This is a genomic window from Catenulispora rubra, assembly GCF_015356825.1.
GTDB classification, from domain to species: domain Bacteria; phylum Actinomycetota; class Actinomycetes; order Streptomycetales; family Catenulisporaceae; genus Catenulispora; species Catenulispora rubra.
Genome location: NZ_JAACYW010000051.1, coordinates 1 through 52,982, shown reverse-complemented (window position 1 = coordinate 52,982; position 52,982 = coordinate 1). Strand labels below are relative to the sequence as shown.

Annotated in this window: 34 protein-coding genes and 2 pseudogenes; 10 read left to right on the top strand and 26 right to left on the bottom strand. The window is 70.5% G+C overall.

Annotated features, from left to right (window positions below):
- The 3 genes from GWK61_RS17020 to GWK61_RS17010 form a co-directional block, all read left to right on the top strand.
- A partial coding sequence (locus GWK61_RS17020; protein WP_228562448.1) for a right-handed parallel beta-helix repeat-containing protein occupies window positions 1–2,309 on the top strand: 2,309 nt, incomplete at its 5' end.
- 62 nt (window positions 2,310–2,371) lie between these two features.
- Complete coding sequence (locus tag GWK61_RS17015; RefSeq protein WP_194909354.1) at window positions 2,372–2,752, top strand: DoxX family protein; 381 nt, start codon at window positions 2,372–2,374, stop codon at window positions 2,750–2,752.
- Window positions 2,753–2,807: 55 nt separating this feature from the next.
- Window positions 2,808–4,337 (top strand): SDR family oxidoreductase, encoded by a 1,530-nt coding sequence (locus tag GWK61_RS17010; protein WP_194909353.1) that lies wholly within the window; start codon window positions 2,808–2,810, stop codon window positions 4,335–4,337.
- Between the two features lie 168 nt (window positions 4,338–4,505).
- Here the strand turns inward: GWK61_RS17010 and GWK61_RS17005 are convergent, their stop codons facing one another.
- Window positions 4,506–5,213: a hypothetical protein gene (locus GWK61_RS17005; RefSeq protein WP_194909352.1), complete on the bottom strand. Its 708-nt coding sequence runs from the start codon at window positions 5,211–5,213 to the stop codon at window positions 4,506–4,508.
- A 228-nt stretch (window positions 5,214–5,441) separates the two neighbouring features.
- Here GWK61_RS17005 and GWK61_RS17000 point away from each other — a divergent pair, with 228 nt between their 5' ends.
- The gene (locus tag GWK61_RS17000; RefSeq protein ID WP_194909351.1) at window positions 5,442–7,916 is read left to right on the top strand and encodes a discoidin domain-containing protein; all 2,475 of its coding nucleotides are present in this window, start codon (window positions 5,442–5,444) and stop codon (window positions 7,914–7,916) included.
- Window positions 7,917–8,000: 84 nt separating this feature from the next.
- Window positions 8,001–8,168: an adenylyltransferase/cytidyltransferase family protein gene (locus GWK61_RS16995; protein ID WP_228562447.1), complete on the top strand. Its 168-nt coding sequence runs from the start codon at window positions 8,001–8,003 to the stop codon at window positions 8,166–8,168.
- Window positions 8,169–8,234: 66 nt separating this feature from the next.
- On the opposite strand, the gene GWK61_RS16990 is transcribed toward GWK61_RS16995, so the two are convergent.
- The 4 genes from GWK61_RS16990 to GWK61_RS16975 all read right to left on the bottom strand — a co-directional run bounded on the left by GWK61_RS16990 (window position 8,235) and on the right by GWK61_RS16975 (window position 12,361).
- The gene (locus GWK61_RS16990; RefSeq protein WP_323747604.1) at window positions 8,235–10,202 is read right to left on the bottom strand and encodes a potassium transporter Kup; all 1,968 of its coding nucleotides are present in this window, start codon (window positions 10,200–10,202) and stop codon (window positions 8,235–8,237) included.
- An 80-nt stretch (window positions 10,203–10,282) separates the two neighbouring features.
- Window positions 10,283–10,588, bottom strand: a complete 306-nt coding sequence (locus tag GWK61_RS16985) for a ribosomal protein L7/L12 (RefSeq protein ID WP_194909350.1) — start codon at window positions 10,586–10,588, stop codon at window positions 10,283–10,285.
- A gap of 16 nt (window positions 10,589–10,604) precedes the next feature.
- Window positions 10,605–11,231: an MBL fold metallo-hydrolase gene (locus tag GWK61_RS16980; RefSeq protein WP_194909360.1), complete on the bottom strand. Its 627-nt coding sequence runs from the start codon at window positions 11,229–11,231 to the stop codon at window positions 10,605–10,607.
- A 44-nt stretch (window positions 11,232–11,275) separates the two neighbouring features.
- The gene (locus GWK61_RS16975; protein ID WP_194909349.1) at window positions 11,276–12,361 is read right to left on the bottom strand and encodes an S-(hydroxymethyl)mycothiol dehydrogenase; all 1,086 of its coding nucleotides are present in this window, start codon (window positions 12,359–12,361) and stop codon (window positions 11,276–11,278) included.
- A gap of 108 nt (window positions 12,362–12,469) precedes the next feature.
- Between GWK61_RS16975 and GWK61_RS16970 the strand changes: the two genes are divergently transcribed.
- The gene (locus GWK61_RS16970) at window positions 12,470–13,351 is read left to right on the top strand and encodes a hypothetical protein (protein WP_194909348.1); all 882 of its coding nucleotides are present in this window, start codon (window positions 12,470–12,472) and stop codon (window positions 13,349–13,351) included.
- Here GWK61_RS16970 and GWK61_RS16965 read toward each other — a convergent pair.
- The 4 genes and pseudogenes from GWK61_RS16965 to GWK61_RS16950 form a co-directional block, all read right to left on the bottom strand.
- Entirely contained in the window at window positions 13,336–14,019 is a 684-nt protein-coding gene (locus GWK61_RS16965) for a glycosyltransferase family 2 protein (protein WP_194909347.1), read from the bottom strand. The genes GWK61_RS16970 and GWK61_RS16965 overlap by 16 nt on opposite strands.
- A gap of 122 nt (window positions 14,020–14,141) precedes the next feature.
- Window positions 14,142–16,085 carry a glycosyl hydrolase family 79 C-terminal domain-containing protein gene (locus GWK61_RS16960; protein ID WP_194909346.1) on the bottom strand — a complete coding sequence of 648 codons (1,944 nt, stop codon included), beginning with the start codon at window positions 16,083–16,085 and terminating at the stop codon, window positions 14,142–14,144.
- Between the two features lie 262 nt (window positions 16,086–16,347).
- Window positions 16,348–16,587, bottom strand: a pseudogene (locus GWK61_RS16955) (P-loop nucleotide/nucleoside kinase family protein); the annotation flags it as partial.
- A 46-nt stretch (window positions 16,588–16,633) separates the two neighbouring features.
- Window positions 16,634–18,409: a SpoIIE family protein phosphatase gene (locus tag GWK61_RS16950; protein WP_194909345.1), complete on the bottom strand. Its 1,776-nt coding sequence runs from the start codon at window positions 18,407–18,409 to the stop codon at window positions 16,634–16,636.
- A 194-nt stretch (window positions 18,410–18,603) separates the two neighbouring features.
- On the opposite strand from GWK61_RS16950, the gene GWK61_RS16945 reads away from it, so the two are divergent.
- Entirely contained in the window at window positions 18,604–19,008 is a 405-nt protein-coding gene (locus GWK61_RS16945; RefSeq protein ID WP_194909344.1) for a nuclear transport factor 2 family protein, read from the top strand.
- Window positions 19,009–19,294: 286 nt separating this feature from the next.
- On the opposite strand, the gene GWK61_RS16940 is transcribed toward GWK61_RS16945, so the two are convergent.
- Window positions 19,295–19,894 carry a muconolactone Delta-isomerase family protein gene (locus GWK61_RS16940; protein ID WP_194909343.1) on the bottom strand — a complete coding sequence of 200 codons (600 nt, stop codon included), beginning with the start codon at window positions 19,892–19,894 and terminating at the stop codon, window positions 19,295–19,297.
- Between the two features lie 21 nt (window positions 19,895–19,915).
- Window positions 19,916–21,487 (bottom strand): GGDEF domain-containing protein, encoded by a 1,572-nt coding sequence (locus GWK61_RS59555; RefSeq protein ID WP_194909342.1) that lies wholly within the window; start codon window positions 21,485–21,487, stop codon window positions 19,916–19,918.
- A 155-nt stretch (window positions 21,488–21,642) separates the two neighbouring features.
- Between GWK61_RS59555 and GWK61_RS16925 the strand changes: the two genes are divergently transcribed.
- On the top strand, window positions 21,643–24,903 hold the full coding sequence (locus GWK61_RS16925; protein WP_228562445.1) for a SpoIIE family protein phosphatase: 3,261 nt from the start codon (window positions 21,643–21,645) through the stop codon (window positions 24,901–24,903).
- Window positions 24,904–24,989: 86 nt separating this feature from the next.
- On the opposite strand, the gene GWK61_RS16920 is transcribed toward GWK61_RS16925, so the two are convergent.
- Window positions 24,990–25,709 (bottom strand): GOLPH3/VPS74 family protein, encoded by a 720-nt coding sequence (locus tag GWK61_RS16920; protein ID WP_194909341.1) that lies wholly within the window; start codon window positions 25,707–25,709, stop codon window positions 24,990–24,992.
- Window positions 25,710–25,942: 233 nt separating this feature from the next.
- Here GWK61_RS16920 and GWK61_RS16915 point away from each other — a divergent pair, with 233 nt between their 5' ends.
- The gene (locus GWK61_RS16915; RefSeq protein WP_194909340.1) at window positions 25,943–27,418 is read left to right on the top strand and encodes a condensation domain-containing protein; all 1,476 of its coding nucleotides are present in this window, start codon (window positions 25,943–25,945) and stop codon (window positions 27,416–27,418) included.
- Between the two features lie 30 nt (window positions 27,419–27,448).
- Here the strand turns inward: GWK61_RS16915 and GWK61_RS16910 are convergent, their stop codons facing one another.
- From GWK61_RS16910 to GWK61_RS16895, 4 genes are all read right to left on the bottom strand, one after another.
- Window positions 27,449–30,967, bottom strand: coding sequence for a phosphodiester glycosidase family protein (locus GWK61_RS16910; protein ID WP_228562444.1), 3,519 nt, complete (start codon window positions 30,965–30,967; stop codon window positions 27,449–27,451).
- Between the two features lie 133 nt (window positions 30,968–31,100).
- Window positions 31,101–34,124, bottom strand: a complete 3,024-nt coding sequence (locus GWK61_RS16905; protein WP_194909338.1) for a helix-turn-helix transcriptional regulator — start codon at window positions 34,122–34,124, stop codon at window positions 31,101–31,103.
- A 108-nt stretch (window positions 34,125–34,232) separates the two neighbouring features.
- Window positions 34,233–35,312: an LLM class flavin-dependent oxidoreductase gene (locus GWK61_RS16900; RefSeq protein ID WP_228562443.1), complete on the bottom strand. Its 1,080-nt coding sequence runs from the start codon at window positions 35,310–35,312 to the stop codon at window positions 34,233–34,235.
- Window positions 35,309–36,541, bottom strand: coding sequence for an amidohydrolase (locus tag GWK61_RS16895; protein WP_228562442.1), 1,233 nt, complete (start codon window positions 36,539–36,541; stop codon window positions 35,309–35,311). Before GWK61_RS16895 ends, GWK61_RS16900 begins: the two co-directional genes overlap by 4 nt.
- A gap of 147 nt (window positions 36,542–36,688) precedes the next feature.
- On the opposite strand from GWK61_RS16895, the gene GWK61_RS16890 reads away from it, so the two are divergent.
- Entirely contained in the window at window positions 36,689–36,907 is a 219-nt protein-coding gene (locus GWK61_RS16890) for a thiazolylpeptide-type bacteriocin (protein WP_194909337.1), read from the top strand.
- A gap of 59 nt (window positions 36,908–36,966) precedes the next feature.
- On the opposite strand, the gene GWK61_RS16885 is transcribed toward GWK61_RS16890, so the two are convergent.
- From GWK61_RS16885 to GWK61_RS16845, 10 genes and pseudogenes are all read right to left on the bottom strand, one after another.
- Window positions 36,967–38,844, bottom strand: coding sequence for a TOMM precursor leader peptide-binding protein (locus GWK61_RS16885; protein WP_194909336.1), 1,878 nt, complete (start codon window positions 38,842–38,844; stop codon window positions 36,967–36,969).
- Window positions 38,841–39,617: an ABC transporter permease gene (locus GWK61_RS16880; protein ID WP_194909335.1), complete on the bottom strand. Its 777-nt coding sequence runs from the start codon at window positions 39,615–39,617 to the stop codon at window positions 38,841–38,843. The genes GWK61_RS16885 and GWK61_RS16880 overlap by 4 nt, the downstream gene beginning before the upstream one ends.
- Window positions 39,614–40,537: an ABC transporter ATP-binding protein gene (locus GWK61_RS60785; protein WP_438939771.1), complete on the bottom strand. Its 924-nt coding sequence runs from the start codon at window positions 40,535–40,537 to the stop codon at window positions 39,614–39,616. The genes GWK61_RS16880 and GWK61_RS60785 overlap by 4 nt, the downstream gene beginning before the upstream one ends.
- A gap of 516 nt (window positions 40,538–41,053) precedes the next feature.
- Window positions 41,054–41,476: pseudogene (locus GWK61_RS60780) on the bottom strand (site-2 protease family protein); the annotation flags it as partial.
- A 362-nt stretch (window positions 41,477–41,838) separates the two neighbouring features.
- Entirely contained in the window at window positions 41,839–43,203 is a 1,365-nt protein-coding gene (locus GWK61_RS16870) for a lantibiotic dehydratase C-terminal domain-containing protein (RefSeq protein ID WP_228562441.1), read from the bottom strand.
- Entirely contained in the window at window positions 43,200–46,046 is a 2,847-nt protein-coding gene (locus tag GWK61_RS16865) for a lantibiotic dehydratase (protein ID WP_194909334.1), read from the bottom strand. The genes GWK61_RS16870 and GWK61_RS16865 overlap by 4 nt, the downstream gene beginning before the upstream one ends.
- An 11-nt stretch (window positions 46,047–46,057) precedes the next feature.
- On the bottom strand, window positions 46,058–47,677 hold the full coding sequence (locus GWK61_RS16860; RefSeq protein WP_194909333.1) for a nitroreductase family protein: 1,620 nt from the start codon (window positions 47,675–47,677) through the stop codon (window positions 46,058–46,060).
- Window positions 47,678–47,708: 31 nt separating this feature from the next.
- A complete protein-coding gene (locus GWK61_RS16855; protein ID WP_194909332.1) occupies window positions 47,709–49,604 on the bottom strand; it encodes a TOMM precursor leader peptide-binding protein in 1,896 nt (631 codons plus the stop codon).
- 1 nt (window position 49,605) lies between these two features.
- Window positions 49,606–51,816 carry a TOMM precursor leader peptide-binding protein gene (locus GWK61_RS16850; protein WP_194909331.1) on the bottom strand — a complete coding sequence of 737 codons (2,211 nt, stop codon included), beginning with the start codon at window positions 51,814–51,816 and terminating at the stop codon, window positions 49,606–49,608.
- The gene (locus GWK61_RS16845; protein WP_194909330.1) at window positions 51,813–52,628 is read right to left on the bottom strand and encodes an AfsR/SARP family transcriptional regulator; all 816 of its coding nucleotides are present in this window, start codon (window positions 52,626–52,628) and stop codon (window positions 51,813–51,815) included. The genes GWK61_RS16850 and GWK61_RS16845 overlap by 4 nt, the downstream gene beginning before the upstream one ends.
- Between the last annotated feature and the right edge of the window lie 354 nt (window positions 52,629–52,982).

Sequence of the window (52,982 nt, the reverse complement as noted above, 5' to 3'; positions counted from 1 at the left end):
ACGCCGGGGCTGGGGAGGGCGTCGGGGACGGTAGCGGCGTGGCGGTGAGCGTCACCGCCGGGGCCGCCGAGTTCGGGCGCTGCGAGGTCGTCAGGGGGCGGATCGAGGCGTCGGGCGAGGCCGCGCCGATGTTCCGCGACTGCACCGTCTCCGAGAGCCCGGCCGTGGGTGTGCTGGCCGCCGACCGCAGTCAGGTCACGCTCGAACGCTGCCAGATCCGGGACGGCGAGGCGATCGGCGTGGCAGGGCTCGATGATGCTGTGCTGCGGATCACGGAGTCCGGCGTCAGCGGGTGCGGCGGGATCGGGATGCGGTTGCTGGGGAACGCGTCCGCGCAGGTGCGGAAGTCGAGCTTCGAACGGATCGGGGAGGCTGCGGTCCAGGTCGAGGAGGCGGCGCGGTTGGCGATGTCCGGGACCCGGGTCGAGGGGACCGGTCGTACCGGCGTCTTCGCCGGTGGCACCGCGACCCTGGAGCTGACGGACTGCGAGATCACCGAGACGCGCGGCAGCGGTATCGCCTATCGGCTCCAGTCGCACGGCTCGGTGTCGGGGACCACTGTGCGGGACGCGACCGGGAACGGGATCATCGCCGGCGGCGACGCAGAGGTGCGGCTCGTCGGCTGCACGGTGGAGCGGTCGGCGTTCAGCGCGGTCCACGCCGACGGCCGGGCCACGCTCGGCGTCGCGGACTGCCATGTCTCCGACACGCCGGAGCACGGGATCAGGGCGACCGGCCGGGCGATGCTGCGGGTCGAGGGCGGCACGGTGTCCGGGGCCGCGATGAGCGGGATCCACCTGGAGGGGGACAGCGACGCCGAGGTGTCGGGGTGCGAGATCTCCGGGTCCCGGGTCGGGGCGGCGATTCAGACCAGTCGCAGGCCTCTGTTTCGCGAGGTCGGCGTCCGGGCCACCGAGAGTTCTGGCTTCGAAATCGGTAAGAGCAGCAACCCGATCCTGTCCTCGTGCCGTGTGACCGAGGCGGGGTCGGCGGGGATCTTCGTGGACGCTGGGAGCGCCGCTCGGATCGAGGACTGCGAGATCAGCGATCCGGCCGGCAGCGGGGTCGTGGTGTGGGCCGACGCCTCGCCGACCGTGACCGGCTTGACGGTCTCGGGTGCGGGCAAGAACGGCGTCTACGTCAAGGACGGCGGGCACGGGGTCTTCGACCGGTGCACCGTGTCGGCGTCGGAGTTTCCGGCGCTGCACGTGGGGGCCGACGCCGATCCGGTGTTCCGGCTGTGCCGGATCCGGGACGTGGCGGAGGACCTGGCGCTCGGGGAGAACGCGCGGCCGGTGTTCGAGGACTGCGTCGTCGAGAACGTGAAGATCTCCACGATGCCCGGTGCCGGGGAGCCTTCGGCTTCGCGGGCCGGGCGGGCCGGGTCTGGTGGCGCCGTGGCGGTAGCTGGCTCGGGCGGTTCTGGCGGTCCTGGCGCTTCGTTCGGAGTCGCCGGTGCCGAGGGCGCGGACGATGGCGACGCCGAGGTATCGGGCCCGGAGACCATCGACGACCTGCTCGGCGAACTGAACTCCCTGATCGGCCTGGCCCGGGTGAAGCAGGACGTGGCGGCGCTGATCAACCTGATGCGCATGGTGAAGCGGCGCACCGAGGCCGGCCTGGCCCCGCCACCGCTGAGCCGGCACCTGGTCTTCGCCGGAAACCCCGGCACCGGCAAGACGACCGTGGCGCGGTTGTACGGCAGGATCCTGACGGTCCTGGGGATGCTGGAGTCCGGGCATCTGGTCGAGGCCGACCGCGGAGCCCTCGTCGGCGAGTACGTCGGCCACACCGCCCCGAAGACCACGGCGGTCTTCCGTCGCGCCCTCGGCGGCGTGCTGTTCATCGACGAGGCGTACGCCCTGGTACCCGCGGGCATGTCCAACGACTTCGGCCAGGAGGCGATAGCGACCCTGGTGAAGCTGATGGAGGACCACCGCGACGACGTGGTGGTGATCGTCGCGGGCTACCCGGCGGACATGAACAGGTTCGTCTCGGTGAACCCGGGCCTGGCCTCCCGCTTCTCCCGCACGCTGACGTTCGACGACTACACCCCTGACGAACTCGTGGAGATCGTCGGCCACCAGACCGAGGCGCACCAGTACGAGCTCACGCTGGCCGCGAAGGCGGCGCTCGCGACCTACTTCTCAACGGTGCAGAAGGGCGCGGGCTTTGGCAACGGCCGCGCGGCGCGCCAGGTGTTCCAGAAGATGACCGAGCTGCACGCCATGAGGGTCGCCGCGATGGACGTGGACGACGTGGGGGCGGAGGATTTGTTCCATCTGCGGGCGGAGGACGTGCCGGGGTAGGCGGCCGCTGCGGGTGCCGCTCTCTATCGACACCGCGTCTAATAACACCTAGGATCGCCGACGTGCCCCGACTGACCTCTCCTCACGCCGCGCTCGCCGGCCTCCTCGCGTCCGCGGCCGTCACGCACTTCGTCGCGCCGAAGCAGTACGACGCGATCGTGCCGCGCTCGCTGCCCGGGAGTCCGCGCATGTGGACCTACGTCAGCGGGGCTGCCGAGCTCGCCGTCGCCGTCACGATTGCGAACCCGAAGTCGCGTCGGCAGGGTGGGTTGGCGGCTGCGGCGTTTTTCGTCGCGGTGTTTCCGGCCAACGTCAAGATGGCGCGCGACTGGAGTGATCGGCCGGCGCCGGCCAAGGCGGCGGCGTTGGGGCGGCTGCCGCTTCAGGCGCCGTTGGTGTGGTGGGCGTTGAAGGTGGCTGGCAACGCCGCGAAGAAGGGCTGACGCGGGGCGTCTGGGGCCGTCTGGGGGGGTCTGAAGCCAGGTCGCCCAGAATGCGATGGACCGTCCTCGCCACGACGATGGGACAGTGAAGCCCAACCCCACCGCACTCGTGACCGGCGCCAGTGGCTACATCGGCGGGCGCCTGGTGCCCGAGCTGCTGGCAGCGGGGTTCGACGTCCGGTGTCTGGCGCGCGATCCGGATCGCCTGCGCGACCATGCGTGGGCCGAGCGCGTGCAGCAGGTGCGGGGTGACGTGCTGGCGCCGCAGACGCTGCGGCCGGCGCTGGAGGGCGCTGATGTCGCCTTCTACCTGATCCACTCGCTGACCACCGGCGAGGGGTTCGAGCGCACTGAGGAGCGCGCGGCCCGCAACTTCGCCACCGCTGCCAGGGACGCCGGTGTGTCCCGCATCGTCTATCTCGGTGGCATGGCGCCTGCGGACACGCCGCTCGCGGAGCTGTCCCCGCACCTGCGCTCGCGCGTGCGGGTCGGTCGCGTGCTTCGGGCGTCTGGGCTCCCGACGGTCGAGCTGCGGGCCGCGGTCGTCATCGGGTCCGGGTCGGCCTCGTTCGAGATGCTGCGCTACCTCACCGAGCGGCTGCCGGCCATGGTGACCCCGCGCTGGGTCGGGACCCGGATCCAGCCGATCGCGGTGCGCGACGTCCTGCGCTACCTCGTCGGCGCCGCCGTCGCGCCGGACGGTGTGGTCGGGGTCGGGGGAGTGTTCGACATCGGCGGTCCGGAGGTGTTGACGTACCGGGAGATGATGATGCGTTACGCGAGCCTCGCCGGACTCCCGCGCCGACTGATCGTTCCGGTCCCGGTGCTGACGCCGGGCCTGTCCAGCCACTGGGTCGGCGCGGTCACGCCGGTGCCGGCGTCCATCGCGCGGCCGCTCGTGGAGTCGCTGCGGCACGAGGTCGTCTGCGCCGACCACCGCATCACGGAGCTGGTTCCGGACCCGCCGGAGGGGCTGCTCGGCTTCGACGAGGCGGTGCGGCTGGCGCGGGCCCGCGTGCAGGAGGCGAACGTCACGACCCGCTGGTCCTCGGCCTCCGTACCCGGCGCCCCGAGCGACCCGCTGCCCACCGACCCGGCGTGGGCCGGCGGCAGCCTGTACCGCGACATCCGCGAGGCAGAGGTCGACGTCGCGCCGGAGCGTGTCTGGCGCGCGGTGGAGGCCATCGGCGGGCAGACCGGCTGGTACTCGTTCCCGCTGGCGTGGGCGGTGCGGGGCTGGCTGCACCGGATGGTCGGCGGCATCGGCCTGCGCCGCGGGCGTCGGGACCCTGAGACCCTGCGCCTCGGCGACACCCTGGACTTCTGGCGCGTGGAGGCGCTGGAACGCGGGCACCTGCTGCGCCTGCGCGCGGAGATGAAGCTACCGGGCCTGGCGTGGCTGGAGATGCGGGTCGAGCCGACCGCCGACGGCCGCACCAGCTACCGTCAGCGGGCCCTGTTCTTCCCCCACGGCCTGTTCGGCCACCTCTACTGGCGGGCCGTCGCGCCGTTTCACGCCGCCGTCTTCGGCGGGATGGTCCGCAACTTGCTGCGCGCCGCCAAGGAGGATTCGGGCAGCGTCTAGGCGACGACGATGGGGCCGAAGACCAGCAGGCCAGCGCGGACAGGATCGAGCCCCAGCGGTAGACCTGGCCGAGGCGGTGGTCGGCGAGGGTGTGGCCTCACCCGGATGGCCCAGAGCCGGCGTTGAGCGGCGCCGGCTCGGCTGGTAGTCCGCAGAGCCCTCAGACCCTCAGTGCGAAACTGAAGCCAGCAGCGCCTTCGCCAACCCGATCACCGGATCCTCGGCCCCCGAAGCCTCGCCGACCGAGACCGTCAGGTGCGCGACCATCCCGGACTTGACCTGGACCAGCCACAGCGAGGCGCACGTGCCGGTGTTGCAGGCCGTGGTGCCGAACTTCGCCGCGTCGCCGACGCCGGAGACGTCCTTGGACAGGTTGAAGTTGTACTTGGTGGAGGCGATGTCGTCGGAGAGGTACTGCTGGGCGCTCTCGCCGGACTGGGCCGGGGCGACGTCGACCGTGGTGGCGCCGATCATCGTCGAGCCCGAGGTGTACTTGCAGCCCAGCAGGACCTCGCCCGCGCCGCCGGCCGAGGTCGGGATCTCCTGGCCGGCCAGGTCGGTGTAGCCGCTGACGGTGTCGAAGCTGCTCGCGGGGACCAGGGGGCAGGCTGCGGTCGGCGTGCTGTAAGGACTCGCGCTGCTCGACGACGCGGCAGCGGACGTGGTCTCAGTGCTCGACGACGCGGCCGAGTTGCTCGCGGAGGAGGTATCAGAGCTCGAATCCGTCGCCGCGGACGTACTACTCGGCGTGCTCGGTGTCGGCGTAGTCGCGCCCGAAGACGCGCTGGCAGTCTTCCCCGAAGAACACGCACCGGCTGCCAGCATCACGATCACGGCGGCCACGGCCCCGAGTCGTGCCCTCTTGAGCTCTTTCACCGCCACATCATCCCGGCGCCGCGCTCCGCGATATGAGGGTATTCATACCCTCATCACCCCCCTCGCCGAGGCCCGCGGAACGAGTACCGGTTGCGCAACCGGTTCCGAAACCAGTTCCGGAACCGGTCGCGTCTTGACCGGTCGGTAACGCCGCCGCAACATGCAAGCCGAGAGAGCGCTCTCACAGAGTTCGCCCCCCACGCACTCATCACTCTGGAGGGATACCGCATGCTCGTCCCCGCTCGCGCCGTCCGACAAGACCGGCGCCGATCCGGCACGTCCGGGCAGCACCCACCCCGGCCGCCGCGCGCGGCCCGCCCGCCCCGGCGCCGCTCGCTGCTCGCGGCGGTCGCGCTCGTCGCCGGCAGCCTGACCGGCGGCCTCGCGGTCTCCGTCGCCTCGGCCCCGGCGGCCGCGGCCGACACCGCGCCGCCCCCGCCCAGCGGGTGGAACACCGTGTTCAGCGACAACTTCGCCGGAACCGCCGGGTCCGCGCCGTCCGCGGCGAACTGGTTCTACGACATCGGTACCGGCTACGGCACCGGCGAGAAGGAGCAGACCACCAGCTCGACCAACAACGTCTACCTCGACGGCAACGGCCACCTGGTGCTCAAGGCCGTCAACAACGGCGGGACCTGGACGTCCGGCCGGATCGAGAGCACCCGCGACGACTTCCAGGCGCCGCCCGGCGGCGAGCTGGAGATGAGCGCGTCGATCCAGCAGCCGAACCCGGCCGGCGGCCTGGGCTACTGGCCGGCGTTCTGGGCGCTGGGCTCGCCGATGCGCGCCGGCGGGGGCTGGCCGGCCTCCGGCGAGATCGACATGATGGAGGACGTCAACGGTCTGAACGAGGCGTCGCAGACCCTGCACGACTCGGCGAACAGCCCCGGCCACCCGCTCATCGCCTGCCCCGCCGCCGGATCCGGCTGCCAGACCGGCTACCACACCTACTCGGTGATCGTCGACCGCACGAACACCAGCGCCGAACAGCTCCAGTTCCTGATGGACGGCGTGGTCGAGAGCACCATCACCGAGGCCTCGGTCGGCACCGCGGCCTGGCAGTCGGCCATCGACCACGGGTTCTTCATCATCTGGGACCTGGCGATGGGCGGCAACTACCCCGACGGCGTCTCCGGCACCACCACCCCGACCGCCGCCACGACCTCCGGCAGCTCGCTGAGCGCGGCCTGGGTCGCGGTGTACGAGAAGGGCGGGAACTCCACGCCGACCGGCACCCCGACCGCGACCGGCGCCGTCAAGGACGCCGCGGGCCTGTGCCTGGCGAACCAGAACTCGCTGAACACCGAGGGCAACCCGATGTTCGCAGCGAACTGCGACGGCAGCGCCGGCCAGTCGTGGTCGCCGTACACGGACAACACGGTCCGGGTGCAGGGCGGCTGCCTCGACGTGGTCTCGGCGGGGACGACCAGCGGCACGAACGTCGACTGGTATCCGTGCAACGGCACCAACGCGCAGAATTGGACACGTCAGGCTAACGGCGAGCTGCTGAACCCGAACTCCGGTCTGTGCCTGACCGACCCCGGCGGCAACAGCGCGACGCGGCTGGCCATCGAGACGTGCACCGGATCGGCGCAGCAGACGTGGACGTTCCCGACCGGCAGCGGCGGGAACACCGTGACGGTGACCAACCCCGGCAACCAGACCGGGACCGTCGGCACGGCGGCCAACCTGCAGATCGCCGCCGGCGACTCGGCCTCCGGCCAGACGCTGAGCTACAGCGCCTCCGGTCTGCCGGCCGGCCTGTCGATCAACGCCGCCAGCGGCCTGATCTCCGGCACCCCGACCGCCGCGGGCACCTCGAACGTGACGGTCACCGCCACCGACGGCACCGGCGCCTCCGGATCCACCTCGTTCACCTGGACGATCGGCTCCGGCGGCGGCACCTGCGGCACGACGAACCTGGCGCTGAACCAACCCGCGACGGCCTCCTCGATCGAGAACGCGGGCACGCCGGCGTCGGCGGCAGTGGACGGGAACACCGGGACGCGCTGGTCGTCGCAGTTCTCTGATCCGCAGTGGCTCCAGATCGATCTCGGCTCGAGCGCGACGATCTGCAAGGTGTCGCTCCAGTGGGAGACCGCATCCGGCAAGGCGTACCAGATCCAGACCTCGCCGGACGGCACCAACTGGACGACGATCTACTCCACCACCTCAGGTCCCGGCGGCACCGAGACCCTCAACGTGTCTGGCACCGGACGCTTCATCCGGTTGTACGGCACGGCCCGCAACACGCAGTACGGCTACAGCCTGTTTGAGTTCCAGGTCTACGGCTCGACCTCCGGCACCAGCTGCGGAACGGCCAACCTGGCGCTGAACCAGCCGGCCACCGCCTCCTCGGCCGAGAACGCGGGCACGCCCGCATCGGCGGCAGTGGACGGCAACACCGGGACACGCTGGTCCTCGCAGTTCTCGGACCCCCAGTGGCTCCAGGTGGACCTCGGCACCACGCACACGCTCTGCAAGGTGTCGCTGAACTGGGAGACGGCCTACGCGACCGCCTTCCAGATCCAGACCTCGAACGACGGCACCACCTGGACACCGGTGTACTCGACCACGACCGGCACCGGCGGGACGCAGGACCTCACCGTCTCCGGCAGCGGACGCTTCGTGCGGATGTACGGGACGGCGCGGGCTACGCAGTACGGGTACAGCCTGTGGGAGTTCCAGGTCTTCGGGAGCTGACGGCTGTGGCGCGCTGAGCGAACGACAGGGTCGGCCGGGCGGAACGATCGTGCCCGGCCGACCCGCATCGCTATCCTGCCGATCATGCGAGCTCTCTACCCCGGATCCTTCGACCCGGTCACCGAAGGGCACCAGCACGTCCTCCGCCGCGCCGCGAGCCTGTTCGACGAGGTCGTCGTATGCGTGATGGCCAACGCGAGCAAGCGCGGCCGCTTCCCGATCGCCGAACGCCTGGAACGCCTCCGACCCTGACCGGGCCCACATCTCCTCGACGCTCGTCACCGCGATCGAACGGCGACTCACGCCAGCCGCCCCCGATCACACCGGCACATGCGCCCCCATGATCACGCACCGATCAGCCGGCAACCCGAAGTAGTCCACCGGACTGGCCGCATTGTGCGCGATGGTGAGGAACAGCCGCTTCCGCCAAGCCTGCATCCCCTTCGCGTTGGTCCGCACGATCGCGATCCGCGACAAGAAGTACGACACCGTCTCCAGATCGATCCCCGCGATCTCCCCGGCGTCCGGCCGCAGCGCGGCCTGCCGCAGGATGCGCGGCACGTCCGGCTCGTCCTGGAAGCCCAGCCGCGCGGTGAGGTGGATGATCCCGTCGTCGGTGTGCCCGAGGTCGTCGAAGACCAGACGCTCGGCGTCGGGGATGTGCGGGACCTTCTCCACCATCATCGACAGGATCACCACGGTCTTGTGCAGCGTGTGGTTGTGCTCCACGTTCGCACGCAGCGCCAGCGGCGTGGTCTCGATGTTGGCGTTGAGGAACACCGCCACGCCGTCCACGCGGTGGATCGGCGGCTCCAGCGCGTCCACCTCGTCCACGAACGGCCGCAGCGGCCCCTCCAGCGCCGTGCGGTTCGGCGTGACGATCGCGCGGCCCCGGCGCCACGTGCTCAGCACGGTGAACACCAGCGTGGCGACCAGCAGCGGCAGCCAGCCGCCGTGCACGACCTTGGTGAGGTTGGCCGCGAAGAACGCTGTCTCGCTGGTCAGGAACACCACCGCGCCCACCGCGATCTTCCAGGGCGCGACGCCCTTCAGGACGCGGGCGACCGCCAGGAACAGGATGGTGTTGAGCATGAACGTCGCGGTGACGGCCACGCCGTAGGCGGAGGCCAGCGACGCCGAGGAGCCGAACCCGACCACCAGAACCGTGACCGTGCAGCACAGGAACCAGTTCACGACCGGCACGTAGACCTGCCCGATCTCGTGCTCGGAGGTGTGCCGGATGGTCATGTGCGGCAGGAACCCCAGCTGCATCGCCTGCCGCGTCACGCTGAACGCCCCGGAGATCACGGCCTGCGAGGCGATGACGGTCGCCACCGTCGCCAGGATCACCATCGGGAACTGCGACCAGTGCGGCATCAGCAGGAAGAACGGGTTCGACACGGTCTCCGGCCGCCGCAGGATCAGCGAGCCCTGCCCCAGGTAGTTCAGCGTCAGCGCCGGGAACACCAGGTAGAACCACGCGCGGTGGATCGGTTTGCGCCCGAAGTGGCCCATGTCCGCGTACAGCGCCTCGGCGCCGGTCACCGCGAGCACCACCGAGGCCAGCGCGATGAACGCCACGACCCCGTGGTGCACCAGGAACTGCGCACCGTAGGTGGGGGACAGGGCCTTGACGATCGCCGGATGCGCCGCCACCTCCGTCGCCCCGGCCACCCCGATGATCAGGAACCAGACCGTCATCACCGGCCCGAACAGCCCGCCGACCAGCGCCGTGCCGTACTTCTGGATCGCGAACAGGCCGATGACGATGACCACGGTCAACGGCACCACGTAGTCCTTGAGCCCGGGCGCGGAGACCTTCAGGCCCTCCACCGCCGACAGCACGGAGATCGCCGGCGTGATCATCCCGTCGCCGTAGAACAGCGACGCCCCGAGTATGCCGAGCGCGACCAGCAGCACCTTGCTCCGGGTCGAGCGGAAGTCCAGCTTCTGGATCAGCGCGGTCAGAGCCATGATGCCGCCCTCGCCGTCGTTGTCGGTGCGCAGGATGAAGCCCACGTACTTGACCGACACGATCAGCGTGATGGCCCAGAACACCAGCGACACCACGCCGTAGACCTGGTCCGCCGAGGTGCCGACCGCCTTGTTGTCGGCGGTGAACACGGTCTGCATCGCATAGAGCGGGCTGGTTCCGATGTCCCCGAACACGACGCCCAGAGCGCCGAGCAGCAAGGCGGCCGCGCCGGCCTTGCGTGTGCGGTGTCCGGAGCCGTCTGTGGAGCTTGCGGCGTTCTGGGAGGTGGTCCCCGTGGCGTCAACGATCACAAGTCAGCGATCCTGACAGGTGTGCGGGGTGTGAGCAAGGGGCCGTCAAGTATGTGGAACGTATAGGCGCCGGAGTCTGCCTACCGCCAGCCGCCGCGGGCTCGGAGGTCGCGCTCGTAGGTGTCGACCGCGTCCTTCGCGTCCTTCAACCCCGCGCCGGTCGCCTCCCGATAGAGCTTGATCGCCTGGATCTTCTTGCCGGCCTGGACCAGCGTGGTGAGCTGCGCCTCATAGGCCGCGACGGGAACAGGCTGGCTCAGGCCACGGCCGACGCTACCTGCGTTACCTTCGTCACCATCGAGGCCGAGATGGGCCAGCACCCGGTCCAACTTCTCCTCGATGGCAGCGAGCCGCATCTCTACTGTTATGTGGTCCCCGGAATCCATGCCTCGACGGTACCGCTCAGAACCCCCGATCGCGTTCCGCCTCGATCGTCGTGTCCTCGCCGTGCCCGGTGTGCACAACCGTCGCACCGGGCAACATGAACAGCTTTGCGCGGATCGACGACTCTAAGGTGGGCCGATCGCTATAGGAGCGCCCGGTAGCGCCGGGACCGCCGTGGAACAACGTGTCGCCGGTGAAGACGCAGCCGAGTTCGGGCGCGTACAAGCAGACCGCGCCGGGGGAGTGGCCCGGCGTGTGCAGCACCTGCAGCGTGGCGCCGCCGATGGGGAACGTCTGGCCGTCGGTCAGATCGACGTCCCAGAGCGTCGCCTCCGGGTCCTCGGGGCCGCCGTGCACGAGCTCCCACAGCGGCCGGTCGTCCGGATGCAGCAGGATCGGCGCGCCGGTGCGCTCACGGAGCTCCGGGGCGACGCGGACGTGGTCGTCGTGGGCGTGCGTGCACACGATCGCTTTGACCCGGCGCTCGCCGACGACCGCGAGGATGCCCTCGACCGAGTGCGGCGCGTCGATGACGACGCACTCCGTCTCGTCGCCGACGACCCAGACGTTGTTGTCGACGTCGAAGGTCTCGCCGTCCAGGCTGAAGGTCCCGGACGTGACCCCGTGGTCGACGCGCGCCGTCATCCGATCGTCAGCCGTCGGAGAATCGCCCATAGGAGATTCACCCATCAGAGGATCACCACGGACCGCAGGACCTCGCCGCGCTGCATGCGGTTGAACGCGGCCTCGACGTCGGTCAGCGCGATCTCCTCGCTGACGAACACGTCGAGGTCGAGCTTGCCGCGCTGGTAGAGGTCGACGAGCATCGGGAAGTCGCGGCTGGGCAGGCAGTCGCCGTACCAGCTGGACTTCAGTGCGCCGCCCCGGCCGAACACGTCGATCAGCGGCAGGTCCGGGATCCGCATCTGCGGCGTCGGCACGCCGACCAGCACGACGGTCCCGGCCAGGTCGCGCGCGTAGAACGCCTGCTTCCAGGTCTCCGGCCGGCCGACCGCCTCGATCACCACGTCCGCGCCGAACCCGCCGGTCAGCTCCTGGATCGCGGCGACCGGGTCGGTCGCCGAGGAGTCGACGGTGTGGGTGGCGCCGAGCCGGGTCGCGGTCGCGAGCTTCTTGGCGTCGATGTCCACCGCGATGATCGGGTTCGCCCCGGCCAGCGCCGAGCCCGCGATCGCCGCCGCACCGACCCCGCCGCAGCCGATCACCGCGACCGACTTGCCCCGGGTGACGCCGCCGGTGTTCACGGCGGCGCCGATGCCCGCCATCACCCCGCAGCCGAGCAGCCCGACCGCGGCGGGCCGCGCACTCGGGTCCACCTTCGTGCACTGACCCGCCGCCACCAGCGTCTTCTCGGCGAACGCGCCGATGCCGAGGGCCGGGGTCAGCTCCGTGCCGTCCTCCAGCGTCATCTTCTGCTTGGCGTTGTGCGTGTTGAAGCAGTACCACGGCTCGGCGCGCCGGCAGGCCCGGCACTGGCCGCAGACCGCGCGCCAGTTCAGGACGACGAAGTCGCCGGGCTCGACCTCGGTCACGCCGGGGCCGACGGCCTCCACGATCCCCGAGGCCTCGTGGCCCAGAAGGAACGGGAACTCGTCGTTGATGCCGCCCTCCCGGTAGTGCAGGTCGGTGTGGCAGACGCCGCAGGCCTGCACGCGCACCACGGCCTCACCGGGCCCGGGGTCCGGGACGGTGATCGTCACGATCTCGACCGGCGCGCCCTCGGCCCGGGCGATGACTGCCTTCACCTGCTGCATGGCACTCCTTCGTGTTCTGCTGACCAGGATGGTGCTGGATAGTGATGATATGGGTTCCGGGGCAGGCGGAGGCTGTTCCTGTCGGCGGTCTCTGCCATCATCCGGCTCATGACGCTCGACCGCTCGGCGCTCGCGGGATCCGACGCCCCGGTGCCTTTCGACCCCGACATGCTGACCGCGATTCGTCGCCGCTTGAACGAGATCTGCGACGCCGCGCAGGAGCCGGCTCCCGCAGCCGGCAATCCCTTCGCGGCGGTCCGCGATCACAGCGAACCCGCTGAGCTGGCGAAGACCCTCGCGGCGTGGGGCGCTCGCGCGGAACCCGCCGTCCCCGAGCTCGTCCGGCTGCTGGCCGTCCGGCCCATCGCGGCGGCTCCGGCGTTGGCCGCGATCGGTCAGCCGACCCTCGCATGCGTGGCGGCGCTCCAGCGGGTCGCAGGGACCGCCGACGGCGCCGAGGCCGTCCACGCGCGCCTCGCGGCGGCGCGGGCCGTACGGAGCCTGACAGGCGGCACTGAGGCGCTCCTGGTCGCCGTCCAGTTCGGGCTCACGACGCCGAGCAAGGACCCCGACGACCGCGCCGCAGCAGCCGACGCCGCCGCAGAACTGCCGGACCCCGACGGCCATGCCGACCGCGCCGACCACGCCGACCTCCTCACCCCGCTCCTCCTGCAAGCGCTCCAAGCGATCCCGGTCCCGACCCCGAGCCTCCCGGCGCACCAGGCGCGCCTCAAGCTCGGCCGCGCACTCTGGCTCTTCACAGGCCGACCCGAGTACGTGATCGAGGTACTGCGCAGCACGCTTGATCTCGCCGGCGGAGACTTCACCGCCTGGACCGTCGCCACCGCCGCTGAACTCGCGGCAGACCTCGCCCCCGACCTCGGCCCGGCGGCGCGTGAGCTCATCCCCGGTCTGGAAGCGGCGCTCGCCGACCCGGTCTCGGCCGGCGCCGCTGCGCGGGCGCTGAAATCCCCTTACTTCCGCAAATAGGCGAGACATAACACGAATATGGCCCGCCCCAAATAAGCGATCGATTTCACCGGAGAAGCGCTCGGCGTGCCTCCCTTGCGGGGGCGCATCACGACCGGCACTTGGCGCACCACATATCCGGCTTTGATCGCCCTGACAAGAGTGTCGATCGTGTCGGCCAGATATTCGACCGGATACCAGGCCGCGTAATATTCGATGAGTTCGCGATTGCAGCTGCGCAGCCCGGACGTCGTGTCCGTCAGCCGCACCTTCGCCTGGCCGGAGATGACCAGGCTGAACAGCGTCATCGCCCAGCGGCGGGGGCCCTTGGCCTCGTAGTCGCCCTCGCCGGCGAAGCGGGCGCCGATCACCATGTCGGCGTCGGCCAGGCCGGCGATCAGCTTCGGGATGCTCTCCGGCAGGTGCTGGCCGTCGGCGTCGAACTGCACGGCGATCTGGTAGTCGTTGTCGCGTGCGTAGATGTAGCCGAGCCGCCTGGCGCCGCCGACGCCGAGATTGAAGGGGAGCTCCAGGACGGCGACGCCGTGGGCGCGGGCTGTCTTCACCGTGGCGTCGGTCGATCCGTCGTCCACCACGAGGATGTCCACGTCCGGCAGGAAATCCTGGATCTCCTGCAGGACGTGGCCGATGGATTCTTCCTCATTCCAGGCCGGAATGATGACAAGCACATTTTTCTGTGTCACGGATGCCCTAGCGCTGTGATGACTTTCTCCGGTCCCGGTCCGTACCCGTCAAGATATCCGGGCAGCGCGTGGCCCCGCTTGCGAACCGCCGAATTTCGCGCCGCGTCCTAGGGCTGCTCCGTCCAGTTCTCGCTGATGCTGCCGTTGCAGGTGTAGATCTCGGCCTCGGCGTAGTTGGCCGTGGAAGCCCCGAGCACGCTCAGACACTTGCCGGACTGCGTCCCGACGATCGTCCCCGCCGACCCCGACGCCGAGTTCACCGTCCACTGCTGGTTCGCGGCTCCGTTGCAGGTGTTCACGCCGACGATCGAGCGGTCGGCGGTCGCGCTGTTCTGGACCTCCAGGCACAGGCCGCTGGAGGCGCCGGTGATCGTGCCGTTCCCGTTGGCCAGCCAGTGCTCGCTCGCGCTGCCGTTGCAGGTGTAGATGTCCGAGGTCGTGCCGGGGGCCGTCGAACCGCCGGTGACCGACAGGCACTTGCCGGACAGGCTGCCGACGAAGGTGGTCGGAGCCGCGCCGGACGCTCCAGAGAAGGTGATCATGGCCACGTCGCCGGCCGGGACCGAGGCGGAGAACGTCGGGGAGCCGACCGTGTACGAGGTCGTCGTCGGGGCCGGCAGCGTGCCGTCGGACTGCACGCTCTGGCCGCCGAGCGTGATCCCGCTCTGCGTGGTCAGGCTGGAGGCGGACAGGTCGAAGCGGGATGCCGAGGCGTAGGTCTGCGGCAGGTTCAGCTGGACCGAGGTAGCGCCGTTGCTCGCCGGATCCGCGACGTTGTCGAGCACGACCGTGACCGAGTTGTCGGCGTGCCGGACGGCGTACGCGCGCACCGTGGCCGAGGCCGGGTTGGTGACTTGCAGGAAGCTGCCGGTCCCGACGGCGTGCACGGCGGCCAGGCCGTAGTACTCCGGCTGCGCGGACAGGTTGCCGGCTGCGGCGTCGGCCGCGGTCGCCGCGCACAGCGGGGTGTAGTACGGGAAGGACGACGTGCCATAGCACTGCGTCACGGTGCCGTGCATGTAGTACCCGGCCGCGCCTTCCTGCGCGAAGTTCAGCTCCTCGTCGACGGCCCACAGCGCCGAGGCGTAGACGTCTGAGACGCCCTGCACGCCGCTGCACACCACCGAGTTGCCCTCATCGATCACCGCGGGCAGCGACAGCCGCTTGGCGACCGACACCGCGCTGTCGGCGGCCGAGGTCTCCTTCGAGTGCGTCCCGGAGGACAACAGGCCGGCGATGCTCGGCCGCGGGTTCGGGTTCCCGCAGTTGGACAGCGGATAGTGGTGGCTGGTCAGCTCACTGATTTGCGGCGTCCCCATTGACGCCTGGTCGTTGACGAAGGCGGTCTGCAACGCGCCGGTCGGCGAGGTGGCGGCGTCGCTGCCCTCGATCGGCACGCCGGGCACCGCGGCCCTGATGGCCTGGACGTAGGCGTGGAAGTCGGTGACGTACCGCCCGGAGTTGCCGCTGTACTGCGGATAGAGGTCGGGTTCGTTGCCGATCTCGATGTCCTGCAACGACGCGCCGAGCGCGGCCTCGGCGTGCGCGGCCTCGTCGGCGGCGCGCGCCGGGTCGTACTGCTTCATGTTGACGCCGAGGACGACCTTCCAGCCGCCGGCACTGGCCAGGGTGGCGAGGTTGGTCAGGTCGGCGGGGGTGATGGTGGCGTCGGCCCAGGACGGCTGCGGCTCGTTGCTGGAGGTCCAGAACGACTTGTCGACCTGGTTGCCGCCGATGCGGATGACCGAGGCCCCCAGGTTCTTGAGGTACTGGAACTGGTTGCCCTGCCCGAAGCTCGGCAGCGCCAGGAACGACGCCTCGTACGACAGGCCGACGTCGCTGTTGGCCAGCGAGGTCCCGGTGCCGGCCGCCGAGACGCCGATCGTCGCGCTGGCGGCGGCGGTGGCAGCCGTGGCAGCCGCTTTGGCCGCACTCGGTGGCGCCTGCGCGGCCAGCGCTGTGGGTATCGCGGCCACGGCGGTCAGGACCGCCGCCCCCGCGACGATCGACGTTCGGCGGGAGAATCCGCCCGGTCTGAGGGCATGCCGCATCGAGGCCTCCTGGCGGGATGATGGTGTTCACATATATGAACGCCTTCTGCATGAGTGAACGGCGCTGATGCTAGATGCCGGGAAAGCCCTCGTCTACGGATTCTTGTTGCGCAACTCAGGGCCTTGTCGAAGCGAACTCTGCTATCGCGGCCAGGGGCGGTCGCCGGCCCTGTGTCGTGCTCCACGATCAGTTCGCGATCGAGTTCGGGATCGACGACGCATCACCGAACTCTGATATTGATCAGCTACCGCCGCAGCTCCAGCCCGGATGCCAGAGCTGGTCTTGGAAGGCCGCCTCCGCGACTACGCTCCTGCCTGCCCGCAGCAACTCGGCGAGGGCTTCGAAGAACACTGTGTTGGTCTTCAGGTTCAGGTCTGTGCCGTCGTCGACCATCTGTTCCTTGATCTCGTCGCCGCACAGCGCCGGCTGGCCGAGCGCATGCGCCAGCGTCGTCTTGCCCGTGCCGGGTGGGCCGCTGACGGCGATCAGGCTGGGACTCATCGGCACGCTACGACCGATCCGAACCGCCACGAAACACCACGAGCCGCTAGGTCCGCGGCGTCGCCCGCGCCGCGAGAATGGCGATGTCATCCTCTATCGCCGGCGGCGCGACCAGCCGCAGCGCGTCGTCGAGCAGGTCCTCCAGGCCGCCGGAGGCTGGCAGGGGTAAGGCCGCTAACCTGGCGAGCGAGACGTCGATGTCCTCGCCGCGGCGCTCGACGAGGCCGTCGGTGTAGATCAGCAGGACCTGGTCCTCGCGCAGGTCGACGATCACCTGCTCGTAGCCGCCGAGGCCGGTGCCCAGTGGCGGGCCGGTCGGGACCGTCACCAGCTCGGTCGGGCGGTCGGCGACGAACAGCGCCGGCGGCAGGTGGCCGGCGCTGGCGAAGGTCCAGCGGCCGCGGTTGGGGTCGGCGACGCCGAGCAGGCAGGTCGCCGGGCGTGCCGACTCGTCCCGGGCGATCAGCGTGTCCAGGTGCCGCAGGATGCCGTGCGGCGGCAGGTCCATGCCGCCGGCGTCGCGGATCGCCGAGCGGTAGATGCTCATGTCGACCGCGGCCTCTACGCCGTGTCCCATCACGTCGCCCATCACCAGCAGTGTGCGGCCGAAGGGCAGCCGGACGATCTCGTACCAGTCGCCGCCGACCAGGGCGCGGTTGCCCGAGGGGCGGTAGCGGGCGGCGACTTCGAGGTTCGAGTGCGGGCGCCCCGGCTCGACCAGCAGGGCGCGCTGGAGTTCCAGCGTCACGCTCTGGGAGTCGGCGTACTGCCGGGCGTTCTCGACGCTGACCGCCGCCCGGTCGGCGAGGTCCTGGATCAGCACGGCGTCGTCCTCGGTGAAGCCCTTCGACGTGCCACGGCTGCGGGCCAGCGTCATCACGCCGACCAGCCGGCCGCGCGCGCTCAGCGGGACGGCCAGGACCGAGTCGATGTCGGCGAGCTTGTAGGCGGCCAGGGTCTCCCGGCTCTCGGCCCAGTCGGCCAGCTCGTCGTCGGACAGCAGGTTGCCGACCACCAGCCGGCCCTCGGCCAGGCTGCGCGCGACCGCCGAGTCGGCGCCGGGCCGGATCGAGGCGCCGGGCAGCGCCAGCGGACCGAGGCGGCGGCGCAGCTCGGGGGTGCAGGCGAGCGCGGCGCGGCGCATGCGGGGTGCTTCGGGCGGGCCGCCCTGGCCGGCCAGACCGCCCTGACCACCTTGGCCGCCCTGGCCGCCTTGGCCGACCAGACCACCCTGACCGATCTGGCCCCGATCGACGAACTCGTGCGGCATCACCTCGACGATCGCCACGTCGGCCATCGCCGGAACCGTGAGCTCGGCGAGCTCGATGCAGGTGATGTCCACGTCGAGCGTGGTGCCGATGCGCTCGGCGGCGGCCGCTTGGAGCGCCAACCTGCGGCGGGCCTGGTCCAGCTCGCGCTGGTGGCCGGTCGGCGACGGGGTCACGGCCGCGACGACGCCGATGACCTGGCCGTCGGCCTCCAGCCGGCGGTAGCGGACGTGCCAGCCGGTCGCCGTCCCGGAGTTCGCCTCACGGGAGTCGGCGTCGGCCAGCACCCGGCTGATGGTGGGCAGGTCGGCGGCGAAGGGCGTCGCGGCGACCGGCCGGTTCAGCAGCCGCGCCGGCTCCAGCCCGGTGGTCTCCAGGAACGCGGAGTTGGCATAGATCCAGCGCAACTCGGCGTCCAGCAGCCCCACCCCGGCCGGAGCCCCGGCGAGCACGTCGGCGAGCAGCTCCGAGCTCAGTGACGCGATGGTGCCGAGGAGAGCGTCAGTGCGCCCTCCCCGAGGATCGCTCCGCGAGTACCCGTCGTCCATATCCATCTATCGGGATGATATCGTCACTAACTGCTCAAAAGGGATGACGGAGCGCAGTAGCCAGTGTGGCCTTCCGCACAGCCGCCGACACGCCGGCCAGACTCGTCTGGCTGGCCTCATCGTAGGTCACGACGCGATTCGAGGCATTGGTTCGGAGCGGTTCTTACACTTCTTTATGGATTCCCCTCTAAGGAGACCCGATGAACGCCCACGCCCGGACCAAGGCAGCGATCGAAGAACACTGGCAAGCCTCCGAGAACGGGGACATCGAGGTCGAACACGCCATCTACGCCGACGACGCCATCCTCGACTACCCCCAATCCGGCGAACGATTCCACGGCCGCGCGACCATCGCCGCCCAGCGCGGCGGCCACCCCGCCGACCGACACTTCAGGGTCCTGCGAATCACCGGCCGCGACGAGCTGTGGGTGAGCGAGTGCGTGATCACCTACGACGGCGCCCCGAGCTACTCGGTCAGCATCATGCAGTTCGCCGAAGAGCACGTGGTCCACGAGACGCAGTACTTCGGCGACGCCTTCGGGGCGCCCGCATCACGGCTGGCGCTCGCCGAGCCGATGCCGGGGCGGGAGATCAACGGGGCCTGATGCGGGACTGGCCCGCGCGCGGATGTGGTCGAAGCTTGCCAACCTGGTCCGCACCTGCTGGTCTGATCCGCGCGTGTTTGCTGTCGGCGCCCGCCGAAATCGTGCCGCGCTGCTGCCGCCTAGCTTGCGCCTCCTCGCCTGGCCCGAGCGCGTGCACGAGCGGCCGTACTACGACCGAGGCGCCGCCGAGTACCAGGGCCTGGCCCGAGCGCGTGCACGAGCGGCGGCGGTTTGCGTGTCCGGCGCACGAGCCTGGTCGCTGCGTGCGCGCCGGATCAGCACATTGCTAAGCCGTCGCCGGATCGCTGGGATGCCGCGTCAGCGCCAGCGTCTCGACCTCCAGCCACTTGTCCATCGGCAGCGACCGCAGGTACCCATCCATGCTCCCGTCATCAGAGGCCTGCCACAGCCCGAGATTTCGCCCCTCACCCGGCAGCGACCACAGCCGGATCAGCCGCCGCTCGGCCGCGAGTTCCGCGGTGCGCCGCGCCTCCCCGGCCGTCGTGGCCTCGACGTCCTCCGGACTCGCGTCGGGCGGCACTGTGAGCGTGAACGTCGTGAAGTACTCCGTGTCCGTCCCGTCGAGCGCCACCCGCCCGGGACCCGGGTCGTTGCCGTGCGGCCCCAGCGGCGTCACCTCGTCGGTGCGCCAGACCCGCAGCGGCATCGTGGCGAGCGTTTTCTCCAGATCATCAGGGTCCTGCGCCGCGAACAAACCCAGCGTGCGCCATTCCCCCGGCGCCAGCGGCGGACGCCACAGTCGCAGCACCTTGCCGGCCTCCGCGAGGACCCGCGTGTTCGCGGCCTCGCGAGCCCGGACGGCGTCCACTTCCTCCGGCGTCGTGCCCTCCGGCACCCGAGTCGTCATTGTGACTATGTATTCCATGAGTATTCTCCGAATTCACCATCACGCCGGCTGATTCTTCGCTTCCAGCATCAACAAGTCCGCCTCCCGGAACGCCTCCGCGAGCCCCCGCCCCGCGAGCGCCGTGACCCCCATCGTCACCGACACCGGCGTGCCCGGCGCCAGGCCGCTCCAGTCGTGCGCGGCGACCGCCGCGGTGAGCCGCGTGACCACCTCCTGCGACTCGGCCAGCGCCGCGCCGGGCAGCACGATCACGAACTCGTCGCCGCCGTAGCGGGCCAGGAAGTCATCCCCGCGCAGCGTCCGCGACAGCACCGCCGCCACCTGTTGCAGCACCTCGTCCCCGACGAGATGCCCGTGAACCGTGTTCACCTCCTTGAAACCGTCCAAGTCCGCGACGCCCAGCACCCCGCCCCTGCCGCGGCCGGTCAGCTCCCCGACGTACCGCTCCAGATGCCGCCGGTTCGGCAGTCCCGTCAGCGGATCGGTCTGCGCCTCGTCGGCGTACCGGCCGATGTTGCGGCGCAGCTCGTCGAAGTCCAGTCGCGCGGTGATGCCGTCGACGAACAGGTCGTAGACCTGGTCGCTGGCGCGCGCCAACAGGTACGTCACCTCCCGGTCGGCGGCGTGGGCTGCCGCGTGGTCGCCGGCGGCGATGTGTGCCAGGGCCCTGAGTCGCGGGACCTCGGCGCGGCCCAGCCGGGTCTGCGAGGTCCGGGCGTCGCCGAGCAGCTCCAGCGCCTTCTTCGAGTCGCCCTCCGCGATCAGCATCGCGGCCTCCCCGAGCCGGGCCAGCTCGACGCTCTCCGGGAACTCCGCGTTCTCCAGGCGCAGCAACAGTCTCGCGTCTCCTTCGTAGGAACCGCCGAGCGCCGCGTAGCGCGCCATCGCGTAGCCGAGATACGGAATCTCCATCGCGATCAGGTCCTCGGCCCGCAGCCGGTCGACGAGGTCGCCGAGCACCGCCTTGGCCGAGCCGGTCTCGCCGCGCTGGTCCAGGAACACCGCCTGCCGGACGCGGATCTCCGGGTGCGCCGTCAGCCGCCGGTCCTCGGCGCTGCCGAAGCGGGCGATGTCCTCGGCGTGCCGCTGCGTGGCGACCGCGTGCCGGTGGAAGCCGACCAGCGAGTAGGTGACGGCCATCGAGATCCAGGGCCGGACCGCGCGCTGGTCGTTCGTCGTCGCCTCCAGCGCCTGCGCCCCGCGCACCAGGTCGGTGACGCACCGTTCCAGCGACCCCTTGCGGTAGGCGAAGAAGGCCGCGAGCGCGTGGAACTCGCCGACGTCGGCCGGCCGGGCGCCGTGCTCCTGGATGATCGCCCAGGCCGCGTCGATGATCGGCGGGCAGTCCCGGAGCCGGTCCATGTTCAGCAGCGCCGACACCTTCGCCAGCTGCACGGCCAGCACCTCCTGCGGCGCGGTCAGCCCGGCCAGCAGCCGGTCGGCCTCCGTGACGGCCTCGGCCTGCCGGTTGGCCCAGTTCAGGCGGGCCACCGCCAGCCTCGGGTCGTCCGGATGGCCGGGCTGGTTCGGATGGCCGGGCTCGTCCGGCTCGTCCGGCTCGTCGGGCGCGTCCGGCTCGGACGACGCTGACAGCTCGGTCGGATCCGGCACAGTTCCATCATCGACCCGGCTCCCGACCGGCGCCACGCCATGAATCGGGACCCGACTCGCGTCGTGCTTGCCATATGGGGGAGGCTATAGACGTGAACGCCACGCGCATCATCCCGTTGCGTCGGCGTGACGCGCTGGGGGCGGCCTGACCGTCCATGGCCGATGACACGCCCGGAGCAGACGCGGACACCGCGGAGAACAGCCGGAGCGCGGGGGGACCCCAGCCCCGGCGCCATCCCGTCGTGGGCGTGGCCACCGCGCTGCTGGAAGCCGACGGCCGAATAGTCCACTGGAGTGCCGCCGCCGAGGCGATGCTCGGCTACTCCGCCGAGCAGGCCGAAGGCAGCCTCGCCCTCGATCTGCTGGGCTCTGAGCAGCGGCGCGACGACATCCTGACGATCTACGGCCAGATCCTGCAGGGCGAGGACTGGGCCGGCGTCTTCCCGGTCCGGCGCGGCGACGGCCGCGTGGTGGACCTGGAGATCCACACCTATCTGATCGACTCCGGAACCCGGCCGCCGATGGTGCTGGCCACGGCCGTGGACGTCGGCGCCGTCCGCGGGGTCGAGGCCGATCTGGCCGTGCTGGACAGCTTCTTCAGCCAGTCGCCGGTCGGGATGGCCGTCTACGACACCGACACCCGCTTCGTGCAGGTCAACGCGGCCCTGGCGGCGGCGCACGGGATCTCGGTCGCCGAACACCTCGGGCGCCGGGTCCGGGACGTGCTGCCCGGGGACGAGGGCTTACGGATCGAGGCCCAGATCCGGCAGGTGCTCAGCACCGGCCGGCCGATCTCCGACGCCCGCTGGGCCGGCCGCGCCGACGGCGACGTCGAACACGGCGAGGCCGCGCACCACCACACCTGGTCGGCCTGGTACTCCCCGCTCCAGGACCCGTCCGGGCGGGTGTTCGGCGTCAGCTCGACCGTCATCGACGTCACGGAGCGTCACGAGGCCGAGGAGGAGGCCGCGCGGGCCCGGCGCGGGCTGGCCCTGCTGGCCGAGGCCAGCGCGGCCATCGGCGCCACCCTGGACGTCCGGCAGGCGGCCGCGGAGCTGGTCAAGGCCATGGTTCCGGAAATCGCCGACGTGTGCGGGGTCCACGTCCTGGAGCAGCGGTCCCGGCACGGACGCGGGCACGGTTCGGGACACGGCAGTGGGAACGGTAGTGGCAACGGTAATGGCAACGGGAGCGGGGCCGCCGCAGGGCCCGGGCCCGCGTACGGCAGCAGCTACGCCGAGGCGCAGGCCGACCCGGAGTCGTTCGTGGTGCGCCGCGTCGCCTTCGACGCGGTCAGCGGTGATTTCCCCTACGACGACGTCCCGATCGGCCAGCTGCAACGCCTGGAGTCGGGTTCCCCGTACGCCGAGGCCCTGCGGCTGCACGAGACCGTCATCGTCGACCCGACCGAGATGCCGTCGATCATCGCCAACCCGACCGGCCGGGTGAGCGACTTCTACGCCCGTCGGGCCCAGATCGTGCGCGTCGCGCCGCTGGTGGCGCGCGGCGCGGTACTCGGCTTCGTGTCCTACGCGCGCCGCAAGGAGCGCGAGCCGTTCGACGACCAGGACATCACCCTCGGCGAAGAGCTCATCGCCCGCGCGGCCACCGCCTTCGACAACGCCCTGCTGTTCCAGCGCGAACGCGAGACCGCACTGGCCCGGCAGGAGACGCTGCGCCAGGCGAACGCCGCGCAGGGGCGCCTGGCCCTGCTCAACGACGCCAGCGTTCGCATCGGGACGACGCTCGACCTGCAACGCACGGCCGAAGAGCTCATCGAGGTGGTGCTGCCGCGCTTCTCGGACTTCGCGACCGTCGACCTGCTCGCCTCGGTGATGCGCGGCGACGAGCCGGCCTCGCCGGTGCCCGGTGAGCCGGTGGTCCTGCAAGCCGTCGCCGTCGCTGAGTCCTTCCCCTCGGGCTTGACCTCGCTCGCCGACGCGGTCGGCAAGACCTCCACCCGCGACGCAACCAAGGGCTACGCACGAAGCCTGCGAAGCGGACGGCCCATGGTGATCCCGATCGTCGACGAGGAATCCCTCGCCGCGATCGCCTCCTCCCCGGAGCGCGTGGCCGGCGGCCTGGCTGCCGGCATCCACTCCTACCTGATGGTGCCGCTGCTGGCCCGCGGCGTGGTCCTCGGCGGCGCGGAGTTCATCCGCATGCAGGACCGCGAGCCGTTCGGCCGCGCTGACGTCGCCCTGGCCGAGGAGCTGGCGGCGCGCGCGGCGCTGTGCATGGACAACGCGCGCCTGTACCGCAGGGAGCGTGCCACGGCGCTGACGCTGCAACGCAGCCTGCTGCCGCAGAACGTCACGCACACCATCGGCATGGAGATCGCGCACCGCTACCTGCCGAGCAGCCGGGTCAGCGAGGTCGGCGGCGACTGGTTCGACGTCGTGCCCCTGTCCAGCGGCCGGGTGGCGCTCCTGGTCGGCGACGTGATGGGGCACGGCATCCGCGCCGCGGCCACGATGGGGCAGCTGCGCACGGTCGCCCGCACCCTGGCCACCCTGGACATGGAGCCCGAGCAGGTGCTGACGCGCCTCGACGCGACCGCCGCGAGCAGCGGCGACGACCAGTTCGCCACCTGCGTCTGCGCGGTCTACGACCCGGTGGAGCGCTCCGGCGTGATCGCCTCAGCCGGCCACCTACCCCCAGTCGTCGTGGCCCCCGACGGCACCACGACCCTCCTCGAGGTCGAACCGGGCCCACCCCTGGGCGTAGGCGGCGTCCCATTCGAGAGCATGGAGTTCGTCCTCCCCGAGCACAGCGTCCTGGCCCTCTACACCGACGGCCTGGTCGAACGCCGAGGCCGCGACCTCGACGAGGGAATCAAACTCCTGCGAGAAACCCTCGCCCCCCGCGGCCGCCCCCTGGAAGAAGCCTGCGACGCAGTCCTGGCCGCCCTAGTCCCCGGCGGCGCCGAAGACGACGTGGCCCTGATCATGGCCCGCACAGTCTCCCTCGCCAACGAGCGCGTAGCCACCCTGGCCCTCTCCGGCGACCGCCGCATGGCCGGCCAAGCCCGCCTCTTCACCCGCGAACGCCTCCGCGCCTGGAACCTGGCCAGCCTCACCGACCTGGCCGAACTCCTGGTCAGCGAACTGGTGACGAACGCCCTGACGCACACCGACCGCCCCAGGCAGCTCCGCCTGTTCTGCGACCGGATGCTGACGATCGAAGTCGCCGACTCGGATCCCCGCGCGCCCGCCCTGCGCAAGTTCACGGACTACGAGGAGAGCGGCCGCGGCATCCGACTGGTCGACGAGCTGTCGCACAGGTGGGGGAGCCGGACGACGCGGCACGGGAAGGTCGTTTGGTTCGAGCTGGAGCTGCCGGCTGGGTGGAACGGTGGGAACGGGAACGGGAAAGGCGGCGGCAACGGCAACGGCGGCGGACAGCCCGACGAGTGACGGCTGACGCGCTGTTGTTGCATACGCTGCCGCGCCAAGCGCCTGGAGCCACCCGTGGTACGCCCGCACATGGCAGGCTGAAGGCATCAGGGCGGAAGATTGTCGCCGGATGCCCACCAACCTGTCTGCGTGAGACCGATCTGCTGGTCAATGGTGCGCGACGAGGCCCCGGCGTGCTTGGCAAGTGTTCGCAGCGTCTGGATTCCCTGGCGCAGAATCGTGCGAGCCACTGCGTCGCCGTCATTGTTCCGACACGCGGACCTGCTTAAGTCGCGCAGTTGCTTCCGATCTGCGCGGTGATCCCAGCCTCTGAGGTGGTCTCGCGCACACCCGGCCGCTGCGGTGAGAGCGGCGAACGCTTGCTCCTCATAGGGCAACGAATCCCCTCCCGCGATCGCATTGCTCAGCCTTTCGACCGCTCCATGGATACGCAGCGTATCCAGGACCTCGATCCGCTTCCCGCCGGCGCGCGAACCGGTCGGGACCAGACGGAGCGCTCCTGCCTCCTCCAGCCCGGCGATATATGCGTCGATGCGCCAAGGTCCGCGTTCGGCAACCCACTGCGATACGGTCGGCGGCGCGCTTTGCGCTTCCGCCAGTCGAATCAAAGCCTGCTCCAGAAGGGGCTCGCCGACCGGCCCTTTGTACTGCACGATCAGGTGGTCGTCGCGCAGCTCTACGCGTCCGAGCAGCGCCAGATCCAAAAGCTCCCCGACCGCCAATGCATACGCGACAGCCGGGCCGAACCGCGCCCGCCCGCTGACCGGATCGATCGTGATCAGAGTCAGGTCCAATCCGATAGTCACAGAGCCAGCCTTCGGGACGCAATCCTCCACGTCAATGGAGATGACTCCTCGTCGCAGCCGTAGTCCGTCGACGCACGAGCGCCGACCTACCAACCTTTGCGCGATCCAATCGTGTTCTTACCGCAATTTCTCAGAGTCTTGCGTTGGTAACTCACCTGGCACACGATGGTCCCGAGCGCGGGGAGAGCGAGTCTGACACCGCTGTGTGGCAGGCGTTTCAAAGGGGCTGGGCTATGGCTCTACCGGTACCGCAGACGGTCCTCGGCGGCGCGCGGATGACGGACGGGATCGTGGTGCCCTTCGAGGGGCCCGGCGCCGGTGTCGGTGAGCTGACCTGGGGGCAGCGCAAGGTCTGGGCGCTGATGCGGCAGGCCGAGTCCTCGCTGAGCATGGGTGGCGCGGTGCCTGTGACCGATGGCCGGACCGTCCAGGACCTCGCTTCCGAGCTCGCGTTCTTCATGTCCCGTTACGCCTCAATGCGCGCCCTGATCCGCTCGGGCCCCGACGGCACCTTGAGCCAAGTCGTGGCGGCCTTCGGCGAGGCGACGCTCGGCATCCTCGACATCCCCGCCGAAGTCCCCGCCGAAGTCCCCGCCGAAGTCTCCGCCGACGTCGACGCCGACGCCGACCCAGCCCAGCCAGCCCAAGCCGCGCAAGCCGCCCAGGCCGCCCTCGTCGCCCAAGCCCTCGCCGACCAGTGGGAGGCGACCCCCTTCGACCACACGCGGGAGTGGCCGATCCGGATGGCCGCCGTACGAGCGCACGGCGCGGTCACCCACGTGGTCGTGACAATCTCGCACGTAGCCACCGACGCAGGCGGAATCGCCGCCATGCTCGAAGAACTCGGCACCCGCGACCCCCTTACCGGCGAGCCGAAGAACCCCGATCCAGCGATCGGCCCACTCGAGCTGGCCGCACTCCAACGCACAGCATCCGGCCGACGCCAGAGCGAGGCCTCACTACGCCACTGGGAGCGCCTACTCCGCACCGCCGCGCCGCTCCGCTTCGGCCCGCACGTCGACCGCGGCGAGCCACGCTACCGCCGCGCCTACTTCACATCCCGCGCGCTGCACCTGGCGTCGAAGGCGGTCGCGGCCCGCCTCGGCGTCCCAGCGTCCACAGCGCTGCTGGCCGCCTACGCGACGGCCGTCGTACGCCTCACCGGCATCGGCCCCGCACTCATCCAGGTGGTCGTCAGCAACCGCTTCCGCCCCGGCCTCGCCGACGTCTCGCATCCCCTGTCAGTGAACGGCCTGCTCACAGTCGACATCGCAGGCGCAGACACGGCCACAGACCAAGAAGCCCCCTTCGAGGAGATAGTCAACCGCACGCAGCGCGCCATGGCCCTCTGCTCGAAGTACGCCTACTACGACCCGACGCAGCTCGAAGAGCTACGTGCCCGGATCAACGAAGAGCGTGGCGAGACGATCGAACTCTCCTGCCTGTTCAACGACCGCCGCCTCGGCATCGCCACCGAGCCACTCGGACCACCGGTTTCCCGGCCCGAGCTCGAAGCCGCGCAGGGCGAAAGCACCCTGCGTTGGGCCGAGCCGTTCACTACGTACCTCGACAAGCTGATGATCCAAGTGGGGACGTCCCCGGATACGGTGGAGCTGGAGGTCCAGGTCGATACTCACCACGTGTCCGTGGCCGAAGTTCAGGCACTCATGCTGGACATGGAGTCTCTGCTGGTCCTCGCGACACCATGAATCGCAGGTGCCGCGAGGACCGCTGGAACGTCAGGACTTACTGACGGTCACCGCCACCGACCCGGTGACCCCGCCCGACGTGACCGAAATCGTCGCCGTTCCCGGGCACTTCGCGTGCACCAGACCAGTAACCGCATCCACGCTGGCCACCCGCGGATCCGAACTCCGCCACACATGCGACGCCGGATCCACGATCGGCACGCTCAGCGCCGGCAAATCGTCACCGGTCGGCGAGGTTCCCGTCGCCGACAGCTGTGTCGTCTGCCCGACGTGCAACGACGCTGCGGTACTCGTCACCGCAATGCTCGCCAACGTAGGAACCGCAGCGAACTGCACATCCCCATTCGGCAGCACATGGAACAGCCCGTAGTTATAAAACCCGCCCTTATCCGCCGGCGCATAAGCCTCAACCCCAGCATCCGCCACCACGAAGTTCGGCAACCCATCCGCCGCATTGTGCCCCGTCGGATCCAACAGGTTCTCAGCCCACCCGCGAGCGTGCCCGAACAACATCACCACATGCGTCCGCGGATGCGAGTCCTGATACTTCTCCACCAACGTCTCGTACATCTGCGCCTCCCACCGATCCGCGAACTGACTGTCCTGCTGCGGATGCGGGTCATACGCCGGCACATGGCTCACCACGAACACCACCGGCGACCGGTTCGCTGTCAGCTGGTCGGCCAGCCACTGGTACTGCGACGCGATACCCTTCGGATCACTCGCCGGCACCTGGTATGGATCCGAAGGCAGGATCCCGATATGCGAACTGTCCGTCACCACGACATTCGCAGCACCCTGCGTATAGCTGTAGTGCGTCGCCCCGAACAAACTGGTCCAGTTCTTGTTCTCCGGATCAGCACCCTGCGTGATCTCGTGATTGCCGACCCCCTCGTGGTACGCCAGCCCAGTCCCGTCCAGCAGCGACTTCATATACGTCAGGTTCGCCATCGTCCCGGAATCGCTCATGTCGCCCATCGTCTGCAACGACAACGCCCCGGTCTGACTCGCCGGCAGAGCCTTGATCTGCGCCGCGTCCTGCTTGAGCACCACACTCCCAGTCGAGTTCGGGTCGTCGGCATGCGTGTGCGCGTCGTCCAGCGCCGCCAGCGTGGTGCCCCCGGCCCGGAACTTCGCCGGGTCCTCGGTGTACTGCAACCACGAAGGATTGTGCGGAATCGCCACATACGGCGGCGTCACCAACGGCCGCGGCGAGTACAACGCCTGCAGATCACTGACATACAAGTCCCCGGACAGCTGCTGCGTCGGGCTGATCACCAGGAAGTCCAGGAAGTTCACGGTCATCGGGAACTGAAGCCCCGCCGGCAGGTTCGCCACGATCAGCTGCCAGCCGTCGTACGTCACCGTCGACGGATAGAAGTCGACGTACTGCCCGTTCACCTCGGTATAAGCCTCGGCCAACGTCAAGTTCCCCAACCCCAGCGGCGACCCCGACCCACCGGTCCCGGTGCCCTTGATCCACACCCCGACCCGGTCCGGCAGCTGCGTCTCCCCAGGCGGCGGGAACGACTCGTCCCCGTTCGGGAAGAACACGACCTGCTTGACGCCGTTCCCCGCCGGAATGTTGTACTTCACGTCCATCGACCCGGCGTCGCTCGGCAGCCGCTTGGTCGTCGTCGACAGCGACAGACTCCCCGTCGCGCCACCATGCGCCCGCACAGCCCAATTCCCCACATCGGTCATCGAATCGACGATCTCAGAACGCTGACCCACCGCGATCGACACCGTCGCACTCGCCCCGGCCGCACTCGCCGTGACCGTCACCAACCCTTCGCCGGTAGTAGCCGCCGTGAACACCCCGGACCTGGGATCGACGCTCCCCAAGTCCGAAGGCGACGCAGACCACGTCACCGACGCCGGCAGCAGCGACACCGGCTGCTTGTCCCGCGTCGTCGCGCTGATCGTCAGCTGCTGCGTCCCGCCGTTGTTCAGATCGACCGTGGCCGGACTGACCGACAACGAACTCAGCCGGTCGGTCACCCGCAGCGGCACCGAGTCGTGAGCCCGACCGGCCTTCACGACCAGATCGCCGGTGCCTGGCTTGCCGGACGCCGTCAGCGAAGCACCGCTTGTTCCAGTACTGATACTCGCCCGAGAAGCCGGCCGCACCGACAGGCTCACCGGATCGCTAGCCGGATTCCCCAGCTTGTCGACCGCGTACGCCGCCACCGGCACCGTGCTGTTCGTCAGCACGGCCAGCGGCGCGCCGGCGTTGGCGACGGCCTTCACCGCAGGCCCGGGGTGCGCCTCGGTGCTGTAGAAGAACAGGCCGTTGGCCACCGGCCGCTCGTGCCCGTCCGACGGCGTGTTGCTCACGCCGACCTGCTGCTGCCCCGGCTGCCGCGCGACCATCTCGCTGGAGCCGCCGGAGTCGAACAGCATCGCGTTGTAAGCGCCGTGCGCCATCATCCACCCGGCCAGCTGCGGCCGGGTCAGGCCCTCGGCCGCGTCCTCCGGCTGGTGGCCGTCGAACACCGCGACGATCGCGTGCTTGCCGTCCTGCGTCACGCCCAGGCCCGTGACCGGGTCGTTGACGTTGTTCTCGCCGCCGCCCTGGAGCGGCACGGCCATCGTCCCGTTCTGCACGAGCACGGCCCCGCCGGACAGCGCCTGCCGCACGTTGTTGTCCGGGCTGATCGACTCCGCGATCGCCATTCGGTCGCCCACGTGCGCGGTCGCCGTGAGCCACTGGCCCGAGGTGCCCGATCCGGCCAGGTCCTCCGTCCCGGCGGGCAGCGGCGCCAGGTCCGTGACGCCCGGCGTCACCTTGTCGACGACCAGGACCCCGGCTGCGGCCGGATCGCGGTGCCCGGACACCACGACCGACGCCGGGATCTTCCCGCTGTCCCCGAGGTCCGGCGTGATCCGTACCAGGCCGTTGGCGGACAGGTCGTCCACGAAGTTGACCGAGCTGACCGGGTGGCTCGCGGCGCCGTCCGTGGCAGTGCCCGAATACGCCTCGGCGCCGATGCCGATCGAGCCGTCGGCGCGCACCACGAGGTTCTGGTTCCACCCCGGGTTCGGGCTCTTCACCAGCCGGCCGTCGACGACGACCATGCCGTGCGGCCGACCCGAGCCATAGATGTCGAAGAAGTCCCCGTTGATCCCGGCGACCGCGCCGGTCCGGTTCGCCATCGACGAGGGGATCTCGTTGACGGGGTCGCCGAGCTCGTTGTGCGACTCCACGACGCCGAGCCGGACGTTCGGGTCGGTCAGATCGACGTTGAGCTCCGTCGAGTGCTGCACGCCGCCGACCGTCTGGTAGGTGTCGGTGTGGTAGTCGATACCGCGCGTGATCTCCTGCTCCGCGGTGTGCGAGGCGTTGACGACCAGCGGCCACTGATTCGGGGTCGGCGGCAGCCACGGCCGGTTGCCGGCGTCGTTGTTCGCGGCGGCGTCAGCGGCGGGGTTCGGGTTCGGGTTCGTCGTGCTCTGGGCGCTCGCACCGCCGGTTCCGGTCAGCGCCCCACACGCGAGCGCGACGACGAGGGCGGCCGAAGCCGCGAGTCGTCTGTTCCTGTGCAACATCATTCCACTCCCTCGGCACGGACCATCCCGCAAGACTCCTCGCAATGAGTGTCCTTGCCATGGCAAGTCGCGACACAAACGGGAAACAAGTCAGAACGCTGTAGGTCGGCGCACAGAAAACCACATAATGTGGTTACTCTTCGATCTCGGGCGCCACCAGGCGCGCGAGCGAGACCCGCGAGGCGACGCCCAGCTTGCGGTACACGTTCCCCATGTGGCTCTCGACCGTGCGTTCGCTCAAGTGCAGCCGCGTCGCGATCTGACGGTTGCTGTGCCCGGCGCCGACGAGCAGCGCGACCTGACGTTCACGGTCGGTCAGCGCGGCCAGCACCGTGGCGCTCGCAAGCGGCCCTACGCTCGAAACCGATGGAGCGGCCTGACCGTTCGCGACATCCCGAGCATGATTCCCGTTCACCGCCGGCGTCGCTCCGGCAATGTGCTCCGCCCCCATCGACGCAGGCGCAGGCGCACCACCGCTGACGTGCTCACGCACCCTGCGCAGCTCATCCCGCACCCACACCGCGCCGCACCCGGCCGCCTGCGCCGTCGATCGCGCCAACGCGGCCAGCGCCTCCTCCCGCCGCCCCAACACGACCAGCGTCCGAGCGTGGAACACCGCGGTCCGCGCCTGCTCCACGGCGCGACCGGCCTGGCCGAACGCGGCGGCGGCCCGCGCGAAGTCGACGTCCGCCGACTCGTGATCGCCCCGCAGCGCCGACAGCAGGCCGCGCGCCCGGACCGCGTGCCCGCGCTGGCCCGGCAGATCGAGCTGTTCGGCCTGCACGATTGCCATCCGGGCCAGCTCCTCGGCGCGGTCGGTCTGCCCGAGCCGGATCAGAGCACTGATCAGGATCTCGGTGTACTCCGGAACCAGCGGAGCACCTAGCATGCGCAGATCCGGCCCGCCGGCGCGCAACACGAGCTCGACGCAGGTCGCCGCGTCGCCGTTGGTGAGCTCGGCGTGTCCCCGCAACATCAGTGCATTGCGAGCCCACCAACTGTTCACCGCGCTCCCGGTGAACAAGGCCGTCGCGGCCCGGGCGCCGGCCAGCGCGGCGTCGCCCCGGCCCAGCGGTGACGTCCACACCTGGATCGGCGCCTTGATCGCGAGCACGATGCCCAGCAGATGGTCGCTGCCGACCAGGCGCGCGGCGTCCTCGGCGTGCTCGGCCTGCTCCAGCGCCTCGGCCATGCGTCCGGTGAACATCGCCACCAGGCACTGCCCGAGCAGTACGTGCGGCAGGCCGTGGCTCTGCCCGGTCCGCCGGACGATTGCCCGGCCGCGCGCCAGGTGCCGGTCGGCGTCGGAGAACCGCTCCAGCAGCATCTCGGCCCACCCGAGCATGCACAACGTCTCACGCTCGCCGGCCAGCGTGCTGTCCGGCATGCCGTCCACCAGCGCGCTCGCCGCGTCCGCGGCGCGGCGTGCGATGTCTGTGTGCCCGACACAGATCTCGCCGAAAGCACTGAACGCCAGTGCGGTCGCCTCGTAGAGTCGGTCGCCGGTCTCCTTCGCGGCGCTCAAGGCCCAGGAGATGTCGGCCCGCGCCGCCGGATAGTCGTTGGCGAGCAAGGCCGTCAGCCCCAGTTCCAGACACAGGCCGATCCGCTGCGAGCCGGTCTTGGCGCCCAGCCGGGCCACCTCGGCGCGCAGCAGCGCGATCGCCTCGGGGTAGCGGCCCAGGCGCTGCTCGGCGTGCGCGCACAGTACCACGGCCTCGGAGCGGTCGACCATGCTCGCCTCGGACGCGTCGTGCAGGATTTCGTGCAGCAGGTCCCGGCTCTCGGCGAACCGGCCGCCCAAGCCGAGGGCCCGCGCGACCAGGAAACTGAGTTCGAAGCGACGTCGGGCGAACTCGTCGGTGTGCGGGAGCAGGCCCAGCGCCACGCCGAACCAGTGCGCTGCGGTCAGTGGTGACGTGCTCATCGACTCCTGGCCGGCCTGACACAGGATCGCCTCATACTCCGCCGACCACGCCGTGGCGCAGTGCTCGACGTGCCGGACCCGCTCGGACGCCGACGCCCCGCGCTCGGTGAGCAGCGACAGGACCCTGCGATGGATCTCGACGCGCCACGTCGGCGCCGACTGGTCGTAGATCACGCGGCGGACCAGCGGATGCCGGAAGACGAGCCCGGGGCCGGAGGGCACCTCCCGGATCAGGTCCCTGCCGACGAGGCTGTTCACGGCCTGTTCCACCTCGGCCAGAGCCGGACTCATCGTCGGGCTGGCCATGACCGCCGTGAGCAGTTCGGGGGAGAAGGGATCGCCGACGACGGCGGCCGTGGAGGCGACCGCCAGCTCCGCCGTGGACAGCGTCACGGTCTCACCGAGGATGAGCGCTTCCAGGCGGCTGGAGGCGTCGCCCTTGTCGCGCTGCGACGTGTTCCCGGGCCGCGTCGCGTAGCCGCCGCTGCGGTCCAGGGTCACCAGATACAGGGGATTGCCGTGGCTCTTCTCGTGTAGTTCGGCGATCCGGGCGGTCCCGTGCCGGTGGCCCAGAAGCCGCGCCGAATCGGCCAGGGACAGCGGTCCCAGCTCGACCCGGGTGACGGTGCCGTGGTCGGTGTCGCGGGCCAGCGCATAGCGAAGCTGTGCCGGCGCCTGGCGCTCGCGGTGCGCCACGACCATCAGCACCGGTCCGACGATCGGCCGGCGGCTGAGGAAGTCGATGAAGTCGATCGAACCCGGATCGGCCCAGTGCACGTCGTCCAGCAGCACCAGGATCGGCCGGTCCACCATCGCCGTCAGCACCTGGCGCAGCGCCTGGAACAGCCGGAAGCGGTCGATGTCCGGCGCCGACCGGGCTCCGGACGGCCGGTCCGGGGCCAGCACCTCGGCGGCCGCGGCCGGCAGTCCGGCCAGCAGCCGCGCGAGGTCCTCATGTTCGCTCAGCGCGTCCAGCAGGATCTGGAAGGGCATGTCCTGCTCGAACTCGGTGGCCCGCCCCGACAGCACCTGGATCCCTTTGGCCAGCGCCGTCTCCCGGACCGCGGCCAGCAGGTAGGTCTTGCCGATCCCCGGTTCGCCGACCACCTGAAGGAAGCCGCCGGTGCCGGCGATCAGGGCGTCGAAGGCGGCGCCGACGGCCCGCATCTCGTCGTCGCGGCCGATGACGGGATGCGGGGAGCCGAGGTCGCGATCGTGAGGTCGGGACATATCGCGACCCTTCCTATTGAAGACCCCTGAGAACCGGCCGAAAGCCCAGAATAATGCGCGGCCGTTTCATGTGTCTTCATAGTGGAGGGTGCTTTCTTGACGGGACTTTCACAACGCCCTGACGTGCGGCAACACTTCGTCGACGAACAAGCGCAGGCTTCGCTGCATCGTCGCCGCGTCCTGGCCGCCGTAATCCACGTTCCACAGGCACACATCCGCCGACAGTTCCTGCCGCAATGCCCGGATCTGCTCCACCACCGACTCCGGCGAGCCCACCACCGCGACGCCGTCGTGCCGCAGTTGGTCGTCGTCCACCCGGCCGAACGCCTTGCGCATGTTCTCGTAGCCGCGGTAGGCGGGGGAGGAGACGTCGTTCCAGGCGTTCGCGGCCTCGGCGGTGACGTCCAGGTACTCCCGGATGTGCGGGATCGCGGTGTCGTAGGCCTCGGCGTCGGTCTCCGCGACGTAGAGCGGGACGCTGAACGCGATCCGCGGGCGCAGGTCCGTACCGCCGTGGGCCTCGGCGAACGTGTCCAGGTAGAGCTGGATCAGATCACGCGACCACCCCAGCTCGCTGCGCAGCGGCGGCGGCGAGATCAGGACGCCGAAACCCTGGCGCGCCAGCCACTGGAAGCTCTCCGGCGAGCGGATCGCCGCGCCCCACACCGGCGGGTGCGGGTTCTGCACGACCGGCGGCAGCGACGTGGCGTCGGTGAAGGAGAAGAACTCGGTGCTCTCGGTGACCTTCTCCTCGGTCCACAGCCGCAGCACCGCCCCGATCGTCGCCTCGAAGCGGTCCCGGCTGGAGTCCAGCGGGACGCCCAGGGCCTCGAACTCGTACGGCAGCCAGGCCCGGGCGAAGCCGACGTCCAGCCGCCCGCCGCTGAGCGCGTCGAGCATCGCGGTGTGCGCCGCGAGCTGCACCGGGTGGTGGAACGCGGGCAGGACGCAGCCGGTCATCAGGCGGATGCGCGTGGTCTGCGCGGCCACGGCGGCCAGGAATGTCAGGGGGCTGGGGCAGTAGCCGCCGTAGTTGCCGAGGTAGTGCTCGGTCATCTTGACGTAGTCGAACCCTGCTTCGTCGGCCAGGCGCGCGATGGCCAGGACGTCGGCGTAGTAGTCGGTGGCCGAGCGCTTCTCCGGACGGCAGTCGGGCAGGAAGGAGACGCCGTGCTGGATGGTCGTCATGATGTGGATTTCCCTTCGGAGGTGGGACCGGTGAGGAAGGCGAGCGCCGCGCCGGTCATCGCGGCGATCCCGGTTCGCAGGGTCCGCGCCGGATCGGGGGCGAACCGCGCGGAGTGGTTGGCGGGCACGTTCGCGGCCTTCGCCACGAGCGTGGTCCCGTCGGCTTCGGCCCAGCGCCGGGCCGGGGTGGCGCCGATCATCCAGTAGACGGACGGGATCGGACGGTCGGAGTCGGGCAGCGTGAGCAGCGGGAAGTCGTCGGTCGCCATCGACGGCGGGAGCGCGAGCATGCGGGACTGCCCGAACCGTTGCAGGTGGGCCTTCCGGACGACCCGGCCGGCTGCCGGATCGTTCTGTCCGGCCGGTGCCGCGGAGGTTGTCGTCAGCTCCGGCGGACGCGGACACCCGGCCCGGCGGCTGTGCTCGTTCGCGATCTGAGCGAGGTCCCGGACCGCCGCGCCGAGTACCGCCGCTGTGGGAGCACGAACACTGATACCGAGCGTCACCATGTCCGGGATGACGTTGGGACGGCTGCCGCCCCGGATCGTCCCGACCGTGACGGCCGCCGGCAGCCGGTCCGCGATCCCGGCCGCGTCCAGCACGATCGCCGCGGCCACCGGCACCGGATCCACGGCGAACTGCCGCAGCCCGGCGTGCCCGCCGCGGCCGTGGACGCGAAGCTCCAGCGTGCGGCTCGCGGCCGTGACGGCGTCCGGGCAGTGCGCGACCCAGCCGGTCGGCAGCGGCGTGAGGTGCTGTGCGAGCACGACGTCGGGGCGGCCGCAGCGCTCGTACAGCCCGTCGGCGAGCATCGCGGCGGCGCCGGACAGCTCCTCCTCGGCGGGCTGGCCGACGACGACCAGCGTTCCGCGCCAGGCGTCCCTGTGCCGAGCGAGCAGCGTCGCGGCTCCGGCGAGGCAGGCCAGGTGTGCGTCGTGCCCGCAGGCGTGCATGACGCCCGCTGCTTCGTCGGCGGCGTAGGGCAGGCCGGTCTCCTCGGCGATCGGCAGCGCGTCGAGCTCGGCGCGCAGCAGGACCGTCGGGCCGTCCCCGCTGCTCAGCATCCCCAGCACGCCGTGGCCGCCGATGCCAGTCGTCACTTTCAGCCCGCACTCGCGTAGCCGGGCGGCGAACCGGTCGGCGGTGCGCTCCTCGGCGCCGGCCAGCTCAGGGTGCTGATGCAGGTCGACGTACAGTTCCAGCGCGCGGTCGAGCATGGCGTTTTCCATGACGTCCTCCTGTCGGCCCGGTGTCGGTGTTGGTGTCAGCGTTCTGTCGGGTTCTCTGTCCGGTTCGGTGTAAGCGGCTCCTGGCGTAATGGATCCATCGGCCGGCAGGAGCCGGACGGACCGGATGGACAGCCTTGGAGGCACACGATGGAAGCGTTCGACACCACGACCGAGGGCACTCTCGTCTCGCTGGCGATGGAGCTGCAGGCCCTGGACTCGGAGACCTTCGAGATCCAGGACTACGCGGAGTTCGACGGACTGATGGGTGCCCCGGCGGGCAAGCAGGGCGGCAACGGCAACCACGCCACCAGCACCAGCAGCACCAGCACCTGCTCGACCTGCTCCACCACGAGCTGCTGCGCGTGAGGTCCGAGGTCGCGGTGCCGCCGATGCCGGCGGCGCCGCGACCGGCTTTTCGCTTGGAATCATGGAAAGGGATGCGGGACCAGGTGCAGGTCCGCCGCGGTCAGGTCGGCGTCCCGCAGTCCCGCACGCCGCAGCGCCGTGAACATCCGCGGGACCCGCGGCGCACGCTGCCGTCCCCAGCCGAAGTCGATCGGCACCAGGCCCGGCGCGATGACCCGTACTCCGGACAGCCCCGCCGCGCGCTGCTCCGCACTGGTCTGGTCGACGACGATCACGTCCGATCCGGCGCGCACCACCTCGTCGACCAGGAACCGGACATCGTCGGCCAGGTCGTCGGTCGCGGGACGGACGCGCAGCCAGTCCTGGTAGAGCTCTGAGACGGGTACCGGATCGGCGTCGCGCGTGTAGTGCCGCGCGTGCTCGGCCATCTCCGGCAGACCGAACAGCGCCGGATGGTCGGCCAGACCGCTCACCAGCGCGAAATCCTGTGCCATCGCTTGAAGTTCCTCGCGGCGCGCCTGCACCCGGTGTCGCATCGAGGGGATGTAGGTCAGGATCTCGCCGAGCGCGGCCTCCGCGGCCGACTCCGGGTCCATGCCCGCCCCGGCGGCGAACGAGAACAGCCCGTCGCCGCCGTCGGTCCGGCGTGCGACGCCGGTGACCACCGGGACCGGGAGGTCGATCCGGTTGTCGAACAGGCGGACTTCGTAGCCCTGCAAGCGCGCGCGGTTCAGCATGGCGCGCGCCGTGCCGTCCAGGGACGCCGTGTCGATCTCCGGCAGCTCGGCGCCGCCGTACCAGGCCAGCAGGAAGGCGTCGCGCTCGATCAGCTCCAGCAGGCCGAACAGGACGGCCTCGGCCAGACAGCCGCCGCTCGCGCAGCCGTTGGAGCATTCGAAGGCGAACAGTTCCGATCCGCCGTCCCAGCCGTAGAAGGCCAGGCGCACGGGGACCAGGATCGGCCGTTTGTCGCGCAGCGAGTAGCCGGTGACCCATGGGATCGGCCGGTCGGGGTCGAACGGGGTGAGGTGGTCGTCGGTGGTGTAGGACTCGGGGGAGTAGGTGGCGCACTCGCCGGGATTCAGGGTCAGGGTTCTGTCGGCGAGTTCGGTGTAGCTGCCGACGACCAGGCCGGGGCGCCGGCGCATGGTTCCGGCGTGGCGTTCGAGGCCTTCGAACAGGGCCAGGCGGGAGCTGGCGGCGTAGGAGTTCGCCTGGCCGCTCCAGCTCAGGTCGTGCAGGCCGATCGGTCCGCGGACCGAGGCGGCTCCGACGACCGGCGCGGTCGTCGGCGAGCCCAGGGACAGCGACGTTCCCGGGGCCAGCACGCCGCAGACCGGGTTGACCAGTGCTTTGATCGGTATCGCGTAGTCCTCGGGTCGGCGCACGCGGTATTCGGTGGGGCTCGGCTTGCGGACGATGCCGAGGTCGATGTCCGGCGGTTCCGGATCGCGGTCGCCGCAGCTGGGGCAGCGGGCGTCGCGGAGCAGTTGTGAGGCGGTGACCATCAGGGTTCGGAGATCGACGCGCCATACCTGCGAGAGCTCTGTGGCGCGAGCCTGATCGGCCTGGTTGAAACAGGCCCACACAGCCACAGCGAGCTGTTCTCCGATGTCGGGCCAGGTTCCGACTCGTTGCGTCCCGGAGCCGATCTCCAGCAAGTCACGTTCGTGCGCCGGCTGCATACGCTGCAAGCGCAGCGCCAGGCAGTGGCCGCAGGCGCGTTCTGATCCGCGCCGGAGGACCAGGACGGCCCGCGAGGTCAGGAAGATGTCGGCGTCCCGCACATCCGGACGCGGGTCGCCCGATTCGCTGACCGGGGAACGCTCCCACGTCAGCAGATCCTCTTCGCCGAGTTCGACGACGCGCGGCACCCGGTCCGGCCCGCGACCGTCCCGGGCCGCGTGGTCGGTCAACAGCTGTGTCAGGGTCCTCATGCCTCACGGCTCCACCGGAAGTACCGCGCGGCCAGCCCGGCGAACAGCGCGGTGAAGCCGAGCAGCGCGGCGCACGACACCAGGACCGTCGTGACGCCGCCGGTGCCGCCGACCGGTCCGACCGTGCCGTTGACCAGGTAGCGCAGCGGCAGCACCCAGGAGATGTCCTGGATCCAGCGCGGGCTCAGGCTGATCGGGTAGAACGTGCCGGACAGGAAGGCCATCGGCGTCATCACGCAGTTGGCGATCGCCGCGATCGCTTCCGAGGACGACGCCACGACGCTGACCAGCAGTCCCAGTGCGAAGAACGCCATCACCCCGACCAGGATCGTCGGCAGCGCGAGCACCGCGCGACCGGACAGGTGCAGGCCGAAGACCGGGAGCATCGCGACCCCGACGAAGAACACCGCCTGCACCAGCGCCACGCCGACGGCGACCAGGAACCGCGAGCCCATGACCGTGGGCAGCCGGGTCGGCGTCATGCGGATCACGCGCAGGACCTCGGTGGTGCGCCAGTGCATCAGCGTGTAGGAGACGCCGAACAGCGCCGAGGTGGCCACCGCCCAGGACAGGACGCCGGCCGCGGTCGAGGCGATGAAGCCGGATCCGCCGACCGTCTGGTCGCGGAACAGGACGCCGAAGACCACCAGGAAGATCAGCGGGAAGGCGAAGGTGAAGAACAGCGTCACCTTGTCGCGGTAGTAGGAGCGGGTGATGGCGGCGCTCAGCGCACCCAGCGGGGTGCCGGCGGCGTTCGGGTTCCCGGCGCTCATGCCGCGAAGTCCTTTCCGGTCAGGGCGAGGAAGACGTCTTCCAACGAAGCGGTGCGGGTCCTGATGCCCTGGATCCCGGCGATCTCGGTGACCGCCGACAGGACCAGTCCCGGGGCGCGGGTGGCGATGACGGTCGAGGCGCCCTCGGCGCGGGCGTCGTCGACGCCGGGCAGGCCGCGCGCCGCGCCGACGCTGATGCGTTCGCAGGGCACGAAGACGCGTACCGGCTGCTCCAGCGAGTCGACCAGCTGCAGCGGATCGCCGACCGCGACGACCTCGCCGCCGCTCATGATGGCCACCCGGTCGCACAGCGCCTCGGCCTCGTCGAGCTGGTGCGTCGTGTAGACGATGGTCTTGCCCCGGTCCCGGATCTCGCGCATCAGGTCCCACAGGTCCAGCCGGGCCCGGGGGTCCAGGGCGGCGGTGGGCTCGTCGAGGAACACCAGGTCCGGGTCGTGGACCAGGGCCGCGGCGATGCCGAGGCGCTGGCGCTGGCCGCCGGAGAGGCGTTCGACGCGTATGCCGGCCGACGCGGTGAGGCCGAAGCGTTCGATCGCTTCGCGGGCCGCGCGGCGCGGGGCGCGGTAGAGGGCTGCGACGGTCTCCAGGTGCTCCAGCGCGGTGAGGCGGGTGAAGAAGGCGGAGGCCTGGGTTTGGACGCCGATGCGGAGGAGGGTGTGTGCGTCGCGGCGCCAGGGCTCGGTGCCGAGGACGGACACTGTGCCGGAGTCGGGGCGGCGCAGGCCCTCCAGGATCTCGATCAGGGTGGTCTTTCCGGCGCCGTTGGGGCCCAGGACGCCGAACAGCTCGCCCTCGGCGACGGTGAGGGAGACGTCGCGGCAGGCGGTTACGGCACCGTAGGTCTTGCGGACGTGCTCGACGATGATTGCTGCTTTTATCGGTTCTGCTGTTTTTGTCAGCGTCTTCGAGATCGGCGACAGGTTCATGCGCGCCTCCGTGCGTGTGGCGAGGGGGAGTGGTTCGGGCGGGGTGTCCGGTGCCTTTGCGGCCGGTTCCGCCGCCGGAGTCTCGGTCGTCCGGTGCTTGCCACGGAGCCGATTCACCACCGGCTCGGCGACGTTGAGCAGCACCAGTGCCCCGATCACCAGCCATCCGTACGGGCTCGGGAACGCGCTGATCAGGTACCAGCACAGGCCGTAGGCGGCAGGGAGCACACACGCGGCGGCGACGAACGGATAGCAGAGATAGGCGACGACGGCACGCCGCGGATAACGGCGCGCTGCCGGATCCCGGTGAATGAGCAGGCTGATGTACTTCCCGCTCGAGACCGCCAGCCGGGAGATGTTCAGCGCATGGCTGAGCATCAGGTAGCCGTCCAGCGGCGGCAGCGGGAGCAGGTTGAACACCACGCCGGCGATCTTGTACATGAGCAGCATCGCGATCGCGGCCCGCGTCGGGTCGCCACCTGGCAGCGCCGTCCACAGCACGAAGAACGGCACCTGGAAGGCGATGTCCACCACGATGCCCGCGGCGGCGGTGGCGACGCGCTGCCACCGCGACCGGAACAGCGGCATGTCCTCGACCGTGCAGTAGAACCCGATCGCCGGCAGCCGATACCGCAGCCCGACTTCCGTCGCGCGCCCGCCGAAGCGCTCGCCGACCAGGCCGTGCCCGAGCTCGTGGGTCAGCAGGCTCAGTCCGTAGACGCTGAAGACGATCGGGATCAGCGCCGGCTGCCTGGCAAAATGCCACGACTCGTGAGCCAGCTCATTGACATGCGCGAAGATCAGCACCTCGACCGCAACCAGCGCCACGACCAGGGGCACGGCGACACGCCGAGTCAGCACCGGACGCAGCACCCGGAGCAGCAAGCCGATCAGGCGCTCGGGGTCGAACATCACAATGTCGCCAGCGGGGAAGCCCTTCTTGGACTCGCGCTTAGTGCGCTTCGCCGTGGCGTGCTCGGCGAGCTCATCGCCACCGGCGAGCAAGCCCCGGCTCCCGAACAAGCTCAGCAGTTGCAGCCACGCGCTCTCACCAAGCCGCTTGCTGAAGTGCTCGGCATACTCGGCGCCGATCGCATCAAGCGTTCGGCTGCCATCAAGGCGCTCCAGCACGAAGTGCTCACGCGGCCCGAGCTCATAGCGCGCACCAGTGCCGCCGTTCTTCACGAGGTAGACCGGCGCCGCGCCACGCAGCATCCCGGGACCGATCGCGACATGCGCCGCGCGCGCCGGACTCTGCTCCAGCCAGGTGGTGGTCACGGTGCCGCCTCCGCTTTCGGCTCGGCCGCCGCCTCGATTGCGCCCGCCAGCTCGGTTGCGGTCATCCGCCCAGCCACGCTCGCTGGCCTGGCCATGGTTGCGCTTTCCGGCCCGGTCGCAGTCTTCTGCTTGGATTCGGTTCCGGCTTCCGGCTCGGTTGCGCTCACCAGCCCGGCCGTGGTCTCCGGCCCAGCCGCGCTCGCTGGCCCGGCGGCAGTCTCCTGCTCGGTTTCGCTCGCCGGCCTGGCCGTGGTCGCGCTTTCCGGACCGGCCGCGGTCTCCGGCTCGGTCTCTTCCTCTGTCTCCCGCAGCGCGCGGGCCAGGATGCGGCCGAGGAAGGCCTCGTCGGTGAGGGTCATGCCGAGGCGGTTGTTCGTCATGTGCAGGTAGGGGAGCAGGAGGCGGCGGGCTGCTGCGGCGCCGTCCGTCAGGACCAGGTCGGCGGTGTCGTCCCAGGATTCGAATGCCAGGTCGCCGCGGTCGGCGAGGGTGCCGATGCGTGAGCGCAGCTCGATGCAGTGGGTGGCCCAGGGGCCGAGGACGCCGGGCAGGCTTGGGGCGGTGCCTTGGGCGAACGCGTCGCGGATGGCTGCGAAGCGGCGGCTGATTCCGGGGCCGGTTTTGGCGTAGGCCGAGTCGTAGTCCTCGTCCGTCACGTCGCCGTCGGTGTCGAAGGCGCGGCGCCAGAAGGCGTGGTAGCCCTCGAAGAAGTCGGCGCAGGCCTGGGCGTCGGGCTCGAACGCGGCCGCGGTCACCATCATCAGCTGTGCGGCGATGCCGAGCCGGATGGAGCGCAGGTGCGTGTTCATCGTCCGCAGCAGCTCGACGACCAGGTCGGAGGACTGCTCGAAGTGCCACTCCGCGACCGCGACTCCGGCGGGGCCGCCGTACTTGCCGTACTCCGGCTCGTACGGCTCGCGGCTGTGCGAGTTGTTCTCGCGCAGCCGCATCCGGCCGTTCTCGTCGAGGAAGCGGGCCCGCTGCTCGTCGGTGAACTCGAAGTCGAACATCTTGGTGTAGACGTCGGACAGGAAGTCCGGGTCGGCCGAGTACAGCGCCGGACGCCTGCGCAGGTACTCGTCGATGGCCGCCTCAGCGCGCGACAGAACGACATCCGTGGCGGCGGCCGACGAAGGCCGCAGCCGCAACCGCAGGTGTGTGCCCTCGACCCAGTAGTTGATGAAGAACCAGCCGTCGAGCAGGCCGTCCTGACGGAGCCCGGCGATCAGGGGCCTGATCGATTCCGTCAGCAAGGACAGCCGCACCGCGCCGTAGAAGATGTGAATGGCCTGCCAGGCGCCGGGCCCGGACTCAAGGTCGGTGCCGGTATCGGCCGCCGGCTCGGCGGCGAGCGTGGTCATGAGGTGCCTCCGGTGAAGGTCGGGTGGGAGCGGCGGACCGTCGTCTCGACGGCCAGCTCGGCGACGTGGTGGCCCGGCGTGCGGCCGTGTTCGGGCCCTGACATGACGGTGAGCTGGTCCGCGCCCGGGGACATCTCCTCGAGCCGGAAGCCGCCGTCCTTGAGCGCCGCGTCCAGCAGGCTGAGCGAAACTGTGCTGGTGAAGTCGACCAAGGCCGGCTTGGCACGCTCCCCTTCGGCGTCGCAGCGAGCGAACACTTGATCGGGCAGACGGTGCTCGAGCTGCCAGCGACGCCAGGCCAGCAGCCGTTCGGTGCTGTCTGCGCCCGACTGATGCGCCGGGAGCGTGGACGCGGGGAACGTCCACTGTCGGCGCGCGACGATCAGCGAGCCCAGCCGAACCCGCGGCCGCGTCCGCACGCCCTCCGCCGACTCCAAGCCCGACTCGAGGCCCGACTCGAAGCCCGGCACGCCCTCCCACACATCGAGCCGCGCCAACGACGACGGCGAGAACAGCAGCAGGAACCGCGGAATCGCGGGCAGCACCATCGGCAGCAGATAGCCGAGATACACCGGAACGACCTCGCGCCCCAGACGCCGCGACCGCAGCATCACGCGGTCGGAGTCCACGTCGTGCTCAAGAAACAGGTCGTCCATCGGAAGCTGAGCCTCCGCAGGCAACGACGAATGCTCGTCCGGGCAGATGATCTGATACTCGGTGAGCAGACCGTGCAGGTTCAGGTTCGTCCCCACGATCCCGCCGGCGACCTCAGCCAACACCGCGCCGTCGGGGGCGACCATGCCAGAGGTCTGACGCAGCTCACCGGACAGCCCCTCCGCCCCGACGTCCTCGAAGCAGTGCGAGAACCGCGAGAACGGGAAGTGCAGCCCGCCGAACGAGCGGTTGAGCGCCGCGATCGGACCGCTGTCGGTCCGTCCGACCTGTAGGAAGTGCGCCTCGGGACGGAACCGCGACGTGAACGGCGCGATCCGTCCGGCAATCTCGGCCAGCACCGCCTCCGACAATACGACTTCGTCCTCTGACTCCGATGACTCCCGACCCCGCCAGAGCTCCCGCATGTGCTCGGCGAACGCCTCCCGGGCCGCGTCCAGAACACCGAACTCCGGCTGGCGCAGCCAGTTCTCATACGGCAGGTAGCCGCCGTCCTCGTCGAAGCTGCGACGCTCCTGCGTCAGCCGCACGTACTGGTCGTAGATGTCCTCATGGAAGTCGCGCACGAACCCCGCGACGTCCTCACACCGCCCGCCGACGCCATAGCGCGCGAGAAAGAACCCGCGTAGCACGAGCCGGTGAGTCAGGACCATGTCGAACAGCGGCAGAACCTCGCTCAGAGTCCGCAACGGGCCACCGAAGCTCGCCGTCCACTCCGACCGGTCGCACACCACCGGCGCCTGACCAGCACGGACGTCCTCATAAACCAGCGTCCTCGGCAGCGTGGCCTCCGGCGCCCCCAGCGCCTCGTGAACCTCCTCGAACCCGGTCCGGATCCGCTGAAGGATCGCGCGTCGCGCCGCCAGGTCCGCATCGGCAAAGCCGTCCAAAAGCATTGCGATGCCTTCGAGCCGCGCAGACAACTCATCCGCCCACGGACGCTCCAACGTCAGCAGCCGACCGGCCAGATCGCGCAGCGGATCGCGGTGGTGAATGTCGATCCGCAGCGCCGGAACCCGCAGCAACCCCAGCTGCATCAGCCGGCGCGCGTAGGCGTCGCAGTCAGCCGCCGGTGCCTGGACCGCAGAACTCAGCCTGCTGATGAACTCCGAGTAGCGCAGCCCCGGCTCACCGGCCAGGACGTCCAAAATCCCCTGCAACGCTGCGCCGTGACGCAGGAAGAACAAGTCGTCCTGCACGATGTCGAAACTGACCGCCGCGTCGTCGTCCCCACGAACCGTCGTGTGCCGCATGTACCGCAGCCGGTCCTCCTCGGCGTGCCAACCAGCGGTCAGCGTCACCGGCAGATCGGCACGCAACGCGTCGTCGGCCGCGACGAGGTCGGCCAGCCGCGCCAGCACGGCCACGTTGATGCGCGGATGATCCGTCCAGTCGTCCGGAACGGCGATCGAATCAGGGCCAGAGGCCGAGGCCGCGCCGGGCATATCAGTGAACTCACCCAGCGCCACGCCGGTGAAGCTGCTGAACGGGCTGGTCTTGCCGGCCACCTTGTACAGATATTCGACCAGCGCACGCTGCGTGCGCCGATCCCGCTTGCCGAGCTCGCCCGGCGGCTTGGCCAGAAACCCGTCCAACGCCGCGTCCAGCGACGGCGAGGCCAGGAGCAGCCCCTGCCGCAGCCGCGGTTCGGCCGCAAGCTGGCGCAGCGTCTCGCGGACCTGCGCATCCTCCGTGCGGAGAATCGCAGAACCCTGCGCACGCAGCTCCTGCCACGCGGCATGCTCACGCAGCCAACCGGCCAGCGCGTCCCGGCAGCCGTCCGACATCGGCAACCGAAGCGCGGCCTCCGGATCCTTGACCGGCTTCGCGTTGAACACCTGGCGTCGCAGGCCAAGCAAAGCGCGCCGGTCGGCCTCGTCCTCGTTGTCGCTGATGGCCTCGTGCAGCAGGTCGCTCAGCGCGGCGCCGGACTCCGCCAGACGGCGCTCGCCGTCCAGCACCGCGTCGGCCCAGGCGACGCTCGCCGGGCTGCGCAGCGACTCCAGCGCCGAGAACGGCAGGCCCGCGACGCGCAGCATGAAGCGTCGGCCGAGCTCCCAGCTCCCGGCGGCGCCCGAGTCGGTCGCGGTGCCAGCGAGGCCGGTGGCGCCGGTTGCGTCGCCGGCGTCGGTGGCATCGGTGAGTCCTGCGAAAGGCATGGTGACAGTCACGGCGATCCCCCTCAGCCGATCTCGTAGCGGAAGTCGGCGGGCAGCTCGCGCTCCCGGCCGATCATGAGCAGCAGCAGCGGAGACTCCCCGGTGCCGTCCAGCCCCAGCTCCTCGACGTACGCGGGGTTGTCGAACCCCAGCGCCGCGCCGCAGCCCAGCCCGAGCCCGGCCGCCGCCAGGTACACCGCCTGCGCGACGGCCCCGACCACGGCGTTCGCCAGCCGGTAGCCGCGATCGCCGACCGCGTCGTACACAGCGTCCGCGCGCACCGCCGGGACGATCACCGCGCCGGCCTCTTCCAGGTTGTAGTTCTCCAGGAAGTACGTCGGCTGCAGGAACTCGGCCGGCGCGCGCTTCGTCACGCGCACCAGGCGGTTCGCGGCCGGGTCGAACTCATAAGCGGCTGGCGTGACGTCCTGCACGTGGTTGGCGAAGACGTAGAGCTTGGCCAACTCCAGCCCCCGCTCCGCCTCCGCGACGTCGCAAGGGAACGCGGCCGCTCGCGCCCCGGCGGCCAGCACCCCGGCCAACTCGGCACCGGACGTCGGCATCGCGCCGCTGAACCGGCCGAAGCTGCTGCGCCGCGCCCGGAACGCCTGCCGCGCCGGTGCCATCGCGGAAGGCGCGGGCAGGTCGACGACCGGCCGGTCCGGCGACGGCCGAACCACCGCCGCCGAATCCAGCGCCACCGGCTCGGGCCGCGGCGCGGGCGTCATCGTGGCCTGATGCACCGCGGTGACCAAGTCGAACGTCCGCACCCGGCGCGACCGCTCCTGCTCGACAGTGCGAACCCGAGGCGGGTACTCGGGATTCTGGCCTGTCTTTAGCTCGGGCACTGACTTCGGCACCGACTTGGGCACTGACCCCGGCGCAGACTCCGCCGCAGCCCCGGCCCAGGGCAGCGGGACGACGGCGAACACGCCCTCCTGCTCCGGCGGCACCCCGAGCAGGTCCCCGAGCCGCCGGTCATCGAACCAGAACGCCGGGGTCAGGCTCAGCCCGCGGTCGGCCAGGAACGTCTGCCAGCTCTGCAGGATCGTCCCGACGTCCATCGTGACCGCGTGGTAGCAGAAGTTCTGGTACTTGAACGCGTTCTGCCAGAACTTCAGCCCGAGCACGAGGTACTGGTCGGTGTCCGGATGCACGAACGGCGCGGTGTCACCGAGCGCGGCCCGGATCTGGCCGGTCACGTCCCCGGTGAGCAGCCGGCGCATCTCGTGATGCGGCGGCGAGTAGTGGTAGAGCCCCGGCAGCACCGGCCCGCGCGCCCCCGAAGCCCAGTAGACGCTCACCGGATACAGACCGCCGCCGGAAGCGGTGCCCCGCCACCAGTTCGCGTCCGCGTAATCCGGCAGCGTGGCCAGGTCGTTGTTGGCGTGCGGAGCCAGCCGCCGCCCGAGGTAGCCGTAGGAGTGCCGGAGCATGTCCGCCAGTAGCGCGACCGAGAATCCGTCGGCCGCATCGCCTAGCGGCGGCGGCGCTGGGTCCATCGGCAACGGCAGCCGCTCGGCGTCCCGGTAGTACTTCAGATGCCGGGGCTTGTCGCCCCAGTCCGGTTCCAGGCCGATCGGCTCCATCGGCACCCGGGCCCGGTTCATGACCGTGCGCAGATAGTCGTGGGCGGTGCCCATGAGGAGGTCTCCTAACTGTCCTGCGAACGCTTCAGGGGAAGGGGTGCGGTGCGGGATTCGGCGCCGAGGCGCCGGTGAGGGCATGCAGGCGCGGCATGATCGGCGCGCGCTGCCGGGTCCAGCCGAAGTCGATCGGCACCAGGCCGGGCACGATGACGCCCACCGTGGACAGGCCCAGGCGCCGCTGCTCGGGCGCGGTCTGGTCGACGACGATCGTGTCGAAGCCCGCCGCCGTCACCTCCGCGACGCACTCGGCGAGGTCGTCGCGAAGGTCGCCGGTCCGTGGCGGCACGTCGCCGAACGCCTGCTTCAGCGGCAGGAGGTCGGTGCGCGGCCGGTCCAGGAGGAACGAGGCGTACTGCGCCATCTCCGGCAGGCCGTAGAGCCGGGAGTGGTCGTGCAGTCCTACGACCTGTCTGAAATCGGCCGCCATGGCCCGCAGTTCGGCCTCGTCGCGTTCGGCACGGCGCCGCGCGTGCAGGGCGTCGGTTGCGATCTCGGACAAGCCGGCCGCCAACGCTTCCTCCGGATCGAGGGCGGCGCCCGCGCCGAAGCACAGCGCGCCCAAGCCGGGGGTGCGGCGTACCGCGACGGCCGTGATGACCGGGGTCGGGAAGGCCAGTCGGGTGTCGAAGAACCTTGCTTCGTACCCGTACATCGCCAGCCGGTCCACCAGATGTCTGGTCTCCGCGCGCTTGCTGCTGCGGGGATCGAGCTCGGGCAACGAGCGGCGGCCGTACCAGGTCAGCAGGAAGGCGTCGCGTTCGATCAGCTCCAGCAGGCCGGACAGGACCGCCTCGGCCAGGGACCCGCCGGACGCGCAGCCGTTCGAACACTGCTGGACGAAACGCTCGGCGTGCGGCTCGCAGTGGTAGTAGCTCAGGACGAGCGGGACCAGGATCTCGCGGTCGTCGCGCAGCGAGTAGCCACGGACCCAGGGGATCTCGCGGTCCGGCGCGAACGCCTTGGTCTCAGGGTCCTGTTCGTAGAACTCCGGCGCATACATCCCGCAGTCGCGCGGGTCCAGAGCGGGCTCGGTGAGCTTGTCGAAGGCGGCGATCAGCGGCGGCTCCTGGCCGCGCGGACGAAGCCCCGCATAGCGTTCGAAGCCCTCCAGGACGCCGGTTCGCAGGCTTCGACGATAGGTGTCGCGATGGCCGCCCCAGAACACTTCGTACAGACGGCCGCCGGCGCGTTCGGCGATGACGCCGAGCACCGAGGACGTGGTCGGCAGATCGAGCTCTGCGATGGTCGCCTGGCCCAGCACCCCGCACACCGGGTTGACCAGCGCGTCGGCCGGGAGGTCGAAGGCGTCGGCGTCGCGGACCCGGGACGAGCCGGGCTTCGAGCGCGGCGCGGCCGGTAGCTCCGGGATCGGCGCCCAGGTGGTCCCTCGGTCCGGGAAGCCGCAGTCCGGGCAGTCCGGGTCGGCCAGGACTCGGGTTCGCAGGATCCTGGCTTGGACGAGATCGAGCTGGTAGACGAAGGATTCGCTGTCTTCCGGCGCCAAAAGCTCGCCGTTCACAATTCCGATGTCTGAGCCATCGCTGTTCGCGCTCTCCGCCAGGAGTTGCTCCAGCAGCGCCGCGGTGGCATCGACGGCGAAGTCGGTGAGCTGCGGCGGCGTACCCGCGGCGTGCGTCGGGCCGCCGGTCTCCAGCGCGTCCCGGATCAGCGGGTCCCGGATCCGTTGCCAGCGCCGGGCCAGGCAGCGTGCGCAGGCCTGGACGTCGGCCCGGCCGCCGAACGGACCGGCGATGACGTGGCGCCCAGTGAAATGGAGCGGGATCCGCCGACCGGAAGTGGGGAGTTGTCCACTTAGCTCGTCCCGCACCCCGAGCGGCGCGACGACCGTATCCAGGCTCGTCCGCCGCCGCAGGGCGGTTTCGAAGTCGGCGCAGGCGCGGGCCCACGGGAGCTCGGCCACGTCAACGCCGTCCGGTGAGCAGGACGCGCACCACGACGATCCCGGCGCGAGCAAGGTCGTCCGAGCCCGTTGGTACGACGTAGGCGTCCCGTCCCGCACGCCGCAGGGCGTCCAAGGCCTCGGGCCACGCCGACGCCGCGTCCAGAGCCGGCCTGACGTCGCCCTCGACCGGCAGTGCGAACGGATCCAGAGCCCTGATGAGCGGGTCTCCGCCGTCGACCGGCACATCAGGCTCCTGTCGGCCCAGCTGGACCCGCCCGACCAGGTCGCAAAGCGCGTCCCGAGCCGCACGCCGCCACAGGACGTCGGCGCCGAGGGCCCACACCGGCCGGTCCCTCGCCTCGTCCTGCGCACGAGCGAGCAGCACGTGAAGGCCGGACGCGGGATCGGTCAGGTCGAGCAGTTCGACGCCCAGATCCAGCTGCGTCGCCGATTCGGCGAGGAAGCGGAGCTCCGGGTCGTCGTCCAGGCCCGGGAGCTTCACGCGGGCCGCCGGACGCTCGTGGCTCAGAACACTGCGAACCGCGTCCAGGCCCAGCGCCGTGCACATCGCGCGGCCCAGCGCCTCGGCCGTGGAACGTCCCGCGCCGGTACCCGCCGACGTCCGCAGGTACACGCCGTCGCGGTTCGCGACCCCAAACGTGTGTACAGCTGCGGCCGGGACCAAGACCTCCTTGCCCGAGAGCAGAGACAGAGCCTTGATGTGGTCGCCGATGCCCACCTGAGCGCCGGCGCCGGCGCCAGCGCTAGCTCCTGCGCCGGAGGCGATCGCCATATCCGCCGCCTCGACCCGGATCGGCGCGTCGCCGTTGCCGTCCCCGTCGCCGTTCTCCTCGGCGAGCCGCGGCGGAACCACGTGCTCGGCGTACACCTCGGCGGCCCGGTGCAGTGCGGACAGGCGCGCGCCGACGACGTGGTGCACGTCGAAGGCGGTGATGGCGCGCCGTTCGGCGTGCCCGAGGCCGAGCCGGATCCGTGCGGCCTTGACCGGCAGCTGGGTGATCGTGTCGTCGTCGAACGCGGTGAAGACGCCCACCGACGGCTGCACCAGCACCGAGCGCGCGGTCAGCTCGTCGTACATCTCGTCGGCCTGGTCGGCGTCGGCGACCGTGGTGGTGCGCGGCGATTCGGGGACGACGGCTTCGGTCTCGGGGCGGACTGTAATGCCGGAGCAGTAAGGGCAGCGTGGATGCGGGGACAGCGGTTCGGTGGTGCAGTCCATCGAGTCCAGGTCCTGCACGATGACCTGTTCCTCGGTCTCCGGCGGCAGCGCGCCGGTGGTCAGCCGGAAGACCTCGAAGGCCAGCAGGTTGCCGAGCATCGCGGCCAGCGGCCGGCTCGGCGCCGTCGCGGCCGTCTCGGCCGAGGGCACCACCAGGCCGCTCCACAGGTCCGCGGCCGCACCGGACGACTGGTTGGCGCCGAAACGCAGCGCCGCGCAGACGAAGCAGCCCGGACGCGTGCCGCGGGTCAGCGGCCCGACGAGCGCGTGGCCGCCGACCACGGACAGTGGCAGCAGGCTGACACCCTCCGGCACCCCGGCCGCCAGCAGCGCCGTCAGCTGGCGGATGCCGCCGGTCGTCACCACCACGTCGTAGCCGCGCAGGTCGTCCCACGTCACCTCGTGCTCGGGCAGCGGCAGCAGCATCACCGCGCAGCCCGCCTCGTTCAGCTCCGCGACCTCGTCCGCGAGCCGGGAGCCGGCGGCGTGCCCGGCGCCGCCCCGGACCGCGACCGCCTCGGAGCCGTTGCGGACCAGGCTCAGCGCGCACCACTGCGCGACGGCGTCGTCGCCGAGCACTGCGACGTGCGCGGTGCGGAAGCCCAGGAAGCGCTCCACGGCCAGCCCGGCGTAGTGGTCGGCGTAGTTGACCTGCGCGGCGAACCGCTCGGCGACCGCGGCCGGGAGCCGTGCCGCCTCCGCCGATTCCGGCGGCACGTCGCGGGCGAAGTCCCGGTCGAGCATCGCCGTGACCAGCTCGGCCACCATGGCGCGCGGGCCGTCGCCGAGCCCGTCGCAGAGTTCGGCGACGGTGTGCCGGCCGGTCAGCCGGGGCACGATCGCGCAGGCGAAGCGGTAGGCCGACGCCGAGGCCAGGTGGAAGCCGGCGTGCGAGTTGTGGAAGAGCACGCCCTGGGGCGTGCGGGTGTAGAGCACGTCCTGCTTCACGCGCGGACGGGTGCCGGCGACGTGATCGTAGGCGCTGGTCACAACACTTCTCCTATTCGGATGCGCGATTCGGCCCAGGGCCGCTGGGTCAGTTCCTCGCCGCGCAGGATCGCCATCTCCAGCTGCTGGAGCGGCCGCCCGGGGAAGACCCCGAGTTCCTCGCCGAGGTAGTCCTTGATGTCGCGGTACTCCCACAGCGCGTCGGCCTGCCGGCCGGTGCGGTACAGCGCCTCGATGAGCTGCTCGCGGAAGCGTTCGTACGCCGGGTAGGCGCGGGTGGCCCAGCGCAGGTCGGCCAGGATGTCGCGGTGCCGCCCCAGGCCCAGCTCGACGTCGAAGCGGCGCTCGGCGGTGCGCAGCCACTCCTCCTCCAGGACCGGCACCTCGTCTCGGTGCAGGGTCTCGGACTGGACGTTGGCCAGCGGCTGGCCCTGCCACAGAGACAGGGCTCTACGAAGGTGCCGCAGTTCGGTCTCGGGGCGGTCGGCCGCCGAGGCCGTCGTGGTGAGCTCCCGGAACTCCGACAGGTCCAGGGTGGTGGCGGAGACCGGCAGCCGGTATCCGCCGGGGACGGTCTGGATGATGTCGTCGTCCGCGCCGAACTTCCGGAATATCCGGCGCAGCCGCAGAATGTAGGCCTGCAGAGTTGCTTTCGTGGTGTCGGCGGCGTTCTCGCCCCAGACCGCGCTTTGCAGATAGTCGACCGGCACGACTTTGTTGGGCCGCAGAAGCATCGCCGCGAGAAGGGACACCGGCTTGGCGGACGGAAGGATCACCGTCTGCGCGCCGTCGTCGATGCTTACCGGCCCGAGCACGGAGAAGCGCACGGTGATCCGGTCAGGTCGATCGCTCATGGCAGCCATCCTCAGCGGTCGGCGGCGCGGGCGGCAAGGTCGCGGGCGTGCAGTTAGATGCCAGTTCTGCGGGGCGGTTGCAGTTTGCTGCAGATATGCCATGCAAGGGTGGACCGCGTGATTCGGCGAGAGGATCGTCTTGGTCGTCAGGATCCCCGATTCCATTACCTGGAAAGCAGGTTGCCGATGCGAAGAATAGTGACAGCGCTGGCTTCTTCGGCCGCTGCGGTCGGTGTGGCCGCCGCGTTGGCCGGTGCCGCGACCGTGTCTGTGTCCACGGCCACGGTGGCCGACAAGGCGAAGAGCCAGGCGCCGGCGCCCGCGCCCAGCTCCCCGACGTTCGGGGGCTTCGGC

Excerpts from the sequence above, each read along its gene's own strand:
- GWK61_RS17010 (WP_194909353.1), top strand. The coding sequence starts at position 2,808 with ATGGACCGTCCTCGCCACGACGATGGGACAGTGAAGCCCAACCCCACC.
- GWK61_RS17000 (WP_194909351.1), top strand. The coding sequence starts at position 5,442 with ATGCTCGTCCCCGCTCGCGCCGTCCGACAAGACCGGCGCCGATCCGGC.
- GWK61_RS16995 (WP_228562447.1), top strand. The coding sequence starts at position 8,001 with ATGCGAGCTCTCTACCCCGGATCCTTCGACCCGGTCACCGAAGGGCAC.
- GWK61_RS16985 (WP_194909350.1), bottom strand. The coding sequence starts at position 10,588 with ATGGATTCCGGGGACCACATAACAGTAGAGATGCGGCTCGCTGCCATC.
- GWK61_RS16980 (WP_194909360.1), bottom strand. The coding sequence starts at position 11,231 with ATGACGGCGCGCGTCGACCACGGGGTCACGTCCGGGACCTTCAGCCTG.
- GWK61_RS16975 (WP_194909349.1), bottom strand. The coding sequence starts at position 12,361 with ATGCAGCAGGTGAAGGCAGTCATCGCCCGGGCCGAGGGCGCGCCGGTC.
- GWK61_RS16970 (WP_194909348.1), top strand. The coding sequence starts at position 12,470 with ATGACGCTCGACCGCTCGGCGCTCGCGGGATCCGACGCCCCGGTGCCT.
- GWK61_RS16960 (WP_194909346.1), bottom strand. The coding sequence starts at position 16,085 with ATGCGGCATGCCCTCAGACCGGGCGGATTCTCCCGCCGAACGTCGATC.
- GWK61_RS16950 (WP_194909345.1), bottom strand. The coding sequence starts at position 18,409 with ATGGATATGGACGACGGGTACTCGCGGAGCGATCCTCGGGGAGGGCGC.
- GWK61_RS16945 (WP_194909344.1), top strand. The coding sequence starts at position 18,604 with ATGAACGCCCACGCCCGGACCAAGGCAGCGATCGAAGAACACTGGCAA.
- GWK61_RS16940 (WP_194909343.1), bottom strand. The coding sequence starts at position 19,894 with ATGGAATACATAGTCACAATGACGACTCGGGTGCCGGAGGGCACGACG.
- GWK61_RS16925 (WP_228562445.1), top strand. The coding sequence starts at position 21,643 with ATGGCCGATGACACGCCCGGAGCAGACGCGGACACCGCGGAGAACAGC.
- GWK61_RS16915 (WP_194909340.1), top strand. The coding sequence starts at position 25,943 with ATGGCTCTACCGGTACCGCAGACGGTCCTCGGCGGCGCGCGGATGACG.
- GWK61_RS16910 (WP_228562444.1), bottom strand. The coding sequence starts at position 30,967 with ATGTTGCACAGGAACAGACGACTCGCGGCTTCGGCCGCCCTCGTCGTC.
- GWK61_RS16905 (WP_194909338.1), bottom strand. The coding sequence starts at position 34,124 with ATGTCCCGACCTCACGATCGCGACCTCGGCTCCCCGCATCCCGTCATC.
- GWK61_RS16900 (WP_228562443.1), bottom strand. The coding sequence starts at position 35,312 with ATGACGACCATCCAGCACGGCGTCTCCTTCCTGCCCGACTGCCGTCCG.
- GWK61_RS16895 (WP_228562442.1), bottom strand. The coding sequence starts at position 36,541 with ATGGAAAACGCCATGCTCGACCGCGCGCTGGAACTGTACGTCGACCTG.
- GWK61_RS16890 (WP_194909337.1), top strand. The coding sequence starts at position 36,689 with ATGGAAGCGTTCGACACCACGACCGAGGGCACTCTCGTCTCGCTGGCG.
- GWK61_RS16885 (WP_194909336.1), bottom strand. The coding sequence starts at position 38,844 with ATGAGGACCCTGACACAGCTGTTGACCGACCACGCGGCCCGGGACGGT.
- GWK61_RS16880 (WP_194909335.1), bottom strand. The coding sequence starts at position 39,617 with ATGAGCGCCGGGAACCCGAACGCCGCCGGCACCCCGCTGGGTGCGCTG.
- GWK61_RS16870 (WP_228562441.1), bottom strand. The coding sequence starts at position 43,203 with ATGACCACGCTCGCCGCCGAGCCGGCGGCCGATACCGGCACCGACCTT.
- GWK61_RS16860 (WP_194909333.1), bottom strand. The coding sequence starts at position 47,677 with ATGGGCACCGCCCACGACTATCTGCGCACGGTCATGAACCGGGCCCGG.
- GWK61_RS16845 (WP_194909330.1), bottom strand. The coding sequence starts at position 52,628 with ATGAGCGATCGACCTGACCGGATCACCGTGCGCTTCTCCGTGCTCGGG.